Raw genomic sequence first — 55,277 nt, 5'->3', positions numbered from 1 at the left:
GCTGCTGCCGTCGCTGAGGTTTTTTTCCTGCAACGACAGCTCCCCACCTGCTGCATCAAGCCCCACCAGCACCACCGGATCGTCATTGTTGTGAATTTGCAGCACCAGGTTCGCGGTGCTGGTATCACCATCGGAATCAGTCAGCGTATAAGCGAACGTTTCGGTGCCACTTCCTCCACCCTGCAACGCGACAAACTGCGGGTCATTGGTGTTGAGGGTGTAGGTGTACGTGCCGTTGGGGTTGAGCACCAGGGTGCCGTAGGTGCCGGTGAATGTCCCGCCAATGATCGGCCCGCTGTCGGGGCCGGTGGGGATGCGGTCGGCGCCCTGGTGGTCGTTGGGCAACACATTGCCCGTGAGAGTGACGAGGGTCTCCGAGGCAGTGTTGGCGTTGCTGTCGTCAATGGCCTGCGGCACATCGTCGGTGATGTTCACGTCGAGGGTGCCAGTGGCGGTGTCGCCGTCGGTGTCGACCGCCACCACCGCAAACTGCTCGGTAATGCTGTTGGCACCGCCGCCGGCGGGATGGGTTTCGTTGTCGGTGAGGGTGTAGGTATAACCGACCACCCCGGTAGCGGGGTCATAGCCTGTGATGGTCAGGGTGTTGCCCAGCGGCGAGGTGATGGTCTGGGGAAAACCTGCGGGCACGCCGTTGGCGATCACACTGATACCGCCGATGCTCAGGCTGCTCAGCCCGTCGGGAGCGGAAACCGTGAAGGTACCGCTTTGCACCAACGCGCCAGGATTGGCAGCAGTGCCATCGGCCAGGTTGGCCTCGTTGGTGGTCAGTTCGCCGCCTTGCGTATCGACCCCGTCAAGAGTCACGGGGTTGTCTGGAGGTGTTACCGGCGGCACGGTCCCGTCGTTATTGCCGTCATTGTCCGGCTCAGCCGCCAGGCGCAGTTGAGGAAATTCGGGGATCCCGTTGAACCCGGCGGTAGGGAAACCGATCTGCGGTTCGACTCGCCCACCCACTTCTTCCAGCAGCACGAAACTGTGGCCACCACCCAAGCCGCCCGCCGCGTTACCGGCACCCGGACCTGCCGCGGTGGCTTCGCCGGCCTGGGTCGGGTCAGCGCCGGCGGCGATGGCTTGTTGCAGCTCCTGCACGTCGGTCAGTTGCGCGTCACTCGGTGTCGCCGCCTCCGGGGTATCGACATGGGGTGTCTGGTTGGCGAGCAACTGCGGGGTCAGGGTGAGGTCGCTTCCACGTCCCAGGGTCAACTCATGGCCGTTCTGCAACTGCACCGCCACGGCCCCTTCGGCACCGGTGACCAGATGTTCACCGGCGTAGAGCCGATCGCCCTCGACCAGAGGCCGCCGCTGGCCGCCTGCCGTTTCTGCGAAAACCAGCCCTACCACTTTGCTGACGGTACCGATGAGCGCTGCCATGTGCCTTCCTCCGTTGCCAACCGCAGTCGGCACCTGTGTGGGTGAAGAGTCCGTCCTCGGATGGGCGAGCGGTAAAGCTGGAAAATCTGCCAGCTTTCGCGAGTTCTCGGCATGCTAGCCATCTGCCAAAACGACAAAAAACTGTCACCTTAACCCGCTTCGAATCTCGCCCTTTCGGCCTTTCTTCACATCGTTCAAAAATTTCCAAGGAACTTTTATTGACGCCTTAAAGCCGTCAGAACCCGCAGATTCAAAGGCTTTCGCTTTGAACAATGTCCCGGATCGGGACAACCGCATAAGTTTTTTTTGGCATAACGCTTATGAGAAATTCTTCTTAGGTTTGTCGCAGGATGTTCTTAGCTGTGTTGTTACAAGGTTGAAACGGTTTTGATCTTTAATACGTCAACATTTTGGCGACAACGAAGCACTACAGACCTCAGGAGATGCACCCCATGCGCGTTCTAACCCCCCTCTGCAGCGCGGTTTTGCTGGCCATGGCCTGCTCTTCTCAGACGCAGGCCATGACCCTGACCGAAGCGATCCAGAGCACCATTGCCACTCACCCGGAGTTGGCACAACGGGTGGACAGTCGTCTGTCGGCCAATGAAGACGTCAAGGTCGCCAAGGGGGGCTTCTACCCATCGGTGGATTTGAACGCCGGTTACGGCCGGGGCTACAGCGACAACACCAACACCCGGGCGTTGGGCAACCACCACACCAACATCCTGACCTACACCCAATCGGAGCTGCGCCTGCGGCAGATGATCTTTGACGGCTTCAACGCCGCCAATGAAGTGGAACGCACCAAGGGTGTGGTCAACTCCCGGGCCTACTACGCCCAGGGAACCGCCCAGGACCTGGCGCTGCGCACCATCGAGGTCTATCTGGAAGTGCTCAAGCGCCGCGAACTGGTGACCCTGGCCAGAAACAACATGCAGGCGCATCTGCGGGTCAACGACCAGATCGGCCTGCGCACCCAGCGCGGGGTCGGCAGCACGGCCGACTCCGATCAGTCCAACGCCCGCCGGGCACTGGCGGAAAACAACCTCGACACCGCCGAAGTGGACCTGGCCGATGCCGAGGCGAATTTCTACAGTGTGGTCGGGCGCATGCCCGATGAGCTGGAAATGCCACCCTCGACCAAAGGCGAAGTACCTGCCGACCTGCGCGAAGCCCAGCAAAGCATGATGGACAACAACCCGTACCTGAAGTCCGCCCAGGCCGACATCCAGTCTGCTGAGAGCCAATACGAAGTGGCGAAGTCGCCCTTCTACCCGCGCTTCGACGCTGAAGCAGCGGTCGGCGCCAATAACAACCTTGGCGGCGAAGAAGGCCATGACAACAACTGGCGGGTCGGCGTGGTGATGAACTACAACCTGTTCCGTGGTGGCAGCGACAAGGCTCGGCTGGCGTCCAATGCCCACCAGATCAACCAGGCCATGGACATCCGCAACAATGCCCTGCGCCAACTCAACGAGGATACGCGCCTGGCCTGGAACGCCATGACCAATGCGCGCAAACAGACGCCCACCGCCCGGGAATACGCCGACACCACCGCCCGTGTGCGCGCGGCGTACCAGGATCAGTTCGGCCTCGGCCAGCGGACCCTGCTCGATCTGCTCGACAGTGAAAACGAGCTGTACAACGCCAACCGTCGCTACACCGAAGTGCGCTACACCGAGGAATATTCGATGTACCGGGTGTTGGCGAACATGGGCGTGCTGTTGAGCAAACAGCGGGTGGTGTTGCCGGCGGACGCGATCGCCCAGACCGAGGTCAAGAGCGAAGCACGGCTGCCTGAACTGAAGTAGCCCCCTCACCCAAACGATGGGAGCGATCAATGTGACCAGCATGGAACCTGCAATCCCTGGCGCCGACCCGCGCCTGAACTTCGATGATCCCTTGCTGGACGGCCTGTTGATCCTCTGCAGACTCCATGGCGCGACGGCCAGTCGCGCCAGCCTCAGCGCCGGGCTTCCTATGGCGCACCAACGCCTGGGCCTGGACCTGCTGCCGCGCGCAGCGGCCCGGGCCAGCTTGCAGGCACGGGTACTGCGGCGCGAGCTGGCCGATATCTCGCCACTGAATCTGCCGGTGCTGCTGATTCTGGTCGGGGGCCGGTGCGCGGTGTTACGGCGTTGGGGCGAGGACGGCAGGGCGCTGATCCTGCCCAGCGAAGCCGATGGCGGCGAGCAATGGGTCAGCCGCGAGGAACTGACCGTGGATTACAGCGGCCAGGCGTTGTTCGCCCGGCCGCGGCATGAATTGGAAGACTTGCGTTCGCCCCTGGTGCCGCGGGTCGAAGCGTGGTTTCGCGACACCTTGAAACTGTCGCGCTGGTTGTACAGCGACGCGATCCTGGCAAGCTTCCTGATCAATCTGCTCGGGCTGATGGTGCCGCTGTTCGTGATGCAGACCTACGACCGCGTGGTGCCGAACCAGGCCACGTCGACCCTGTGGGTGCTGGCGGTGGGATTGCTGATCGGCACCGGTTTCGAACTGGTGCTGCGGGTGGTACGCGCCCATCTGCTGGACACCGCCGGCAAGAAAACCGATGTGATCCTCTCCGCCACTTTGTTCGAGCGCATCACCGGCATGGCCATGAAAGCCAAGCCGGTGACCATCGGCGGGTTCGCCCAGAGCATCCACGACTTCCAAGGCCTGCGCGAGTTTCTCACCGCCGTGACCCTCACCAGCCTGATCGACCTGCCCTTCGTCGTGCTGATGCTGGTGGTGATCGGCTTGCTGGGCGGCTGGCTGGTGGTGATTCCGGTCATCGCGTTCCCGATCACCATTATCTTCGCCATGATCATCCAGGTGCGCCTGCGCGACACCGTGCAAAAAAGCCTGGCCCTGGGTGCCCAGCGCCAGGCGCTGCTGATCGAAACCCTCGGCGGCCTGGAAACCCTCAAGGCGTGCAGCGCCGAAAGCGAGCGCCAGCATCAATGGGAAAGCACCCACGGAGCCCTCACCCGCCTGGACAGCCATGCACGCAACCTCTCGGCCCTGGCGACCAACGGCACCTTGTTCCTGCAACAACTGGCCGGCATGGCGACGATCGTTGCCGGCGTCTATAGCATCATTGCCGGCAACCTCAGCGTCGGCGCGCTGGTGGCGACCTACATGCTCGGCAGCCGGGTGCTGGCGCCCCTGGGGCAGATCGCCGGGTTGATCACGCGCTACCAGCAGGCCCAGCTCACCATGCGCAGCACCGACGCGCTGATGGCCCTGCCTCAAGAGCGCGATGCCAAACAGCGCCCACTGGACCGCACCCAATTGCAGGGCGCACTGGATGTCAGCGGCGTAACCTTCCATTACAACGGCCAGAGCACACCGGCGCTGAGCCGTATCAGCTTCAGCCTCAAGCCGGGCGAACGGGTCGGGATCATCGGTCGCAGCGGCTCGGGCAAAAGCACCCTGGCGCGGCTGGTGATGGGTTTCTATACGCCGGACGAAGGCCAGCTGTTGCTTGATGGCCTGGAGCTGCGGCAACTGGACGTCGCTGACCTGCGCCAACAGATCGGCTACGTGGCCCACGACTTGCCGTTGCTGGCCGGCAGCCTGCGCGACAACCTCACCCTCGGCGCCCGCTATATCAGCGACGCACGGATGCTGGAAGTTGCGCAACTGACCGGGGTCAGCGAACTGGCCCGCCAGCATCCCCAAGGCTTCGATCGCCCGGTGGGCGAGCGCGGGCAGTTGCTGTCCGGCGGCCAGCGCCAGGCCGTGCTCATGGCCCGCGCCCTGCTGCTTGACCCGCCGATCCTGCTGCTGGACGAACCCACCAGCGCGATGGACAACAGCAGCGAAGACACCTTGCGCCAGAACCTGGAGAGCCGCATCCAGGGCAAGACCGTGCTGCTGGTCACCCACCGCACCTCGATGTTGAGCCTGGTGGACCGGCTGGTGGTGCTGGACAACGGCCGGATCGTCGCCGATGGCCCCAAGGAAACAGTGATTGATGCGTTGCGCAAAGGGCGGGTGGGGTCTGCGGCTGTCTAGCAAGCGCCGCCGCCCTCTGTGGCGAGAAAGCTTGCTCCCGCTTGGCCGGTCCGACGCCTCGGGCGAAGCCGTCGTAAAACCTGTCGGCGCGGTCTGCCTGGTACAGCGTGGTGGATGGGTTTGGGGTTGCTTCGCAACCCAGCGGGAGCAAGCTCCCTCGCCACAAGATCCATCAGTGCTCCAGGATTTTTTGTACGGCCTTATTTAACTGAGGGGGTATCGCCCCATGTCTTCCCAAACACCCGATTCCATCAACCGAAGCTACTTCGGCAGTTTCAGCAAAAGCGCCGAAAGCGAGTTCATGGCGGAAACCGCCGGCGCGGTCCTGCAGGATTCGCCGCGCCGAGCGCGCGTCACGGTGTGGCTGGCCGCCGGGTTGATCGTCACCGGGCTGGTCTGGGCCAAGCTGGCGGTGCTGCAGGAGGTCACCACCGGCGAAGGCAAGGCGATTCCATCGAGCAAGGTCCAGGTGATCCAGAACCTGGAAGGCGGCATCGTCACTGAGATTTTCGTGCGTGAAGGCCAGATGGTGAACAAGGGCGATACCCTGCTGCGTCTGGACGACACCCGTTACCTGTCGAACAAGGGCGAAAGCGAGGCCGACCGCTATGCACTGATGGCCCAGGTCGAACGCCTGTCGGCCGAGGCCGAAGGCCGACCGTTCGCGCCCTCGGCCGAGGTGAGCGCCAAGGCCCCGCAAGTGGCCGAGGACGAACGCGCTCTATATGAACAGCGACAACGGCGCCTGGCCAGCGAACAACGGACGCTGAGCGAACAGCTGCGGCAAAAAACCCAGGAGCTGGCGGAGTTTCGCTCCAAGCAAGGCCAGTTCAGTTCCAGCCTGGCGCTGCTCCAGCAAGAAATGAACATGTCCGAACCCCTGGTGCGCACGGGGGCGGTGTCGCCGGTGGAAATCCTGCGGCTCAAGCGCAGCGCGGTGGAAATCCGTGGTTCGCTCAACGCCACCACCCTGGCGATTCCCCGGGCTGAATCGGCAATCAACGAGATCAAGAGCAAGATCGACGAATCGGAGCAGACCTTCCGCTCCGAGGCCGCCAAGGACCTCAACGAAAAACGCACCGACCTCTCGAAAATCACCGCATCGAGCATCGCCATCGACGACCGGGTATCGCGCACCACCGTGGTCTCGCCGGTGCATGGGGTGATCAAGCAATTGAAGATCAATACCATTGGCGGCGTGGTGCAGCCGGGCAGCGACATGGTGGAAATCGTCCCGCTGGAGGACAACCTGCTGATCGAAGCCAAGGTCCGCCCCCAGGACGTGGCCTTCCTGCATCCGGGCCAGAAAGCCATGGTCAAGTTCAGCGCCTATGACTACACGATCTACGGCGGCCTGAGCGCCAAGCTCGAACTGATCGGTGCCGACACCATCACCGACGACAAGGGCAACAGCTTCTACCTGATCCAGGTGCGCACCGACAAAAACCACCTGGGCGGGGAGGTGAAACCATTGCTGATCATCCCGGGAATGGTGGCGACGGTAGACATCATTACCGGGGAGAAAAGTGTGCTGGATTACTTGCTCAAGCCGGTGTTGAAGGCCAGGACTGAGGCGATGCGGGAGCGGTAGGCTAGGAGCGGGTTCTTCATGGAAGCGACTATCGCTATCGCGAGCAAGCTCGCTCCCACAGGGGATCTCCGGTGATAACCACATCTATGATCGCCACCAAACCACTGTGGGAGCGAGCTTGCTCGCGATAGGGCCCGCACAGACAACGATCATTTGTGGACATGATTACGCCGAAACACCTCCTCCCCCATCGCCACGATCTGCCCCTCGATCAGCGCCTCGAACGGCCTGAGCAACGGCTCGAAACGGCTCGGCGCCTCCAGCACTTGCAACGCCTGGACAATCGCCTCCACCGTCGACAACGCCCCCGGACCCGGCGCCTTGCGCAATCGATAACGGGACACACCGCCATCGGCCAGGGTCACCCTCGGCAACGCCGCCAGCAGCGGATTGAGATGCAGCAGCTTGCGCGCCTTGCGCCAGGTTCCGTCGGGAACCACCAGCAGCAGCGGCTCATCCGACCGGCCATAAGCCTGTAGCGGCTGCGCCTCATCGCCGGGAAACAGCAGCCGCGCCCGGTAACCCGGAGGGTTGAGCAGACGCGGCAGATCCTCGAACACCTCGCCCACCACCAGTTCGGCATTGTTCAGTCCCAGGGCTGCCAGCCGGGCGGTGTTCAAGGCGTGGTTGACCTCGCTGGGATGCTGCAACAGCAATACCCGCGTGCGGCTGTCGAGGCTGGGAATCAACGGGCACAGGCAATGGCTTTGCGGCCGGTGGCAACGCGGACACTGGATTCGGGACATCGGCACCTCAGGCCTGGTTGAGCTGCGCCTTGAGCAGGTCGCGGAAGGTCTGGATCAGCGGCTCGCGGCTGCGGCCACGGCGCATGATCATCGAAAACGGCGCCTGGTAGCCAAAGGTCGCCGGCAGCAGCACGCGCAAATCGCCCTTGTCGGCCCAGGCCTGGGCGTAATGCTCGGGCAGGTAGCCGATGTAGGCGCCGGACAGCACCAGGATCAACTGGGCCTCCATGCTTTCCACCGTCGCCGCGCTGTGCTTGAAGCCGTGACGGGCCAACTCGGCCTGGCTCCAGTAACCGCGCCCGACCATGCGTTGCTGGGTGATGACTTGCTCGGGGATGCGCCGCTCGGTGAACAACGGGTGGCGATTGCTGCAATACAACCAGTGCTGCTCCCGGTACAGCGGCATGTACACCAGCCCGCTCATGCGCGTGGAAAACGCACCGATGGCCAGGTCCAGGCGATTATCCTGCACGCCCAGTTGCAGCTCATACGGGCTCATCACCGACAGGTGCAGATGCACCGCCGGATGCTCCTGGCTGTAGGCACCGATGGCCTCGGCGAACGGCAAGGCCTTGTCGCTGACGGTGGAATCGATCACCCCCAGGTTCAACGTGCCGCGCAATTCACCTTTGAGCGCCGCGGCATATTGCTCGAACCCTTCGAGCTCGCCCAGCAGGCGCAAGGTTTCCTGATGGAACAACTCGCCCTTGCTGGTCAGGCTGAACCCGCCCCGACCACGATGACACAGCACCAGGCCCAGGGAAGATTCAAGCTGGCTCATGTAGGTGCTGATGGCCGACGTGGAGAGGTTGAGTTCCTGCTGGGCATTGGCGAACCCCTGGTGCCGGACCACGCTGGCGAAAATGCGCAGCAGTTTCAGGTCGGGTAGAGCGTTGGCCATTGGTCACTCCAAATTGCATACATGAAACCACCGCGCTCCTGTGGCGAGGGAGCTTGCTCCCGCTGGACTGCAAAGCAGTCCCAAGACAAACAACTCGACTTGTCTGGCACACTGGGGTGTCTGGTTCAGGGCCGCTTCGCAGCCCAGCGGGAGCAAGCTCCCTCGCCACAGGCTATCCATACGGACTCACAGTGGTATTACTCTGGGCAGCGATTCTATCGCCCTACCCCACATTAGTTTAGAAAAATCTGAACTAAGTATTTGCCCGCAGCGATTCTTCGCCGCCAGGGCTTTTCGCAGAATCGGCCCCTGATAACTAAAACAAACGATGAGGCCCTACCTGTGGACAAGATTCTTCACCAACCACTGGGCGGCAACGAAATGCCGCGCTTCGGCGGCATCGCCACCATGATGCGCCTGCCCCACGTTCCCACCGCTGCCGGCCTGGACGCTGCCTTCGTCGGCGTGCCGCTGGACATCGGCACCTCCCTGCGCGCCGGCACCCGCTTCGGCCCCCGGGAAATCCGCGCCGAATCGGTAATGATCCGCCCCTACAACATGGCCACCGGCGCCGCGCCGTTCGACTCGCTGTCGGTCGCCGACATCGGTGACGTGGCAATCAACACCTTCAACCTGCTGGAGGCGGTGCGGATCATCGAAGAGTCGTACCACAAGATCCTCGAGCACAACGTCATCCCCCTCACCCTGGGCGGCGACCACACCATCACCCTGCCGATCCTGCGGGCCATCCACAAGAAGCATGGCAAGGTCGGCCTGGTACACATCGACGCCCACGCTGACGTGAACGACCACATGTTCGGCGAGAAAATCGCCCACGGCACCACCTTCCGCCGCGCCGTGGAAGAAGGCCTGCTGGACTGCGACCGGGTCGTGCAAATCGGGCTGCGGGCCCAGGGTTACACCGCCGATGACTTCAACTGGAGCCGCAACCAGGGTTTCCGAGTGGTCCAGGCCGAAGAGTGCTGGCACAAATCCCTGGCGCCGCTGATGGCCGAAGTCCGGGAAAAGGTCGGCGGCGGCCCGGTGTACCTGAGCTTCGACATCGACGGCATCGACCCTGCCTGGGCACCCGGCACCGGCACTCCGGAAATCGGCGGACTGACCACCATCCAAGCGATCGAAATCGTACGCGGTTGCCAGGGTCTCGACCTGGTCGGTTGCGACCTGGTAGAAGTCTCGCCGCCGTACGACACCACCGGCAACACCTCGCTGCTGGGTGCCAACCTGTTGTACGAGATGCTCTGCGTCCTGCCGGGCGTGGTGCATCGCTGAGGCGCCGTCATGAACGATCAGGATCAAGTGCTCACGGCCGCCGCCGAACTGGTGGCGGCCTTTGCCCGCAACGACCGCGACGCCTACTTCGGCGCGTTCACGGCCGATGCGAGCTTTGTGTTCTACACCCTCGAACAGCCCCTGCTGTCACGCGATGCCTACCAGGCGTTGTGGGATCGCTGGCGGTCCGAGGATGGCTTCGAGGTGCTCTCGTGCACCTCGAGCAACGCTTTCGTCAGCCTGCAAGGGGACGTGGCGATTTTCATCCATGACGTGGCCACCGAGCTGCGCATGCAAGGGGAGCTTCACCGTAGCCAGGAGCGCGAAACCATTGTGTTTCGCCAAGAACAACAAGGCCAATGGCTGGCCTGTCACGAACATTTGTCCGCAATACCGGAAGGGCTGCCATCCCCTTAGCCAATAGACGACGTTCACATTCGATGAACGCGTCTTAGATGATCGGAGCAGATCATGCATAACAATAACGACAACAGCCTTACGCAAATCGAAACCAACGGCGTCGAACAGATCCCGGACCACGAACGCACTGCCGGGCCGGGCGACCTGTTCCGGCTGATCTTCGGCGGCGCCAACACCTTCGCCACGGCGGTACTCGGCAGTTTCCCTGTGTTGTTCGGCCTGTCCTTCCAGGCCGGGGTCTGGGCGATTGTGCTGGGGGTGCTGGTGGGTTCGGTGATCCTCGCGCCGATGGGCCTGTTCGGCCCGCTCAACGGCACTAACAACGCGGTGTCTTCCGGGGCGCATTTCGGCGTGCACGGGCGGATAGTCGGCTCGTTCCTGTCACTGCTGACCGCCATCGCGTTCTTCTCGCTCTCGGTCTGGAGTTCGGGGGACGCGCTGATCGGCGGCGCCAAGCGGCTGGTCGGCGTCCCGGAGACCGACCTGAGCCTGGGCCTGGCCTACGGCTTGTTCGCCCTGCTCGTGCTGACGGTGTGCATCTACGGTTTCCGCTTCATGCTGTGGGTCAATCGCATCGCCGTGTGGGCCGCCAGTCTGCTGTTCCTGCTGGGCATTGTCGCCTTCGCGCCAACCTTCGACAGCCAGTTCGCCGGCACCGTCGCCCTCGGTCAGCCGGGCTTCTGGGCGGCGTTCATCGGTGCCTCGCTGGTGGCCATGAGCAACCCGATCTCCTTCGGCGCGTTCCTTGGCGACTGGTCGCGCTACATCCCGCGCAGCACGCCCAAGTCGCGGATCATGCTGGCGGTGATCGCTGCGCAACTGGCGACGTTGATACCGTTCCTGTTCGGCCTCGCCACCGCCACCATCGTAGCGATCAAGGCCCCGGACTACATCGCGGCGAACAATTATGTAGGCGGGCTGCTGGCGGTGTCGCCGAGCTGGTTTTTCTTGCCTGTTTGCCTGATCGCGGTGATTGGCGGGATGTCCACCGGCACCACCTCGCTGTATGGCACCGGGTTGGACATGTCCAGCGTGTTTCCGCGACTGCTGTCGCGGGTCAAGGCGACGCTGCTGATCGGCGTGCTGTCGATTGCCTTCATCTTCATCGGCCGCTTCGCCGCCAACCTGGTGCAGAGCGTGTCCACATTCGCCGTACTGATCATCACCTGCACCACACCGTGGATGGTGATCATGATCATCGGCCTGCTGGTACGCCGCGGCTTCTATTGCCCGGACGACCTGCAAGTGTTCACCCGGGGCGAAACCGGCGGCCGCTACTGGTTCAGCCACGGCTGGAACTGGCGCGGCCTGGGCGCGTGGATCCCCAGCGCACTGGTGGGGCTGTGCTTCGTCAACCTGCCGGGGCAGTTTGTCGGCCCGCTGGGCGAACTGGCCGGTGGCAACGACGTCAGCCTGCCGGTGACGCTGGGGCTGGCTTCGGTGGTGTACCTGGTGTTGTTGGGGGTGTTCCCGGAGCCGGCGGCGGTATATGGGCCGGGGGATTTGCGTGGCAACGATTCGGCGCCCAACGATAAGCCGCAGCTGGGGCAGGCCGCCTGACCCGAGGTGAATACATCACTGGCTGACTCAAGGTGCATACAGCACCTGAAGCTGGGGGCTTTTGTGGCGAGGGAGCTTGCTCCCGTTCGGTTGCGCAGCAACCGCTATGGGGAGTGCTTCGCACTCCAGCGGGAGCAAGCTCCCTCGCCACAAAAGCAGATTCGCACTGAGGCAGCAATGCCAGGGACTGCACCGCCTCGTTCCTCCATAAAAAATACAATCGGAGACACGCCATCATGGCTTTGGATTTAATCGTCGTTCTCATCTACGCCACCGGCATGATCGCTCTCGGCTGGTACGGCATGCGCCGCGCCAAAACCCGTGACGACTACCTGGTTGCCGGGCGCAACCTCGGCCCGGGCTTTTACCTGGGCACCATGGCCGCCACGGTCCTGGGCGGCGCGTCCACCATCGGCACCGTGCGCCTGGGTTATGTCCATGGTATTTCCGGATTCTGGCTGTGCGGCGCCATCGGCCTGGGCATCGTCGGCCTGAGCCTGTTCCTTGCCAAGCCGTTGCTCAAGCTCAAGATCTACACCGTGACCCAGGTGCTGGAGCGCCGCTACAACCCGGCTGCGCGCCACGCCAGTGCGCTGATCATGCTGGTCTATGCGCTGATGATCGGCGCCACCTCGACCATCGCCATCGGCACCGTGATGCAAGTGCTGTTCGGCCTGCCCTTCTGGGTCTCGATCCTGGTGGGCGGCGGCGTGGTGGTGCTGTATTCCACCATCGGCGGCATGTGGTCGCTGACCCTCACCGACATCGTGCAATTCCTGATCATGACCGTGGGCCTGGTGTTCCTGCTGATGCCGATGTCCATCATGGACGCCGGCGGCTGGGATGCGATGGTCGCGAAACTGCCGGCCAGCTACTTCGATTTCACCGCCATCGGCTGGGACACGATCATCACCTACTTCCTGATCTACTTCTTCGGCATCTTCATCGGCCAGGACATCTGGCAGCGGGTGTTCACCGCCCGCAGCGAAGGCGTGGCGAAAGTGGCCGGCACTGCCGCCGGGCTGTACTGCGTGCTCTACGGCCTGGCCGGGGCGCTGATCGGCATGGCGGCCAAGGTGTTGCTGCCGGACCTGGCAAACGTCAATAACGCGTTTGCCAGCGTGGTCCAGGTCAGCCTGCCCAACGGCATTCGCGGCCTGGTGGTCGCGGCGGCCCTGGCGGCCTTGATGTCCACCGCGGCGGCCGGCCTGCTGGCAGCCTCCACCACCGTTGTCCAGGACTTGTTGCCACGCCTGCGCAAAGGCCGTGAAAGCAGCAGCGGCGATGTTCATGAAAACCGCCTCGCGACCCTGCTGATGGGCGCCGTGGTGCTGGTGATCGCGCTGGTGGTCAGCGACGTGATCAGCGCCCTGACCCTGGCTTATAACCTGCTGGTGGGTGGGATGCTGATCCCGCTGATCGGCGCCATCTACTGGAAACGCGCCACCACCGCCGGGGCGATCAGCAGCATGTCCCTGGGCTTTCTGACCGCGCTGTTTTTCATGGTCAAGGACGGCCTGGACGCCAACACGCCGATCTATTACAGCCTGGGCGTGGCGTTGGTGAGTTTTGTGCTGGTAAGTGTGTTGTCGCCACGTTCGAATGTGGTGGCAAAGGCGGTTTGATCAACGACTGATAAGCGGTGTTCTTCGAGGGGTGTGGCGTCGGTGGCCACACCCTTTTTTTCTTCAGAACGAGCACACACCCCGTGGCGAGGGAGCTTGCTCCCGCTGGGCTGCGCAGCAGACCCATCACCTTATTGGGTCTGGCACACCGGGGAGCCTGGCTTTAGGCGCTTCGCACGCCAGCGGGAGCAAGCTCCCTCGCCACAGGGACGGCTTATGCCGGAAATAAAAAAAGATCGCAGTCTCGAGCTGCTTCATCTGAAACAGCTCGAGACTGCGATCTTTTCAATATTCTCAGGTGCGTTACCGGCGGCGCGGTTGGCGGCGGCGTTGCTCGTCATCGGTGCGGATCGGAATCGGTTGCATCGGCGGCTCGATCAAACCAAGCGCGACACCCAGGTCATGAAGCCAGTTCTGGATTTTCTCTTTCATCGTGGTGCCCCCTCAGGGTCGTGCGAGCGGCAGATATCTGTGGCCCCTTCGCGTTGATAATAGTCCGATGTGCTACGCAATGCTCGCTTCAATTCGCAATGATCTGTTACTGAATTGATCCAAATCCGTTTCCTGTAGTTCAAGCCGATTGCGCCGTCACTTGGGGCGCTCGCGGCCAGGCCTGTTGCTGCAATTCGATCCAGGCGTTCAGGTTGGCCCCAACCATGCCTTTGCGCCACATCAGCCAAGTCGTGGCACTGGCAAACGGCTCGGCCAGCGGATGTACCGTCACCCGGTCACGACCCGGCATGCTCGCCAGCATCGACTCGGACATCAGCGCCACCCCGGACCCGGCGATGACACACGCCAGCATCCCCTGATACGACTCAATCTCCATCGCCCGGCCCATGGTCGCGTGATCATGGGCAAACCAGGCCTCCAGGCGCATGCGGTACGAACAGCCGCGCCGAAAGGTAAACACTGAGCGACCCTGGACATCCAGCGCACTGCGCACCGGTGCATGATCGGCCTCGGTGATCAGCACCAGCCGCTCGTCGCACAACGGCACCCCGTCCAACCCCGCCAGCTCCAACGGCCCATCCACCAGCGCTGCGTCGAGCCGTCCGGTGAGCAAACCTTCCAACAACTCACCACTGGGCCCTGACTGCACTTGCAGGTTCACCGCCGGATAGCGGCGGTGGTAACCGGCCAGCAGGTCCGGCAAGTGAGTCGCCGCCGTGCTGTACATCGTACCCAGCACAAATTCCCCGGCCGGCTGCCCACCCTGCACGGCAGCGTGGGCTTCGTCGTGCAGGGCAAAAAGCTTTGTCGCATAGTCCAGCAAGACTTTTCCTGCCGGTGACAACTGCAGTCGCTGACGCTCGCGCAGGAAAAGCTCCACGCCCAACTGCTCTTCAAGCTGCTTGAGCCGGGTCGAGAGGTTTGACGGCACCCGATGCAGACGCTCGGCCGCCCGGGTGATGGACCCCTCTTCGGCCACGGCCTGGAAAATCCGTAACTGGCTGAACTCCACGACCTTCTCCAAAAAAGAACAAGTTACTCACTATTATTCATTTTTAATGAAAGTCAATCAGTCCTAGCCTGACGGTCATTCGCCTCAACGCTGGAGAACGACCATGTCACCTTTAATTCGCCTGCTCGGCAGTTTCATCGCGCTGATGATGGCCATGGGTATCGGCCGCTTCGCCCTCACGCCGCAGTTACCTCATTTGATCGGCGAAGGTCAGATCGACTTGACGGCCGCCGGTCTGATTGCCGCCGCCAACTACCTGGGTTACTTCCTCGGGGCATTGGACGCGATGTTCGCCCGCCGTCCGGAACAAGTGCGCCGGCGCCTGCATGGCGGCCTGTGGCTGTGCGTGCTACTGGCCCTGGCGTCGTTCTGGGCGTGGGGCTTCTGGCCGCACCTGGTGTTGCGCTTCGGCACTGGGGTGGCAAGTGCCTGGGTGCTGGTGATGATCACCGCGCTGAGTCAGCCTTTGGCGACGGCGGCCGGGCGACCAAGGCTTGGCGCGGTGGTGTTTGCCGGACCGGGGCTGGGAATTTTCCTGACCGGCTTGCTCGCCCTGGGCTCGAACCTGCTGGGCCAGAGCTCTGCGACCCTGTGGCTGGTGTATGCCGGCGTGGCCTTGGCAATGTTGCTGTTGATCCTGCCGATCTTGCCGCAAACCGCCGCGACCGCGACCGTTGCTGCCCCGGCCGGTCCCTCCTCCAGTCGTGGCATCGCCCGTCTCGGCGTGGTCTACGCTTTGTACGGCGTGGGTTACATCATTCCGGCGACATTCCTGTCGCAGATGGCGTCGGCGCAGTTCCACGGGCAATGGCAAGCCGACCTGTTCTGGCCGTGCTTCGGCCTGGCCGCCGCGCTCGGGGTGCTGTTGGTCAGCCTGCGGCGGCCGGACCCAGGCACCACCGGTCGCTGGCTGATCGGTACGCTGTGGTTGCAGGCAATCGGGGTGTTCGCCTGCCTGTCGGGAAGCGGCACGGGCTTGGCGCTCGGCGTCATCCTGTGTGGCACGCCCTTCCTGGCCTGCATGCAACTGGTGATGCAGCGCTCCCGAGAACTGGCGCCCCACGCCACTCAGCGCAACGCCGGCCTGTTGACCGCCTGCTTTGCCATCGGCCAACTCAGCGGCCCGCTACTGGCGGCACTGAGCAGCCATTTCAGCGGTGGGCTGCAACCGGCGTTGATCGTTGCCGGCGGTGGGCTGGTGTTGGCCGGCGGGCTGTTGCTGCGGCCCGCCAGTCGGGATGCGGAGAGCCCTTGCGCCCAGACCGCTCTTCATTGATCAGGCCGGGCTGAACGACGGGTGCGGCGTTAGCTCACGCCGGGCCAAGGCGAAATACAACACCCCGCCGAGGAAGCAACCGGTGAACCAGGCGAAATTGACCATGGATTGCAGCAACGGCGTGAAGGTGATCGCCACGCCCATCAGCGTCGCGGGAATCAGCGCCTTGACCGCCGTCCAGTTGATGCCGCCACTGTAGTAGTAACGCCCGCTCGGCCCGTCGTCGAACAGCGCATTCACATCGATCTGCTGTTTTTGATCAAGTAGTAATCCACCAGCAAAATGCCGAACAGCGGGCCGATAAACGCCGCCAGCACGTCCAGCGTGTAGTGGATCACTTCGGGGTTGTTGAACAGATTCCACGGCGTGATGAAGATCGACGCCACCGCCGCGATCATGCCACCGGCGCGCCAACTGATCTTGCTGGGTGCGACGTTGGCGAAGTCAAACGCCGGCGACACAAAGTTCGCGACGATGTTGATGCCGACCGTCGCGGTCACGAAGGCGAAGGCTCCGAGAAGTACCGCCACACTGTTGTCGATGCGCGCCACCGTGGCGATCGGATCATGGAGCATTTCGCCAAACACCGGGAGGGTCCCGGACACGATCACCACCGTGACCAGCGAGAACGCCAGGAAATTCACCGGCAGCCCCCAGAAATTGCCCCGACGTACATCAGACATGCTCCGGCAGTAACGGCTGAAATCGCCGAAATTCAATGTCGGGCCGGAAAAGTACGACACCACCAGGGCCGTTGCGACGACCACCTGGCCGAACGCCTGCCAGCCGGACAGGGACTTTTCCGTCAGGGTGAAGCTGATGTTGCTCCAACCGGCTTTCCACACGATCCAACCGGCCAACAGGAACATCACGGCATACACCACCGGCCCGGCCCAATCGATGAAACGCCGGATCGACTCCATGCCCGCCCAGAACACCAATGCCTGGACGAACCACAAGCTGAGGAAACCGAACCAGCCCAAGTAGGACAAACCGGCAAAATGCGGTGCGGCGTAAACTTCCATCGCAGGAAAAAACCGCAGCACCACGATGATCAGCGCACTGGACGCCAAGTAGGTCTGAATCCCGTACCAGGCCACCGCGATCAAACCGCGGATGACCGCCGGAATATTCGCCCCTAACACCCCGAACGCCAATCGACAAATCACCGGATAAGGCACCGCCGCCTGCTGGCTCGGCTTGGCGACCAGATTGGCGATCAGTTGCACGATGCAAATGCCACCCAACAAGGCAATCAGCACCTGCCAACTCGCCAGACCCAACGCGAATAGACTCGCGGCGAACACATAACCGCCAACGCTGTGCACATCGCTCATCCAGAACGCGAAGATATTGTACCAACTCCATTTCTGCGGCAGCGGACCCAAGTCTTCGTTATAGAGGCGGGGGCTGTAGCCGTTGGGCAATTGCTCGGACATTGCGGGCTCCTTATGAGTACCGCCGTGCCCCCGGACCAACCTGCTCACCATACTGCGCACGGGAGCCGGCATGGTTTGTATACGAAGCGCTACGCAGAATGCGTGCCATAGGTGCTGGATGTGAGACAGGCCGCGGCGTGCGGCGAGGCTTTATACCGAGCAAGCAGGTACGCACGCCCACGAATAGGGCGCGGGCGCATGCTAAAGGTGCAAAATTTTTGTATACAGCCAAGGACCCGTGGCGAGGGAGCTTGCTCCCGCTGGGTTGCGAAGCAACCCCTTCCGGCCATTCTCCGGTGGGTCAGGCTGATTGGAGTAAATCCCTTTTTGGGGGCCGCTTCGCAGCCCAGCGGGAGCAAGCTCCCTCGCCACGGGAATTTCCACGACTTGCGGGAGTTGCAGCAGGTCAGCTCAATTCAATCCGATCCGCATGAATCACAATCTGACCATTCTTGTACAACGCCCCAATGGCCTTCTTGAAATTGCCCTTGCTCACGCCAAACAGGCTGCTGATTAATGCCGGATCGCTCTTGTCGCTGACCGCCAGCGTACCGTTGCTCTCACGCAACTTGTCGAGAATCTTGGCGTTCAGGCTGGTGGCGGCTTCCTGGCCCACCGGCTGCAGGCTCAGGCTGATCTTGCCGTCCGGACGGACTTCCTTGATGAACCCCTTCTCGCGCATGCCGACGCGCATGAACTTGAAGATTTCGTTCTTGTGGATAAGTCCCCAGTGCTTGTTATTGATGATCGCCTTGAAGCCCATGTCAGTGGCTTCGGCGACCAGCAAATCAACTTCCTGTCCCGCCGTGTAGTTGGCCGGCGTCTTGTCCAGATAACGGTCCAGGCGCGCCGTGGCGGTGATGCGGCGGGTGTGTTTGTCGAGATAGACATGCACCACGCAGTATTCACCTGCGTGCATCTGGCGTTTCTCTTCGGAGTACGGCAGCAACAGGTCCTTGGGCAGGCCCCAATCGAGGAACACGCCGATGCTGTTGACTTCAACCACTTTCAGGCTGGCAAATTCGCCGACTTGGACCTTGGGTTTTTCCGTGGTTGCGATCAGTTTGTCGTCGCTGTCCAGATAAATAAAAACATTGAGCCAGTCTTCATCTTCGCTGGGAATATCTTTGGGGATATAACGATTAGGCAGCAATATTTCGCCGTCCGCTCCGCCGTCCAGATATAAACCGAAGTTAGTGTGTTTAACCACTTGCAAACTGTTGTAGCGCCCGACTAAAGCCATTTCCAATACCCTCATTGCGTGGGCGGCATTCTACCCGTTTTTGTGGCGAGATTCGTGATTGCCTCGGCACGCCCTGGCCGAGCGTTGATTTTCCTGGGTTTTCCTTCAAGATCCGGCCATTCGTCAGGCGGACCGCGGCTCGTTTCGTTCTACATCGGGCGAGACATTTCTCAAGGGGTTATTATTTAAAACAGTGGCTTAGGGCAATAAATGCCAAATAAACCGGGGACGGTTCCGGTTCACTCAGGATAATTTCGAGGGATATTTACCAAGCTATTGTCAAGTAATTCCTGTACGATGCCTGGCCCCATTAATTATCCATAGGGTATTGGCCGTCATGCGCGTAAAAGCATCCAACAGCAAAGCAAAGCCAGCTCCAGCCGTTGAAACCAGCGAGTCGATCAACGATCAGATCGCTGCGTTCCTCAAGTCCGGCGGTGAGATCCAGCAGATTGCCAAAGGCGTCAGCGGCCAGACATTCGGCCCATCCAAGCAGATCAGCCTGGGCAAAAAATAACCTGTCGCCTCACCGGTTCCCAAAGCGCTTTGAGCCTCGAAGCGCTTGGACTGCAAACCCCTCTCGCTCCATCCTTCCCTTATAAATCGACGAACGGCCCTCACCGCCGTGCATTCGCCGGTATCCTTGCACCTCTCTAGCTCAAGCGTTTCAGCTTGGTTACCGTTACTGCTCCTCGCTAATTCCGGAGTGAAGCATGCACCTCCCTGTTGCTGTGCTGACGACCAGCCTGCTGGCCTGTTCCCTTGCCCAAGGGCAGGTATTCCAGCGCGAACTCGGCGACTTCGACCTCAAGCTCGGCACCACGCCTACCCGCAGCATGGCCCAGGGTCTGGTCACCCAATCGAGCACCGGGTCGTTCCATGGAGGCCTGGACCTGAGCCATGACAGTGGTTGGTACGCCGGCCAATGGTCCCCCAGCGCCGGCCTGACCTCAGACCTCGAAGTCGATTCCTACATGGGCTTTAAACAACCCTTCGACCAAACCCTGGGCTACGAAGTCGGCCTGATCCACTACAGTTACCCCACCACCGATACCCTCGACAGCCAGGAATTCTTCGGCGGCCTGACCATCCTCGGCAGCCGCTTCGGCGCGGCCCTGAGCAACGATCCGGATAAACAGAACAGTACGCTGTTCGCCGACCTGGGCGGCAACGTGCCGTTCGGCATCGGGATAAGCGCCAAATACACCACCCACCAGCTCAACTCCCCGGTCTCGGTGGAGAACGGCTACGTAGGCAGTTTCAGCGACTGGTCACTGAAGATTTCCCGTCCCTGGAAAGGCCTCGACCTGGACCTGATCTACAGCGACTCCAGCCTCAGCGGCAGCAGTTGCTCGGCATACTCCGGCCACAACAGCGAGTGCGACAGTCTGCTGACCCTAAAAATGGCCCACCCTTTTTACTAAGAGTTACGCATTAAAGTCGGCTGAACTGCCACGCGTCTGCGATGCTCAAACAAGCACCTCCGCTTCGCAAGGACTCACCCATGTCGCGCTGGTTGACCCGCACCGCCGTTTTCGTCGCCCTGTTGCTCACGCTCACCGCGTGCAGCCGCATCGGCCTGGCCTACCGCAACCTCGACCTGATCATCCCCTGGACCCTCAACGATTACCTGGAGATCAACGGCGAGCAGAAAGACTGGTTTGACGAACGCCTCAAACAACACCTGAGCTGGCACTGCACCACCCAATTGCCCGGTTACCTTGACTGGCTGGACCGCCTCAAGACCATGGTGCAAACCGACCAGGTGACCGACCAGGCCCTGCAACAGCGCACCCGGGAAGCCAAGGCCGCCATCGCCGAAACCGCCCGGGCCATCACCCCGTCGGCCATCGAGCTGCTGCAAGGTTTAAGCGATGAGCAAGTGGCGGAGATGAACGCCGCCTTTGTGAAGGACCAGCGCAAACGCCAGCAGCAATACCTCAAGCCAACGTTGCAGGAACAGATCCAGGAACGTAGCGAACGCATGGAAAAACGCCTGAACGACTGGCTCGGTCCGCTCAACAGCGCCCAGCATCAACGCGTGATGGCTTGGTCAACCGCCCTGGGCGACCAGAACCAACAATGGATCGCCAACCGCGCCCACTGGCAGAACCAGTTCAGCCAAGCCGTGGCCCAACGCCACAACCCCGACTTCCCCAAACGCATCGAGCAACTGCTGGTCGATCGCGAAAGCCTCTGGACCCCTGCCTACCGCGAGGCCTATGACAAAACCGAAGCCCAGGCCCGCAGCCTGCTGATCGATCTGATGGCCGACAGCACCCCGCCCCAGCGCGAACGGCTGCTGAAGAAAATCGACGGGGTGAAGAAGGATTTTACTGATTTGAAGTGCTTGAAAGCGGCAAGGAACTGAACGGGCATGTCCACGAACATACATCAATCCCCTGTGGGAGCGAGCCTGCTCGCGATGGCGGTATGTCAGTCAACATATATGCAACCTGACACGCCTCCATCGCGAGCAGGCTCGCTCCCACAGGGATAGGCAGTGCATCGCCCGTCAGGCTATCTGCGCCTTCGAAGCCAAATCATCAAACGTAAACTCATCCAGCGCATCTTCCTGCTCATCCAGCACTTGGCGCGGATGATCATTACCCGGAATGCTGCTGTCGATCAGGCTCAACAACCGCGAGCCACGGGGCGTCAGCACAAAATTCTCGCCATTGCCGCCCTCTTCCTCCGGACGAGGCTCGATATAGCCACGCTCAAGCAGTAACTTTTCGTACTCCCCAGCGACCGCTTTCAGATGATCGAGGTTCTCGATGTCCTCACCCGCCGCCGCCTTCTGCGCTGCGTACTCCTCCGCATAAGGCCGAGGCGTAAAACTGTGGCCGGCGCCGTTCTGCACTTCGTGCAACAACTTCTCGATCAAGTCCCAGTTATAAGTCGTCATCCTGATCCATCCTCCAAAGAGTGAGATGCCTACCTAATCTGTGACCCAAGCGCTGCGCCGCCGTTCAGCCGAGCTTCCCGGTGGGCCATGCCACCAGCCGACCAACGGCCTGTCGAATTCCCCCCAGGCCAGACGACCAATTCCTGAAGCACCTCTGCCAACAGGAGAAACCACCATGAACGTAGAGAACCATCGCGTCGTCTCGCGAGAAGAATGGCTCGCCGCCCGCCGCGAACACCTGGCCCACGAAAAGGCCTTCACCCGCGAACGCGACAGACTCAGCGCCGAACGCCGCGCCCTGCCCTGGGTCAGAATCGACAAACCCTACCGCTTCCAGGGACCCCAGGGCGACCTGAGCCTGGCCGACCTGTTTGGCGGCCGCAGCCAACTGATCATCTACCACTTCATGTTCGGCCCCGGCTGGGAAGAAGGCTGCCAAGGCTGCTCCTTCCTGTCCGACCACATCGACGGCGCCAACCAACACCTGGCCCACCACGACGTCGCCGTGGTCGCGGTCTCCCGTGCGCCCTTCGCCGAATTCCAACCCTTCAAACGCCGCATGGGCTGGACCTTCGACTGGGTCTCGTCACACGGCTGCGACTTCAACCACGACTTCGGCGTCAGCTTCAACGCCGAAGACCTCACTAGCGGCAAAGCCACCTACAACTACGAAAAAACCGACACCACCGCCACCGAACTCCCCGGCCTGAGCGTCTTCTATCGCAACCAAGCCGGCGACATCTTCCACACCTACTCCACCTACGCCCGCGGCCTGGATATGCTGGTCGGCACCTACCACTACCTCGACCTGACCCCCAAAGGCCGCAACGAAGACGAAATCATGGATTGGGTACGCCATCACGACAAATACGAAGACGCCAAGCCCCACAACTGCTGCCATAGCTGACGCCCAGGTCACCAGTCGAGCACCGCCTGTGGCGAGGGAGCTTGCTCCCGCTCGACTGCGCAGCAGGCGCCCGCTTTGCCTGCCCCAACGCAGTCAAAAACCCGACCGCATGCAGGTCAGAGTTCCTACATAAAGCTCGGAAAGCGGTGGCTTGCGGCGTTTGGAACAGGAAGCTTAAAGTCCCTCGTCGCCCCAATGGCGGCTCAGGTTTGGCGACCTGCTAACGAGTAGCTCTCACTAAATCAAACGAGGCTACAACTTATGACCCGATACATGCCTATCACCGGTATCGACATCACCCCAGCAACCCTGCTGATCGACACCGAAGCCCCACTCGACGTCCTCTTCGAAACCGCCGACTACCGCATCCGCACTGTGACACAGTTGCTTGAGAACATCGCCTTCCGCTCGGATATCAGCTCCGACACGTTGGTGCTTACCGATTTCTGCAAAATGCTGACGATATCGCTGCGCGATGGGTGTGATGTGATGGACGTGATTGGGAGACGCTTGCGGGCGCAAGCGGCGGAGTAAAGGAAACGGGCGATTTGACGTCGCCCGTTTCACATTTCAATAAACAAGTTGCAATCAAAGGATACGATTGAACCCGCGATTCGCTGGTGTGTGAGTTCGCAACTATCACCATAGGCCAAGACCAGCCCTCTTCAATTCTGTCCCTTTTTTGTTGTTTTTTTGTCTTGGAGCTTGATGGCACAACCGCACAAAGCGATAGAAATGGAATAGCTCAGAGGGCGTGAAAGTTACCCACAAAACAGGACGGACTTATGACCGCGCTGTATTACGTGGTGTGGATAACAGCCCCTCCCCTCTATAACGGCCAGAAATGTCTCTTCCAGCGACTGGAAGGGTCTTAGAACGCTGCGGGAAACGGACGACAACCAAGCCTCGGTAATGAACTTTCCTCCCTGCATCGACCTCAACCTTTTACCTGCCCAACAAGGAATACGAGGCCCCCCCATGAAAACCCTCATGCAGCTCACCCTCGCCACCGCCCTCGCCAGCGCCCTGCCCGTCTGGGCCTGCACCCCCGAGGAAGCCACCGCCAAGCGTGAACAACTGGCCCAGGAAGTGACCCGGCTCACCCAGCAGAACCCGGCCAAGGCCAAGGAAATGAATGAAGAACTCCAGGCCATGGACCTGGAAACGGCCAGCAAGGAGCTGCCGGACAAGTGCCAGCTGATCGACAAGCGTTTGGAAGAGCTTAAAGACGCCGAGAAAAAGGCAGGTTGATTAACCAAAGCCAGACTCCACCCTGCTTTTGTGGCGAGGGAGCTTGCTCCCGCTGGGGTGCGAAGCGCCCCTTCTGCTCAGGTAAACAACCAATGGAGCTGATGAGCAGGCCGCTATCGTTGGGCCTGCTGCGCAGTCCAGCGGGAGCAAGCTCCCTCGCCACGGGGGCCGCGCGAAGCTTGAGCGTTGGTTTTCATACATAAAAAAACCGGACACAGGTCCGGTTTTTCACAAAGCAGCGCCGGCTCACTCAGCCGCCGGAGCCTCTGGCTTACGGCGTTTGAGCGGGGCCATGCCGTCTTTGCTGACCAGCGATGGCGCGTCGCTTTTCGGACGGTTGGCGGTCTTGCGTTTGGTCGGGGCCTTGGCGGCGGTTTTCTTCTTGTCGCCCTTGGCGTCGACTTTTTTCTTCTTCGCGCCCACGGCCTTGCCCGAGGCCTTGACCTTTTTCGGTCCGCCGTAGGTGCCTTTGACTTCCTTGATGGTACGGCGCTCGAAGCTCTGCTTGAGGTAGCGCTCGATGCTCGACATCAGGTTCCAGTCGCCGTGGCAGATCAGCGAGATCGCCAGGCCATCGTTGCCGGCGCGGCCGGTACGACCGATGCGGTGCACGTATTCGTCGCCGCTGCGGGGCATGTCGAAGTTGATGACCAGGTCCAGGCCTTCCACGTCCAGGCCGCGGGCGGCGACGTCGGTGGCAACCAGGATCTTCACCCCGCCCTGCTTCAGACGATCGATCGCCAGCTTGCGGTCCTTCTGGTCTTTCTCGCCGTGCAGCACGAACGCCTTGTATTCCTGGGCTACCAGGCGCCCGTAGATGCGGTCGGCCATGGCCCGGGTGTTGGTGAAGACGATGGCCTTTTCGTAGGTCTCGTTCGCCAGCAACCAGTTCACGATCTGCTCTTTGTGCTGGTTGTGGTCCGCCGTGATGATCTGCTGGCGGGTGGTGGAGTTCAGTTGGCTGACCGCGTTGAGTTGCAAGTGCTCCGGGTTGTTCAGCACCTTGGCGACCATCTCGCGCAGGCCGGAGCCGCCAGTGGTGGCGGAGAACAGCATGGTCTGCTGGCGGTTGGCGCATTCGTCCACCAGGCGTTGCACGTCTTCGGCAAAGCCCATGTCCAGCATGCGGTCGGCTTCGTCCAGCACCAGCACTTCGACTTCCTTGAGGTCAAGGTTGCCGGCGTTCAGTTGCTCGATCATCCGCCCCGGCGTACCGATCAGGATATCCGGGACCTTGCGCAGCATGGCGGCCTGGACCTTGAAATCTTCGCCACCGGTGATCAGGCCGGACTTGATGAAGGTGAACTGCGAAAAGCGCTCCACTTCCTTCAAGGTCTGCTGGGCCAGTTCACGGGTTGGCAGCAGGATCAGGGTCTTGATGCTGACGCGAATCTTGGCCGGGCCGATCAGGCGGTTGAGGATCGGCAGCACGAACGCGGCGGTCTTGCCGCTGCCGGTCTGCGCCGTCACCCGCAGGTCACGCCCCTGGAGCGCGAGCGGAATAGCCGCTGCCTGCACCGGCGTTGGCTCGACAAATTTAAGCTCGGCCACGGCTTTGAGCAGGCGTTCGTGCAGGGCGAATTCGGAAAACACGGGTGCTACCTCGAAGAAATGCAAAAAAACAGCTGCATAGGGTAACGGTTTCGAGCGCGAAGGCCGAGTTTCTTTCTGCAAACGCCGACAATCAGTGGCATTTTTTCAAGCAGTACGCCGCTAACAGTCACCTGGACCGGCTTAAATGCTCTAATCGCGCCGTCGCGTCCTTTATAGAAGAATCGTTTCGTCCATGGATATCAAACAGCTCTGGGTCAACCTCCAAGACCTCTGGGGTGCCTTAGACCAGCACCCGCTCCTGCATTCCAGCCTCGGCCTGTTGCTGCTGCTGACCATCGCCCTGGTGTTCGGGCGCGTGGCGCGCTACCTGATCCTGCACGGCGCCAAGTTGCTGGGCCGCCAGCCCGCCTTGTACTGGATCAACGACCTGCGCCAGAACAAGGTTTTCCATCGCCTGGCGCAGACCACCCCCTCGCTGATCATCCAGTCCGGCCTGCACCTGGTGCCGGAACTGGGCAAGACCAGCCTGGTATTGCTCGGCAATGTTGCCACGGCCTTCACTATTCTGTTCATGGTGCTGGCCATCAGTGCCCTGCTCAGCGCCCTGCTGGATGTCTACGCCCGCACCGAACATGCGCGTACCCGCTCGATCAAGGGCTATGTGCAACTGACGAAAATGGTCCTGTATGTGTTCGGCGCGATCATCATCGTCGCCACACTGATCGACCGTTCGCCACTGTTACTGCTGTCGGGTTTGGGTGCGATGTCGGCGGTGATCCTGTTGGTGTACAAGGACACGCTGTTGTCGTTCGTCGCCAGCGTGCAATTGACCAGCAACGACATGCTGCGGGTCGGCGACTGGATCGAGATGCCCCAGGTAGGAGCCGACGGTGACGTGGTGGACATCACCCTGCACACGGTCAAGGTGCAGAATTTCGACAAGACCATCGTCTCGATTCCCACCTGGCGGCTGATGTCCGAATCGTTCAAGAACTGGCGCGGCATGCAGCAATCCGGCGGGCGACGGATCAAGCGCAGCCTGTTCATCGACGCCAGCGGCGTGCGATTTCTGCACGATGAGGAAGAACAGCGCCTGACTCAGGTGCGCCTGCTGACTGACTACATCAGCCGCAAACAGGCCGAGCTCAAGGCCTGGAACGAGGCCCAGGGCAACGTGGCGGCCATGTCGGCCAACCGTCGGCGGATGACCAACCTGGGCACCTTCCGCGCCTATGCCTTGGCGTACCTGAAGAGCCATCCCGAGATCCAACCGAACATGACCTGCATGGTCCGCCAGTTGCAAACCACGGCCCAGGGCATCCCGCTGGAAATCTACTGCTTCACCGGCACCACGGTGTGGGCCGACTATGAACGGATCCAGGGGGATATCTTCGATTACCTGCTGGCGGTGATGCCGGAGTTCGGGTTGAACCTGTATCAGCAGCCCAGTGGCACGGACCTGCGCTCGGGTTTGCTGCCAGCGGTGCTGGGGGCAAGCCACCTGCCGGAGCCACAGAAGCAGGTGGTCTAAAGCCAACCACCCCCCCTGTGGGAGCGAACTTGTTCGCGATAGCGGTGTGTCAGAAACATAGATGCTGACTGATGATCGGCTATCGCGAGCAAGCTCGCTCCCACAGTGTTCAGGGTGAAGGCTGAGGCTGGCGCACCCCCAACCGACTGATCCACACCGCCGCCAGAATCACCGTCCCGCCCAGCAGCAATCGCCCCAGTTCCTCATGCTGGTTCCAGATCAGCAGGTTCAACAACAGCCCCACCGGTACGTGCAGGTTGTTCATCACCGCCAGCGTCCCGCCGTTGACCAGGCACGCGCCCTTGTTCCACCAATAGAGCCCGAGCGCGGTGGAGACCAGGCCAAGGAATACCAGCACGCCCCATTGCAGTGGTGCTTCAGGCCAGAAGTCGGATTTGCCGAACAACAGGAAGGCCGGCAACGCCACCGCCAGCGCGCCAAGGTAGAAATAGCCGAATCGCCGGTAATGCGGCAGATCGCTCGGATGGCGTGCTACCAGATGCTTGTACAGCACCTGCCCGGCCGCGTAGGTGAAGTTGGCCAGTTGCAGCAGCAGGAAGCCCATGAAGAAATCCGGATTGATCCGGTCGTAGCGAATCACCGCCGCACCGGCCACGGCCACCAGTGCCGCGATCAGTGCCCAGGGATTGAAGCGACGGTTCAGGGCATCTTCGATCAGGGTCACGTGCAACGGTGTGAGGATGGTGAAAAGCAGCACCTCGGGCACGGTCAGCACCCGGAAGCTCAGGTATAGGCACACGTAGGTGACGCCGAACTGCAACGCGCCTATCAACAACATGCCGCGCATGAACGCCGGCTCGACCTGGCGCCAGCGCGTCAATGGAATGAACACCAGCCCCGCCAGCACCACCCGCACCAGCACCGCAAAGTAACTGTCGACATGCCCGGCCAGGTATTCGCCGATCAGGCTGAAGGAAAATGCCTGGATCAGCGTCACAAAAAGTAGATAGCCCATACGCCCCTCGTTTCGAATGGCGGCGAAGATAGCGGTTTTGAGCTGTGGGGGCGAGTTTGCTTGCGATGACGGTGGGTCAGCCAGCAGATCTGTCACTGACAGATAGCATCGCGAGCAGGCTCGCTCCCACAGGATTGGCGGCGAACGCAAGATCTGCGGGCACCACACTCCCCAATGTGGGAGCGAGCTTGCTCGCGATGGCGGTGCATCAGAGACATAGCGGCTGACTGACACACCGCTATCGCGAGCAAGCTCGCCCACAGGATCATTTCAGCGGCCAGTAAATCGCGGGCAAAAAAAAGCCCGATCTCGCTAAAGCGTTCAATCGGGCTACTGCACTCAGGAGCAACAAGTGCAAAGGGAGGTTCGATGCGCAAAACAGTTTGAAGGGAAGCGCCAGGTCACTAGACCACCTGGCGATTACCGGAGGATTAACGGATCAGGCGACCTGGGACAGTTTGGCGTTGGCCTGATTGATGCCCTTCTCCTGGAAGTCGCCGCCCAGGTTCATGCCTTCGGCGTGGATGAAGGTCACGTCGTGGATACCGATGAAGGCCATGACCTGACGCAGGTAAGGTTCCTGGTGATCGGTGCTGCCGCCGGCATGGATGCCGCCGCGAGCGGTCAGTACGAAGGCGCGCTTGCCGCTCAGCAGGCCTTGGGGGCCGGTCGGGGTGTATTTGAAGGTCACGCCGGCACGCAGCACATGGTCGAGCCAGGCCTTCAAGGTGCTGGGGATGGCGAAGTTGTACATCGGCGCGGCCATGACCAGTACGTCGGCAGCCAGCAGCTCATCGGTCAGTTCGTTGGAGCGTTCCAGCGAAGCGTTTTCGGTGTCGCTGCGTTGTTCGGCGGGCTTCATCCAGCCGCCCAGCAAGTGCGCATCCAGGTGTGGCACCGGATTGATCGCCAGGTCACGGACGCTGATTTCGTCGGTCGGGTGTGCGGCTTTCCACTGGCTGATGAAGGTCTGGGTCAGTTGACGGGAAACCGAGTCTTGCTGGCGGGCACTGCTTTCGATGATCAGAACGCGGGACATGGGATGTAGGCTCCATCTGAGAATGTTGTCAGTCGATGGAGCGAAGGTTAAACGCCGTCGTATCGATGAAAAAGCGCAAATAATTGCTGCAAAGCATCGATAAATTCGTTTATAAGCGGAGCACGCCGTACGCGCTGCTCCGCTGCCGGTTATTTCGGCTGGCAGGTCAACACGATGCGCAGCTTAATGATGTCGCGGTTGAATTTGGCCGTGGCGTTCTTGAACTTGCCGGCAGCGACTTCGATCTTGCGGGTGCGCGGCGCTTCGGGGCCGTTGCGGAACACCACGGTGCAGGCCGCGTCGGTGCTGCCGTAGTTGTTGACCTGGATTGAACCGATGTCGGCATCGGTGTCATAGGCGTTGTAGTCGATGCTCAGGCCATTGAGGTGTTTTTCCACGTCGATCGGGTAGGCAAAGGCAGTCAGCGGCAGCAAGGCCAGTACCGCGCAGCAGATTTTCTTCATTCGGCAGTCTCCACCAGGGGACCCCCAGCTTAGGACAAGAGGAGCTCAATATGAAAGCGCCCCGCGTGACCCTTGATCAATGGCGAACGTTGCAGGCCGTGGTGGACCACGGCGGCTTCGCCCAGGCCGCTGAAGTCTTGCACCGCTCCCAGTCGTCGGTGAGTTACACCGTGGCCCGCATGCAGGATCAGCTCGGCGTGCCGTTGCTGCGTATCGACGGGCGCAAGGCGGTGCTGACCGAAGCCGGCGGCGTACTGCTGCGTCGGTCCCGGCAACTGGTGAAACAGGCCAGCCAACTCGAAGACCTGGCCCATCACATGGAACAGGGCTGGGAGGCGGAAGTACGCCTGGTGGTCGACGCCGCCTATCCCAACGCCCGCCTCGTGCGTGCCTTGACCGCGTTCATGCCGCAAAGCCGCGGTTGCCGGGTACGCCTGCGCGAAGAGGTGTTGTCGGGGGTCGAGGAGGTGCTGCTCGAAGGCGTGGCCGACCTGGCGATCAGCGGCTTCAGCATCCCTGGCTACCTGGGCGCGGAGTTGAGCGACGTGGAATTCGTCGCCGTGGCCCATCCTGAGCATGCCCTGCACCGGCTCAACCGCGAGCTGAACTTCCAGGATCTGGAAAGCCAGTTGCAAGTGGTCATCCGCGACTCCGGTCGCCAGCAACCGCGCGATGTCGGCTGGCTGGGCGCCGAACAGCGCTGGACCGTGGGCAGCCTGGCGACCGCCGCGACCTTCGTCGGCAGCGGCCTGGGTTTCGCCTGGCTGCCCCGGCACATGATCGAGCGAGAACTCAAGGAAGGTCTGCTCAAGCGTCTACCCTTGGAACAGGGAGGCAGCCGAAACTCGACCTTCTATCTGTTTTCGAACAAGGAAAAACCGCTGGGGCCGGCCACGCAGATTCTCGTCGAACTGTTGCGCACCTTCGACACCGCGCCGCTGGATGCGCCGTTCGCCGCTCCTGAACAAGCCTGACAAGGATTTCGCCGATGGCCTATTTCGTCCACGAAGATTGCAGCCTGCACTACGAAGAATATGGCCACGGCGCGCCTCTGGTGCTGGTTCACGGGTTGGGCTCCAGCACCCTGGATTGGGAAAAACAGATCCCTGTGCTGTCCGCCCACTACCGCCTGATCGTGGTGGACGTGCGCGGCCACGGGCGTTCCGACAAGCCCCGCGAGCGCTACAGCATCGAGGGCTTCAGCGAAGACCTGCTGGCGCTGATCGAGCACCTCGACCTGGGCCCGGTGCATCTGGTGGGCTGGTCCATGGGCGGCATGATCTGTTTTCAACTGGCGGTGGATGAACCCCGGCGAGTCAAAAGCCTGTGCATCGTCAACAGCGCCCCTGAAGTCAAAGTCCGCACCCTTGATGATCGCTGGCAATGGTTCAAGCGCTGGAGCCTGATGCGCCTGCTCAGCCTGGAACGCATCGGCAAGGCCCTGGGCGCCAAGTTGTTCCCCAAGCCTGAGCAAAGCGAGTTACGCCTGGAAATGGCCCGGCGCTGGGCAAAGAACGACAAACATGCTTATCTCGCCAGTTTCGACGCCATCGTAGGCTGGGGCGTGCAGGAACGACTGTCGCAGGTCGCCTGTCCAACCCTCGTCATCTGCGCCGATCACGACTACACCCCGGTGGCGCTTAAAGAAGCCTATGTAAAACGGCTACCCAACGCACGGCTGGTGGTCATCACCGATTCACGGCACGCTACGCCGCTGGATCAACCGGAACGCTTCAACCAGACCCTGCTCGACTTTTTGACCGCAACCGACTCCACCACTCAGGACCACTGACCCATGCTGAAAAAGATTGCCCTCGCCGCCGGCACCGTACTGTTTGCCGCCAATCTGATGGCCGCTCAACCTGCCAAGGCACCCCATGTACTGCTGGACACCACCAACGGCCAGATCGAAATCGAACTGGACCCGGTCAAGGCCCCCATCAGTACCAAGAACTTCCTGGACTACGTGGACAGCGGCTTCTACAACGGCACCATCTTCCACCGGGTGATCCCGGGCTTCATGGCCCAGGGCGGTGGTTTCACCCAACAGATGGTGCAGAAAGACACCAAGGCGCCGATCAAGAACGAAGCCAGCAACGGCCTGCATAACGTTCGTGGCACCCTGTCGATGGCGCGCACGTCCAACCCGGACTCGGCCACCAGCCAGTTCTTCATCAACGTAGCCGACAACGCCTTCCTCGATCCGGGCCGTGACGCCGGCTACGCGGTCTTCGCCAAAGTGGTCAAGGGCATGGACGTGGTGGACATCATCGTCAACTCCCAGACCACCACCAAACAAGGCATGCAAAACGTGCCGGTCGACCCTGTGATCATCAAGTCGGCCAAGCGCCTCGACTGACCCCACAGGGCAAGCCTGAGCGGCGACGGCAATCGCGCGCCGCTCACAGCAAAAAAGGAGAGCCCGGCCCGGGCTATTGACCCATGGTTTACCGCCGTTTCGAAACACTGATCGACATCTTCCGCGACGCGCCGACTTCGGCCCCGCCCAACCGCGTCCTGCCCTTCTACACCTATTACCTGAAACAAGTCTGGCCCAGCTTCGCCGTGCTGCTGGTGGTCGGCCTGATCGGTGCAATGATCGAGGTGGCGTTGTTCAGCTACCTGAGCCGCATCATCGACCTGACCCAAGGCACGCCCAACGCCGACTTCTTCAAGATCCACGGCCTCGAACTGGCCTGGATGGCCGTGGTGGCGCTGGTGTTCCGGCCGATCTTCGTGGCCCTGCATGACCTGCTGGTGCACCAGACACTGAGCCCCGGCATGACCAGCCTGATCCGCTGGCAGAACCACAGCTACGTGCTCAAGCAGAGCCTGAACTTCTTCCAGAACGACTTCGCCGGGCGCATCGCCCAGCGGATTATGCAGACCGGCAACTCCCTGCGCGACTCGGCGGTCCAGGCCGTGGACGCGTTGTGGCATGTGCTGATCTACGCCATCAGTTCACTGGTGCTGTTCGCCGAAGCCGACTGGCGCCTGATGATCCCGCTGCTGCTGTGGATTGCCGCATACATCGGCGCACTCTATTACTTCGTGCCCAGGGTCAAGGAACGTTCGGTGGTGTCGTCCGATGCCCGCTCCAAACTCATGGGCCGGATCGTCGATGGCTATACCAACATCACCACTCTGAAACTGTTCGCCCATACCCACTTCGAGCAGCAGTACGCCCGCGAAGCAATCCAGGAACAGACCGAAAAAGCCCAGTTGGCCGGCCGTGTCGTAACCAGCATGGACGTGGTCATCACCAGCATGAACGGCCTGCTGATCGTCGGCACCACCGGTCTTGCGCTGTGGCTGTGGACGCAGTCGCTGATCAGCGTCGGCGCGATTGCCCTGGCCACCGGCCTGGTGATCCGCATCGTCAACATGTCCGGCTGGATCATGTGGGTGGTCAACGGCATCTTCGAAAACATCGGCATGGTCCAGGACGGCCTGGAGACCATCGCCCAGCCGGTCAGCGTCACCGACCGCGACCAGGCCAGGCCCCTGGCGGTAGCCCGTGGCGAGGTGCGCTTCGAGCATGTGGATTTCCACTACGGCAAGAAAAGCGGGGTGATCAGCGACCTTGACCTGACCATCAGGCCCGGCGAGAAAATCGGCCTGATCGGCCCGTCCGGCGCCGGCAAATCGACCCTGGTCAACCTGCTGCTGCGCCTGTACGACGTGCAGGGCGGGCGGATTCTCATCGACGGCCAGAACATTGCCGAAGTCAGCCAGGAAAGCCTGCGCGAACGTATCGGCATGATCACCCAGGACACCTCGCTGCTGCACCGCTCGATTCGCGACAACCTGCTGTACGGCAAGCCCGACGCCACCGATGCGCAACTCTGGGAAGCGGTGCACAAGGCTCGCGCCGATGAGTTCATCCCATTGCTGTCGGACGCTGAAGGCCGCACCGGCTTCGATGCTCACGTGGGGGAACGCGGGGTGAAACTGTCCGGCGGCCAGCGCCAGCGCATCGCGATTGCGCGGGTGCTGCTCAAGGATGCGCCGATCCTGATCATGGACGAAGCGACCTCGGCACTGGACTCGGAAGTCGAAGCCGCGATCCAGGAAAGCCTGGAAACCCTGATGCAAGGCAAGACCGTGATCGCCATCGCCCACCGCCTCTCGACCATCGCCCGGATGGATCGCCTGGTAGTCCTGGAAAACGGTCGCATCGCCGAAACCGGCAGCCACGCCGAGTTGCTGGCCCATGGCGGGTTGTATGCGCGGTTGTGGCAGCATCAGACGGGTGGATTTGTGGGGATTGACTGAGCACACCAACCCCGTGGCGAGGGAGCTTGCTCCCGCTGGGGTGCGAAGCGCCCCCCTGAGATTTAAGCCTCAATGCATGAGTTGAAGGTCAGTTGATTAGGGCTGCTACGCAGCCCAGCGGGAGCAAGCTCCCTCGCCACAAGGTTGCACGCGAGTCAGCAGCTATCAGCACTGCCGATAAGGCAGTGCCGTCCTGGCCTCTTCGGCGTAGGCCAACACCCCTTGCTGCTCGCGAACGAGAAAATCCTCGACCGCCGCCTTCAACCCCGGATGGCGCAAGTAATGCCACGAGCGGGTAATCACCGGCTCGAACCCCCGGATCAATTTGTGCTCGCCCTGGGCGCCGGCATCGAAACGCTGCAAGCCATGGGCAATCGCGTAGTCCATCCCTTGGTAGAAACAGGTCTCGAAGTGCAGGCGGTCAAACTCCGCCAGGCAACCCCAATACCGCCCATAGAAACTGTCGTCCCCCACCAGACTGAACGCCATCGCCACCGACCGTGAACCTTGCTTGGCAAGCACCACGCGAATCGCCTCGGGCATGCGTTCGGCCAGCAGGCTGAAGAACGCCCGCGTCAGATACGGCGCCTGTCGACGCACCGCGTAGGTGTTGGCGTAACAGGCGTAGACAAAATCCCACTGCGCCTCGTCCAGTTGATGACCTTCAAGCCATTCGAACTCGATGCCCTGCCCCGCCACCTGCTCGCGCTCCTTGCGCATCTGCTTGCGCTTGCGCGAACTGAGGGCGTCGAGAAAGTCCTGGAAATCCCGATAACCTCGATTGCGCCAGTGATACTGGCAGCCGATCCGCTGCAGCCAGCCCTCCTGCCCGGCCAGCGCCGTGTCGGTGAACGCATCGGTAAAGTTGATGTGGGCGCTGGAAAGCCCTTCGATTTCCAGATAACCCGGCACGCTGCCCAGCAACGCCAGGCCATCCTCGACCCGCGCCGCCAACAGACGCGGGCCACTGACCGGACTGAACGGCACCGCCGTCAGCAACTTGGGGTAATAGTCGATGCCGGCCCGGGCACAGGCATCGGCCCAGCCGTGGTCGAACACGTACTCGCCGTAGGAATGCCATTTGCGATAACTGGGCAAGGCTGCGAGCAGACGACCGTCTTCGATGTGTAGCAGGTGTTCGCTTTGCCAGCCGGACTGTGGGCCGAGGCTGGCGCTGTCTTCCAAGGAGCTGAGGAAGGCGTGGCGCAGGAATGGCTGATTGGCGGGTACCAGCGCGTCCCACTGCCGAGGCGCGATGGAGGATAGGTTGTTCAGAACGTGAAGCGGCATGAGGATTCCCGAAGTCCAGGCGGCGAATGGGAGAGTATCGCTGATTTGGAGAAGAGGAACGATAAGCGGAAAGATTTTACAGTCTGCTCTTCACTGTCCGGATGGAGCTCTATCAACATTCGCCCCACGAATGTTTTTCATCTCATCCTCTGAAAGTTTAAACTTTTTAAAATATGCCTCTTGTTCCACTCCACTTTTTAATGCCACTCCCCTTCTATAAGCCTCTGCTATTATTTTGAAATCCAAGGCGCTATGCCTGGTAATACCATCCTTACCGTGATTCAATATAGCGAAATCGTATTCCTTACTAGCCAGTAAAGACGCTTGAATAGCGCGCTCATGCTCAACCCGAGCAAATGATCGCTCCAAACGCCTCTTAAACAAATTAGTCACATGATCTGCTTTCCGCGCAACAGCGGTGGTTTCGTAAAATAGCTTTCTTTGTCGGAGAGCCTCAATATCATCACGCGATATAGTTTTAATAGATGCATCCGTCACTTTACTCGCCTTAGTTCTGAGAAAACTGCTGGGTGAGCTTGTAGCACCAGGAAGATAACTAGGCGAATTAGTGGTAACCCGGAAAAACCTTAAAACATCACCTGCAACTGTATGCCCTGTAGGGTCCACACTGTTAACCGGATCCCCCACGCAATACATATACGCATTCACCCCCCCCTTTCCAAACGGGCTCAAATTGTCGGGGCTGTGAAACCTCATCAGCCGGGGGTTGAACACTCGATAACCATTGCCGAGCAAATACCATCCGGTTTGCCTTTCACGCCGCTCGCCGTTGTACCCCAAGTGGCTGCTCGCTAATGCTTCATCGGTACGATGGCCGTAAGGTGAATAAGCGATGCCCTTGAGGCCCCGTTGAGTCAGTTCACCCAGCACACTGTTCTTATCATCGCCCACCAGCAACATAGGCCCGAGATCACCGCCGGTCTGATGCTCGGCGAGCACGACGCCCTCTGCGCGGACAAAGGTCGTGCTGACGGTCCCGCTGACTTCGTTCGCCAACTCATCGTTTCGGTAGAACCGTTGTTCCTTTCCGGCGGATGTAGTGCGTCCGATCAAGCCATCCAGCGCGTCATAGTGGAATCGAGCAGCCGTTTCGGTCGGCCAGTCGCCCTTATTTGAGGCGGGTCCATTGGACCCGGGTTGGCCTTCTTTATCTGATCCCGCCATGGCGACTCTCCACATGAGCCCATTGTGACTGGGGAAAGTAAGCACGCTTTACTGATACGCCGAAACTGTCAGGGTTGACAGGTGACTGCCCATACAGTGCTTCCCCCAAATGCAGCTCAAAAAAACCCCGCCAGAGGCGGGGTTGAAAAAGGAGCGTTAACGGATGAAGTTAAAGCGGTGTATCAGGTACGTGCCTTAGAACACGTACTGGGCGCGCATGACAAAACCATCGCCATCGTCATCGCCGTTGACGTTGGTGACTTTGTCGGTCTTGGCCTTGATGTACGCCGCGGAGATTTTCACCGCTTCGTTGGCGTACCAGTTCACGCCCAGGTTGTGAACCTTGGCTTCGGCATCGCCGACGTCACGGGTGGCGCTGGCGGTGGTGATGTTGTCGTCTTCGACGGTCAGGCTGTCGTAGCGATAGAACACTTCCCAGGCGCCGATGGACTTGTTCTGAGGCTTGATGGCATCGAACTTGCCGACTTTATAGCCACGGGATTCACCGGTGAGGGTGTAAGCGCCCTGGACATAGAAGCCGTGGCCCTTGATGTCTTCGAAACCGTCGGCGTCAGCCTTAGTCTTGCGGGTGATGTATTCGCCCTGGATAGAGGCTGGGCCCATGGCGAAAGCGGCTTCCAGGCCGAACGCGGTGTCGCGGTCGTAGGAGCCGGCCGGCGAGTTGTTGGCGCCGCCCAGTACCGGACGGTTGCCGTTAGGGCCGGCATCGTTGCCGCCGAGGGTTTCCACGCCACGCATGCCCAGGCGGGAGCGATAACGAGCATCGAACACGGTGTCGGAGACGTCACGCGAAGCCACGTTCACACCGAAGTGCAACACGTTGCCGGCGTCGTGCATCGGGGCGAAGACGAAGCGGCCGTTGACCTGCTTGACGCTGTCGCCGTCGGTGTCGTCGGTGTCTTTGCTGAACACACCGGCCGAGGCGTAGAACGAATCGGCGAAAGTGCTGGAGGCTTGCAGGCCCAGGCCGTTCTGGTGGCTGTTGGTCCAGTCGATCAGATCATAAGCGGCGTTACGCTCAGGCGCAGTGACCCACTTGGAGCTGGTGGCTTTTTCCAGGCCGAAGTCGGGGTCGAAACGACCGACCTTGATGGAGACCGGCTTGAAGCCGTTGTAGGCCAGGGACGCTTCGTCGAAGTAGCCGTTATCGGAGTCGCCACTGTTGTGGGACATGTCGTAGTTGATGGTGTAGGCCCAATCCGTGTACAGCACGCCGGACAGTTCCAGGAAGGCGCGGCGGATGTAGGCGGCGTCGGCCGATTTGCCGTTGTCGGTGTAGATCCCGTCGAACTGGCTGTAGTCAGCCTGCAAACGACCGCCAAGCTTGAAGCTGAACTCTTTGTCAGTGGTAGCGACCTCAAGGCCGCCCTTGGTTTTGACCACGATATCGGCGCCGTCGGTGGTGACGGTGCCGGCGAAAGCCTGGGCGGTTACTGCCATTGCCAGTGCGCTGGCGGCAACACCTGCGAAGTGCTTACGGATCATCGAAGAATTCCCCTGTTGGTAGTCTATGCGTTGGAAAACACGCGGAAACGGGCCCGCTGGTGTTGGGAGGGGATCTTGGCGGCAGGTTGTGTCAGGCAAGTTGCCATCAGATAAAGATTTTATGACAGGGGAACTTTTTACTTCGAAAGTGAATAACGGCAAACGCCGAAACCCTGTGGGAGCGAGCCTGTTCGCGATAGAGGTGAGTCAGTTAACAGATTTGCCACTGACATACCGCTATCGCGAGCAGGCTCGCTCCCACAGGGGTTTTGTACAGGCTGATAGATGGGGAGAGGCCTGATGCTGCTTTTGTGGCGAGGGAGCTTGCTCCCGCTCGGTTGCGCAGCGACCGCACGATCTGGGGGGCTGCTTCGCCCGAGGCGTCGGACCGACCCAGCGGGAGCAAGCTCCCTCGCCACAGAAACTCCACTTGCCACAGAGGGTGGCAGGGCTGGATCAGCGCTTGCGCAAAATCACGCTGCCAATCGAATACCCGGCGCCGAACGAACTGAGGACCGCGACCGAGCCGCTGGGCAGGTCGTCCTGGTATTTGTGGAAGGCGATCACCGAGCCGGCCGAGCTGGTGTTGGCGTAGCGGTCGAGGATCACCGGCGCTTCTTCTTCGGTGGCTTCGCGGCCCAGCAGCTTGCGCACGATCAGCTGGTTCATGCTCAGGTTGGCCTGGTGCAGCCAGAAGCGCTTCACATCGGCGACGTTCAGCTGGTTTTCCTCCAGGTGGGCACCGATCAGCTCGGCGACCATCGGGCAGACGTCGCGGAACACCTTGCGGCCTTCCTGGACGAACAGCTTGTCACGGCTGCCGACGCCCTCTTCTGCGGCGCGGTTGAGGAAGCCGAAGTTGTTGCGGATGTTGTTGGAGAACTTGGTAAGCAACTTGGTGCTGACCACGTCGAACTGGTACGACGAGGTCGCCTGGTCGGCCCGTTCGATGATCACGGCCGTGGCCGCATCGCCGAAGATGAAGTGGCTGTCGCGGTCGCGGAAGTTCAGGTGACCGGTACAGACCTCCGGGTTGACCATCAGGATCGCCCGCGCCTGGCCCAGTTGCACGCTGTTGGCTGCCGCCTGGATGCCGAAGGTCGCTGAAGAACAGGCCACGTTCATGTCGAAACCGAAACCTTCGATGCCCAAAGCTTCCTGGACTTCGATGGCAATGGCCGGGTACGGACGCTGCAAGTTGGAACAGGCGACGATCACCCCATCGATGTCGGCCGCCGTGCGACCGGCGCGCTCAAGAGCCTGTCTGGCGGCAGCCACGGCCATTTCGCAGAGGACCGACCATTCTTCGTTGGAGCGCTCGGGCAGGCGCGGGGTCATGCGTTGCGGGTCGAGGATACCGTCCTTGTCCATGACAAAGCGGCTCTTGATGCCGGAGGCTTTTTCGATGAACGCCGCGTTGGATTCGGTCAGCGCCTGGACTTCGCCGCGCTCGATGGCCTCGGCGTTGTCGGCGTTGAACTGCGCGACGTAGGTGTTGAAAGAGTGCACCAGCTCTTCGTTGGAGATGCTGTTGGCCGGGGTGTACAGGCCGGTGCCGCTGATGACGACGTTATGCATGGTCGTGTCTCTGATCTGTTCAGGCAGAAAGCATTGGCACCGACGTACCAATACGCAAAGGGTCTTTTCCCATCCAGGGAAGGCAGACCTGGCATCGCTTTATTCCGATCCGCCCGTGGCATTGAAGCTCAAAACCACAGGGCCGGCATTTATAGGCGCGAAGTTTGCCATAAACGCTGGGGTTTGGCCCATGGTCCGTCAATCCAGACACAAATCCCCTGTGGGAGCGAGCTTGCTCGCGATAATGGAGTGTCAGTCACCACATCTGTCACTGACACACCGCTATCGCGAGCAGGCTCGCTCCCACAGGGGCCAGGGGGTCATCTGGATCTGATCAAGGCTCCACCTGCCCCCACTGCTTGCTCAAACGCTTATCCGAAATCGGCACCTTGGTTCCCAACTGCTGGGCAAACAGCGAGACCCGGTATTCTTCCAGCCACCAACGGTACAGTTCCAGTTGCGGATCGCGCTTGCCTTCCTGGGCGTGTTTGCTGGCGCGGGCCTGGTATTGCGTCCAGAGGTTCGACAGCTCACCACTCCAGACCCGGTCCTTCTGCACCTGACTGCCGAGTTTTTCGAAGCGCTGCTCGATGGCCTTGAGGTAGCGCGGCAGTTCCTTGAGCCATTGATGTGGGGTTTCGCGCACGAAGCCCGGGTACACCAAGTGGTTGAGCTGCTGCTTGATGTCGTTGAGCGCCACGGCCTGGGCCAGGTCGATCTTGCCCTTGAAGCGTTTTTGCAGGCCGTGCCAGAGCTTGAGGATGTCCAGGGTCAGCTTCGCCAGACGCTCGGCGTGCTCGGTCCAGCCGCCGCGCTTGCGCTCGGCCAGGGACGCCAGCGCAGCGCCGTCGCGGGGCAGGCTCGCCTCGCCGTCCAGCACGCAGCTGTCGAGGCTCGCCAGCAGGATGTCTTCCACCAGGCTGTCGATGCGGCCCAGCTCGCGGTACAGCAGGCCCAGCTCGGTCAACCCTGGCAGCTTGCCGCGCAGGAACTTGGCGGACTCGGCCAGTTGCTGCATCAACAGGCGTTGCAAGGCGCGGCGATGCTGGAATTCGGCCTCGGCCGGGGTCGGGAAACGGCCTTCCTTGACCACGCCGCCCTCTTCCACCAGCGCCGGATACACCGTCATCGACAGACCGGCGATCTTCTGTTGGGTTTTTTCCGCCACTGGCGCAAAGATCTTCGCCTCTACCGGCGCCTGGCTCTTGGCTGTCTGCGGCACGGCCAGCGCAGCCTGGCTGGCCTCGGCAAAGCGCGCCGTCAGCTCGGCCAGGTCACGGCCTTCGCCGAGGAATTTGCCCTGGCCGTCGACGATTTCCAGGTTCATGCGCAAATGGCTTTCGACCTGCTGCGCGGCTTCGGCCCAGGCTTCGTCACTGACCCGCGCCCCGGTCATGCGCAACAGCTCACGCCCCAGGGACTGTGGCAAAGAGCCTTCGGCAAAAGTAATGCGTTGCAACGCGGCCTTGACGAAATCCGGCACCGGCACGAAGTTCTTGCGCAGGGCCTTGGGCAAGTTGCGCACCAAGGCAATGCACTTGGCCTCGATCATCCCCGGCACCAGCCATTCCAGGCGCTCCGGCGGCAGCATCGGCAACAGCGGCGCCGGCACTCGCAGGGTCACGCCGTCGCGGGGATGGTTGGGTTCGAAGTGGTAGCTCAGGGGTAAGGTCAAATCGCCGACGCGCAAGGTGTCCGGGTAATGCGCGGCGGTGACCTCATTGGCCTCGCGGGCCAGCACGTCTTCTTCGCGCATGATCAGCAGTTGCGGGTCTTTCTGGCTGTTGATGCGGTACCAGCTGTCGAAGGTTGCGGTCTGGTGGATCTCCGCCGGCAGGCGCGCATCGTAGAACGCAAACAGGGTTTCTTCGTCCGCCAGGATGTCGCGACGACGGGCCTTGGCTTCCAGTTCGTCGAGCTGCTCCAGCAGCCGGGTATTGGCCCCCAGGCATTTGGCTCGGGACTGGATCTCGCCGCGCACCAGCGCCTCGCGGATGAACAGCTCCCGCGACACCGCTGGGTCTACCGGACCGTAATGCACCGGCCGACGACCGACCACGATCAGCCCGAACAGGGTGATCTGTTCATAGGCCACCACCTGTCCACGCTTCTTTTCCCAATGGGGTTCGAAGTGATTCTTCTTGATCAGGTGCCCGGCCAGCGGCTCGATCCAGTCCGGCTCGATCTTGGCGACCATGCGCGCATACAGCTTGGTGGTTTCCACCAGCTCGGCGGTCATCAGCCATTGCGGCCGCTTCTTGCCCAGGCCCGATGACGGGTGGACCCAGAACCGGCGCTGCCGGGCACCGAGGTAATCGCCCTCTTCGGTTTTCTGGCCGATCTGGCTGAGCAGGCCCGAGAGCACCGCCTTGTGCAGTTTCGGGTAATCCGCCGGTTCCTTGTTGAGACTCAGCTGCATGTCGCGACAGATCAGGCTCAACTGGCGATGGGAATCACGCCACTCGCGCAGGCGCAAGTAGTTGAGGAAATTCTTGCGACACCAATTGCGCAAGGGGTTGGCGGTCAACGCTTGGCGCTGCTCCTCGAAACCACGCCACAGATTGACCAGCCCGGCGAAATCCGAATCGGCGTCTTTCCATTGGGCGTGGGCTTGGTCGGCGGCTTGCTGGCGCTCGGGTGGGCGCTCGCGCGGATCCTGGATCGACATGGCGCTGGCGACGATCAGCACTTCCTGGAGGCTGCCCAGTTTCGCCGCTTCCAAGAGCATGCGGCCCATGCGCGGGTCCACCGGCAGGCGCGCCAACTGCCGACCGAGCGGGGTCAACTGGCCGTTGCGATCCACCGCCGAGAGCTCTTGCAGCAGGTTGAAACCGTCACTGATGGCCTTGCCATCCGGCGGCTCGATGAACGGGAAGTCGGTAATCTCGCCCAGGCGCAGGTGCAGCATCTGCAGGATCACCGCCGCCAGGTTGGTGCGCAGGATCTCGGGGTCGGTGAACTCCGGCCGGCCGAGGAAATCCTCCTCGCTGTACAACCGCACACAGATCCCCGGCTCGACCCGCCCACAGCGCCCTTTGCGCTGGTTGGCGCTGGCCTGGGAAATGGCTTCGATGGGCAGGCGCTGGACCTTGGCCCGGTAGCTGTAGCGGCTGATGCGTGCGGTGCCGCTGTCGATCACGTAGCGAATGCCCGGCACGGTCAGCGAGGTTTCGGCGACGTTGGTCGCCAGCACCACGCGACGGCCCGGATGGGACTGGAAAATCCGCTGTTGTTCGGCCGGCGACAAACGCGCATACAACGGCATGATCTCGGTGTGCTTGAGCTGGGCCTTGCGCAGCATTTCCGCCGCGTCGCGAATCTCCCGCTCGCCTGGCAGGAACACCAGCACATCGCCCGGACTGCGCCGCTCGCTGCGCTCATGGGCGGCGATCTCATCGAGGGCGGCGAGGATCGCCTGGTCGACGGTCAGGTCATCTTCGACCCGGTTGCCTTCTTCGTCCTGCTCCAGGGTCAGCGGCCGATACCAGGTTTCCACCGGGAAGGTGCGGCCGGAGACTTCGACAATCGGCGCGTCATCGAAGTGTCTGGAGAAGCGCTCCAGGTCAATGGTCGCCGATGTGATGATGACTTTCAGGTCCGGGCGGCGCGGCAGCAGCGTCTTGAGATAACCCAGCAGGAAATCGATGTTGAGGCTGCGTTCGTGGGCTTCGTCGACGATGATCGTGTCGTAGCGTTCCAGGTAACGGTCGTTCTGGGTCTCGGCCAGCAGGATGCCGTCGGTCATCAGCTTGATCAGGGTATTGGCATCGCTCTGGTCCTCGAACCGCACCTGATATCCCACCAGCGCGCCCAAGGGCGTCGCCAGTTCCTCGGCGACGCGACTGGCCACGCTGCGGGCGGCGATCCGACGGGGTTGGGTGTGGCCGATCAAGCCATGCTGGCCGCGCCCGATTTCCAGGCAGATCTTCGGCAACTGGGTGGTTTTACCCGAACCGGTTTCACCGGCGATGATCAACACCTGATGCTTGAGCAGCGCTTGCTTGATTTCATCGCGCTTGGCGGCAATCGGCAGATTGTCGTCATAGCGAATCAGCGGCAGGCTCGCTTTACGCGCCAGCACCTGATCGCACGACGCCTGCATGCGCGCCACCCACTGGGCGAGCTTGGCCTCGTCGGGTTTCTTGCGCAGCTCGAGCAACTGGCGCCGCAACCGATGACGGTCGGCGAGCATGGCGTGGTCGAGGTTTTTCAGCAGCTTGTCGAGAGCGGGGGCTTGGTCAGTCATCAGGTACGCAAGGGAGATAAGGAGCAGCGGCAAGTTTCAAGCTGCAAGCTGCAAGTTGCAAGCTGCGTTGGCCGGAAACTCGAAACTTGCCGCTTGAAGCTTGAAGCTTGAAGCTTGAAGCTGCTTCTATCCCTTGCGCCGATAAGGGAAGACATCGATCACCTTCCCTGCGCGGATCGCCTCTTGCAATCCTTTCCAGTAATCGGCGTTGTACAGCTCGCCGTGGAGTTGATCGAACAGCTTGCGTTGCCCGGCGTCGGCGAACAGGAACGGCGGGAATTCCTCGGGAAACACATCCAGCGGCCCGATGGAGTACCAGGGCTCGGAGGCCATTTCGTCTTCCGGGGTGCGAGGCTGAGGGATGTGGCGGAAGTTGGCTTCGGTCAGGAAGCAGATTTCATCGTAATCGTAGAACACCACGCGGCCATGGCGGGTCACGCCGAAGTTCTTGAGCAGCATGTCGCCGGGGAAGATATTGGCCGCCGCCAGTTGCTTGATGGCCAGGCCATAGTCCTCCAGCGCCTCGCGCACCTGGGCTTCGTTGGCGTTTTCCAGGTAGAGGTTCAGCGGGGTCATGCGCCGCTCGGTCCAGCAGTGGCGGATCAGCACCGTGTCGCCTTGCACCGAGACCGTGGACGGCGCCACTTCCAGCAGTTCCTCAAGACACGCCGGCTCGAACTTGCTCAGTGGGAAACGGAAATCGGCGAACTCCTGGGTATCGGCCATGCGTCCGACCCGGTCGACACTCTTCACCAGGCGGTACTTCTCGATCACCGTGGCCCGGTCGACATTCTTCGACGGCGAGAAACGGTCCTTGATGATCTTGAACACGGTGTTGAACCCCGGCAGGGTGAACACGCTCATGACCATGCCGCGCACGCCCGGTGCCATGATGAATCGATCGTCGGTGTTCGCCAGGTGATTGATCAGCGCCCGGTAGAATTCCGACTTGCCATGCTTGTAAAAACCGATGGACGTGTACAGCTCGGCGACGTGCTTGCCCGGCAGGATGCGCTTGAGAAAGCCAATGAATTCCGCCGGCACCGGCACGTCCACCATGAAGTACGAGCGGGTGAACGAGAAAATGATCGAGACCTGCGCCTCATCGGTGATCAGCGCGTCGATCTGGATGCCCCGACCCTCGCGGTGCAACAACGGAATCACCAACGGCCATTGGTCATCGTGGGTGTAGATCCGGCCCACCAGGTAGGCGCCTTTGTTGCGATAGAGTACCGAGGAGAACAGTTCCACGGTCAGCTCCGGGTCCTTGCAGACCCAGTCCGGCAGGTTCTCGCGCAACTGCGCTTCAAGACGCTGCAAGTCACCCGGCAGATCGGCGTAGTCTTTGCTGAAACGGTAGTCGGCAAAGATCTGCCCGAGCATCCGATCGAGCTGGCCATGGGGCTTGTAGGTGCGGGTCTGGGCGGCACGGGCCCGGCGCAGGCTGGGCCGGGTGGTGTGGATGAACATGGTGCCGTCGCTGATCAGGTCATGGCTGAACAGCCCGCAGAAAATTGAGTTGTACCAGGTCTCCGAGAGCTCATCGTCGAAACGCAGGTCGATCAGGCTGATGTACGCGCTCTTGACCAACGGCCAGCAGCCGACATCCATCAGCGCCTCGTCGTCGAATGCCTGGCGCAGGCGGGCCACGGTTTCGAAGACCTTTTCTTCGTACAGATTGATCCGCGCCGCCGACGCCGCCTGCGCTTCCTGCCACTGGGCCTGCTCGAACCGGGCGCGGGCGCCGTCGGTAATCTGCCGAAAATGCTCGCGATAATCGTCGAAACCGTCGAGGATCGAACGGGCGATAGCGGTGGCGGGCCATGGCTGCGGCATAGGAGTAACCTCGGCGGGTCGTGCTTGTTATTGGCGACTGAGCTTAGAGGCCAATCACGCGGCAACGCAACCATTGCCATCGGTATCGGGGGCGGCGACACTGGCCGGCCCTCCAGCAAGGAATGCCCCGTGAACCCCGTCGACTTCCTGCGTCTGCTGTCCCTGGCCGCCATCTGGGGCGCGAGCTTCCTGTTCATGCGCATCATCGCCCCGGTCATTGGCACGATTCCCACCGCGTTTTTCAGGGTGTCCATCGCCTTTGTCGGGCTGCTGGTGATCCTGGCCCTGATGCGCATCGACTTCAATTTTCGCGGCAAGCTGAAAGTGGTGATGGCGCTGGGCCTGATCAACTCCGGCATTCCGGCCACGTTCTACTCGGTGGCGGCCCAGGTGCTGCCGGCCGGCTACTCGGCGATTTTCAACGCGACGACACCGCTCATGGGCGTGCTGATCGGCGGGTTGTTCTTCAGCGAAAAACTCACCGCGGCCAAGCTCAGTGGCGTGTTTCTCGGACTGCTCGGTGTCGGCATCCTGACCGGCGCCGGCCCGGTGGCCTTCGACCTGCAACTGCTGATGGGCGCCCTCGCCTGCTTGGTCGCCACCGCCTGCTACGGCTTCGCCGGTTTCCTCACCCGTCGCTGGCTCGATCATCAAGGAGGGTTGGACAGCCGTCTCTCGACCCTGGGTAGCATGTTCGGCGCCACGGTGTTCTTGCTGCCGCTGTTCGGCTACAGCGTCATCAGCCAGCCACCGGCCAGCTGGGGCGGCTGGAGTGTCTGGTGGTCGCTGCTGGGGTTGGGGCTGGTGTGCACGGCGTTGGCCTACATTCTTTACTTCCGCCTGCTCAGTTCCATCGGCCCGGTGAAGTCGATGACCGTGACCTTTCTGATTCCGCCATTCGGCGTGTTGTGGGGGGCTTTGCTGCTGGATGAGCCGCTGGGGATGGCGCATTTGTATGGCGGGGTGTTGATAGCGGCGGCGTTGTGGTTGGTGCTGAAGCCTGGGGCGGTGAAGCCGGCTGAGGGGACTGGTCGGTAGGTCATCGCTGCGGCTGAAAATGCCATCGCGAGCAGGCTCGCTCCCACAGGGGTCAGGTGATCCTTGTGGGAGCGAGCTTGCTCGCGATAGCGGTCCTACGGCACCGACGATCTATCGATCAGCCGCTTTTACGAAACACAAATACCAGCCCGACGATGATCAGCAGCATACCCAGCCAGCTCAACAGTGCCAGCCGGTTGCCGAACACCAGGTAATCCATGACCGCCGTCACTGCCGGCACCAGATAGAACAGGCTGGTGACGTTCACCAGGTTGCCCCGTGCAATCAACCGGTACAGCAGCAACGTCGCCAGCACCGATACCACCAGCCCCATCCACAATACCGGCACGATGAAGCCGGCGTTGCTCTCGAAATGCAATGGCTGGAAAGGCGCGAACACGGCGCACAGTAAAAGCCCGGCCAGATACTGCACCGGCAGCGTGCCGAGGGGATTATCGGTAATGCGTTTCTGCATGATCGAACCTGCGGTCATGGACACCAGTGCCAGCAACCCGCACAGCATTCCCGTCAAGGACATCCCAGCCAACCCGATGCCCTGGTAGACCACCATGACCAACCCGACCAGCCCGAGCGCCAGGCCGAACAGACGCTGCCAGGAACGCTGACGTTCCATGAGCACCACGGTGAGGATCGGTTGCACGCCCATCAGGGTCGCCATCACGCCGGGGGTGACGTTCATCTGCAGGGCCAACAGATAGAAAATCTGATAGGCCCCCAACAGCACTAACCCCGTGATCGTGGCATAGATCATCGGCTTGCCGGCCTTGGGCAGCTTGAACCTGAACACCGGGATCAAGAGCACCAAGGCACACAGTGCGATGGCAAACCGCATCAGCAGAAAAGCAAAAGGCGAAGCGTGGGCCAGGCCCAGTTTGGAAAAGATTGCCCCGCTGCTCCACAGCAGGACGAACAGGCTCGTGGAGGCCGCCGCCAATAAGGCGTTCTTGGATAGGGAAAACATGAATACCACCTGTAGTCAGGCAAAAGCCAACTCAGCCGAGGCTGAAGTCCAGTCGTTTTTTTCAGGCAGGCACAGGGGATGGCAACCGTTGCCGATCAGCCCTGAACGCCAACACCCGGCGGTGATACGACGCCGTATACCGGGCTACTGACAGGTGGAGGGTATTGACCGATCTGCACAGGCTGCTGATTCCCGCACGGCACGACGCCAGCGTTGAACGCTGGAACCACAACCGCGATGACAGGGGATACAGGCATGAGCCGATCTCTTGGGAAGGTGGGTTCGAGAACCCGACGAGCGCTGACTATAACCAGCGCCCGAAGTATTGCGCAACCCTTAACCGAACAACCAATAGCCAAGCGCCGTGAGCACCAGCACCGCCAGCACCGGCCGCATCACCCGGTACGCCTTGGGGTGCTTGCGCTTGAACTGCTTGACCCGGCCGCTAAAGGCGTCGCTGAACGACTTGCTCCAGGCATAGGCCTGGTTGATCCCACCGACGCGTTCGTCATCCAGGTTCTGCGGCGCGGTGGCGCGGCCGAGGAAAGCGCTGATGGCGCGATTGACGCGGGTCATCAGGCGGTTGCTCAGTGGCCGTTCGACGTCGCAGAACAGGATCACCCGGGTCTGCGGGGTTTCGTTCTTCACCCAGTGCACGTAGGTCTCGTCGAACATCACGTCTTCACCGTCGCGCCAGGCATAGACCTGACCGTCGACAAAGATGCGGCAGTCTTCGGAGTTGGGTGTGGACAGCCCCAGGTGATAACGCAGGGAACCGGCGAACGGATCGCGATGGGGGTTCAGGTGGCTGCCGCCGGGCAACAGCGCAAACATCGCGCCTTTCACATTGGGAATCGCGCTCACCAGCTCGACGGTTTTCGGGCAGAGCAGCTCGGCGGAGGGCAGCGGTTTGTCGTACCACTTGAGGTAGAAACGCTTCCAGCCTTTCTTGAAAAACGAACCGAAACCGGCATCGTTGTTCTTCTCCGCAGCGCGGATGTACCCCTCGTCGAACAGGTGCATGGCCTCGTCGCGGATGACCTGCCAGTTATCCTTGAGCACATCCAGTTCGGGAAACTTGCTGCGATCCAGGTAGGGTTTGGAAGGTACGCCGGAGAACAGGTACATCAAGGCGTTATAAGGAGCGAACAACGCTGAATGATTGACGAATTGGCGCAAGACCGGCAAACGCGCCTTACCGCGCAGATGCACGTACAGCGTGCTGCCGAGAAACAACAGCAGCACCGAGGCCTTGGCGACAAACGAAAAAGTCATTTGGAACTCCTTGTCAGAAAACAACTAACGCAATGCCATCGGGCCAGCGCAGCGGCCGGTCATGGTATAGATCGTCGGCAGCGTAAGGAACCGCCCGGCGTAATATTCATTGTTGAGGGATGCGCAACAATGACATTCATGACACCCCTGGCCTGACCCTTGGCTGACACCGATCCAACACCGTGGCTCAAACCTGAAGCGGCTTTTGTGGCGAGGGAGCTTGCTCCCGCTGGGGCGCGCAGCACCCCCACTGCGATAATTGCCCCAAGACTGCAGGCGCCTGCTTCGCAGTCGAGCGGGAGCAAGCTCCCTCGCCACAATGATGTTCATCCACCCTCGCGGTGAGCCCGTTGTTACTGCTGGATCTCCTGCTCGGTAAACAAATCACTGAACAACATGCTCGACAAGTACCGCTCGCCCGAATCCGGCAGGATCACTACGATGGTCTTGCCTTGCATTTCCGGCTTTTCCGCCAGACGTGCGGCCACCGCCATGGCTGCGCCACAGGAAATGCCGCAAAGGATGCCCTCCTCCTGCATCAGCCGCAGGGCCATGGCCTTGGATTCCTCATCCGTGACCCGCTCGACCTGATCGACCATCGACAGGTCCAGGTTCTTCGGCACGAACCCGGCGCCGATCCCCTGGATCTTGTGTGGGCTGGGCTTGATCTCCTGCCCTGCCAGCGCCTGGGTAATCACCGGCGAGGTCTCCGGCTCCACCGCCACCGACAGGATCGGCTTGCCGCAAGTGTTCTTGATATACCGCGATACCCCGGTAATCGTTCCGCCAGTGCCTACGCCCGCGACCAGTACGTCCACCGCGCCGTCGGTGTCGTTCCAGATTTCCGGGCCGGTGGTCTTTTCGTGGATCGCCGGGTTCGCCGGGTTTTCGAACTGCTGCGGCATGAAGTATTTGGACGGGTCGCTGGCAAGGATTTCAGCGGCTTTTTCGATGGCGCCTTTCATGCCCTGGGCCGGTTCGGTGAGCACCAGCTCCGCGCCCAGGGCCTTGAGCACCTTGCGCCGCTCGATGCTCATGGATGAAGGCATAGTCAGCATCAGCTTGTAGCCACGGGCGGCGGCGACAAACGCCAGGCCGATGCCGGTGTTGCCCGAGGTCGGTTCGACAATCGTCATGCCCGGCTTGAGCCGGCCCGAGCTTTCCGCGTCCCAGATCATGTTCGCGCCGATCCGGCACTTTACCGAATAACCCGGATTGCGCCCTTCGATCTTCGCCAGGATGGTCACGCCGCGTGGGGCAATGCGGTTGATCTGCACCAACGGCGTATTACCGATGGAATGGGCGTTGTCAGCGAATATGCGGCTCATGGCTGGGGTCCTTGATTCAGCAGGAATTTAGCGCCTAAAGGTATGCCTGTTGCCCGAGTGCGTCCAGTTGCACCGAACGTTCCGGTTGCTCCAACAGTCAATGGCATTAACAACGCTGGGAGTGCTGACATGAAACGCCGATACAGCTGGCCACTGTGGACGCTCGCCGCCATCGTCGCGGTGCTGGTGGCCCTGCATTTCACTTTGCCCTACCTGGTGCGCGACTACTTGAACGACAAACTGGCCGACATGGGCGATTACCGCGGCCAGGTCACCGACGTGGACCTGGCGCTGTGGCGCGGGGCCTATCGGATCAATGGCCTGAAAATCGTCAAGGTCGACGGCAAGGTCCCGGTGCCGTTCGTCGACGCGCCGCTGATCGACCTGTCCGTCAGTTGGCACTCGCTGTGGTACGACCATGCCGTGGTGGCCGAAGCCGAATTCGCCCGCCCCGAAGTGAACTTCGTCGATGGCGGCCCCAACCGTCAGAACTCTCAGACCGGTCAGGGCACCAATTGGCGCGAGCAACTCAGCAAGCTGCTGCCCATCACCCTCAACGAAGTGCGAATTCGCGACGGCAAGATCACCTTTCGCAACTTCAACTCACAGCCACCGGTCAACCTGCGGGCCACCGAGGTCAACGCCAGCTTCTATAACCTGACCAACGTAGTGGACACCGAAGGCAAGCGCGACGCCCGCTTCGAGGGCAAGGCGCTGGTAGCCGAACACGCGCCGCTGGAAGTACAGGCAACCTTCGATCCGCTGAGCAATTTCGAGGATTTCGACTTTCGCCTGCGGGCCAGGAATATCGAGCTCAAGCGCCTGAACGACTTTGCCGCGGCCTATGGCAAATTCGACTTCAACGCCGGCCATGGCGACCTCGTGATCGAAGCCCAGGCCGACAATGCCCGGCTCAGCGGCTACATCAAGCCACTGTTGCGCGATGTGGACGTGTTCGACTGGCAGCAGGACGTGGAAAACGAGAAAAAGAACATCTTCCGTTCGGTCTGGGAGGCGTTGGTCGGCACCGGGGAAACGGCCCTCAAGAACCAGCGCAAGAACCAGTTCGCTACCCGGGTGGAGCTCAGCGGCAACGTGCATCAACAGAACATCAGCGCCTTCGAAGCCTTCCTGCAGATCCTGCGTAATGGCTTCGTCCAGGCGTTCAATGCGCGCTACGAGCAGCCGCCGCCTTCCAAGGATTAGCGACCGTACTGCTCACTCCTGAGCACCGCCATCCCTGTGGCGAGGGAGCTTGCTCCCGCTGGGTTGCGCAGCGACCCCAAAACCTGCGAGCGCTGCGCCCTGGAACGCCAGCCCTGCCGAGCGGGAGCAAGCTCCCTCGTCACAAAAGCGGGTCATGGCCGCTACTGCATTGCGACCCATTGTTCAGTGGTCGCGGCCTAGACCTAGTCAACATCTGACGCTCCATTCAGAGACTGAATACAGCGTCTGCGTTCACAGGCGGCGCGGCGCCGCGTTATAGTCGGGCACGACATTTATTTCGCGCGCCCACCTCATCGGGCCGGCGACACGTTCGAGGAAATTGCAGATGAAGTTCGAAGGCACCAGCGCCTACGTGGCCACCGATGACCTGAAGCTGGCCGTGAACGCCGCCATTACCCTGGAGCGGCCGTTGCTGGTCAAGGGCGAGCCGGGCACCGGCAAGACCATGCTGGCCGAGCAACTGGCGCAATCTTTCGGCGCACGCCTGATTACCTGGCACATCAAGTCCACCACCAAGGCCCACCAGGGTCTGTACGAGTACGATGCGGTCAGCCGCCTGCGCGACTCGCAGTTGGGGGTGGACAAGGTCCATGACGTGCGCAACTACCTGAAGAAGGGCAAGCTCTGGGAAGCATTCGAGTCCGAAGAGCGCGTGATCCTGCTGATCGACGAAATCGACAAGGCCGACATCGAGTTCCCCAACGACTTGCTGCAAGAGCTCGACAAGATGGAGTTCTATGTCTACGAGACCGATGAAACCATCAAGGCCAAGCAGCGCCCGATCATCATCATTACTTCCAACAACGAAAAAGAGCTGCCGGACGCCTTCCTGCGTCGCTGCTTCTTCCACTACATCGCCTTCCCGGACCGAGTCACCCTGCAGAAAATCGTCGATGTGCATTACCCGGACATCAAGAAAGACCTGGTCAGCGAAGCGCTGGACGTGTTCTTCGACGTGCGCAAGGTCCCGGGCCTGAAGAAAAAGCCTTCCACCTCCGAACTGGTGGACTGGCTCAAGCTGCTGATGGCCGACAACATCGGCGAAGCGGTCCTGCGCGAGCGCGATCCGACCAAGGCCATTCCGCCGCTGGCCGGTGCCTTGGTCAAGAACGAACAGGACGTGCAACTGCTTGAGCGCCTGGCGTTCATGAGCCGTCGCGGCACGCGCTGAGCCTCTCGTCCACCCAGCGCGAGGGCAACCGCCATGCTGCTAAACCTGTTCAATGAAATGCGCGCCGCCAAGGTGCCGGTGTCGGTGCGTGAACTGCTAGACCTGATCAACGCGCTGAAACAGCGAGTGGTCTTCGCCGACATGGACGAGTTCTATTACCTGTCCCGGGCGATCCTGGTGAAGGACGAGCGGCATTTCGACAAGTTCGACCGGGCATTCGCCGCCTACTTCAATGGCCTGGAGAAACTCGACGATCACCTCCAGGCGCTGATTCCCGAGGACTGGCTGCGCAAGGAATTCGAGCGTTCGCTGACCGATGAGGAACGGGCGCAGATCCAATCCCTGGGCGGCCTGGACAAGCTGATCGAAGAGTTCAAGAAGCGCCTGGAAGAACAGAAGGAACGCCACGCCGGCGGCAACAAGTGGATCGGCACCGGCGGCACCAGCCCGTTCGGTTCTGGCGGCTTTAACCCTGAAGGCATCCGTGTCGGCGACGCCGGCAAGCGCCAGGGCAAGGCCGTGAAGGTCTGGGACCAACGCGAGTACAAGAACCTCGACGACCAGGTGGAACTGGGCACCCGCAACATCAAGATCGCCCTGCGCCGCCTGCGCAAGTTCGCCCGCCAGGGGGCGGCAGAAGAACTCGACATCGACGGCACCATCGATCACACCGCCCGCGATGCCGGCCTGTTGAACATCCAGATGCGCCCGGAACGGCGCAACACGGTGAAGTTGTTGCTGCTGTTCGACATCGGCGGCTCGATGGACGCCCATGTGAAAATCTGCGAGGAACTGTTCTCGGCCTGCAAGACCGAGTTCAAGCACCTGGAGTATTTCTACTTCCACAACTTTGTCTATGAGTCGGTGTGGAAGAACAACCTGCGCCGCACCTCCGAGCGCACCTCGACCCATGATCTGCTGCACAAGTACGGTCCCGACTACAAAGTGATCTTCATCGGCGACGCCGCCATGGCGCCCTATGAGATCACCCAGCCCGGCGGCAGTGTCGAGCATTGGAACGAAGAAGCCGGTTATGTGTGGATGCAGCGCTTCATGGAGACATACAAGAAGCTTATCTGGATCAATCCTTATCCGAAGGACACCTGGGGCTATACCGCTTCGACCAATATCGTGCGCGAGCTGGTGGAAGACCGGATGTACCCGCTGACGTTGCGGGGGTTGGAGGAAGGGATGCGATTCCTTTCCAAGTAGATTTCTGGTGCCCTTTAGGGCCTCTTCGCGAGCAAGCCCGCTCCCACACTGGATCTTCTGCTCGACATAGATCCAGTGTGGGAGCGGGCTTGCTCGCGAAGCTTTTAGCTTTTGGAAAACACTTGCAGACATTCAACCTGCTGCCAATGCGCAACCTCCTGCACCACCGGCCGCAACCTCACCTGTGCCCCCGGCAGGCATTGCGCCAAACGGGCCAGAGCCAGCGGCGTCAGCGCGCCCAGGCGCGGATAGCCGCCGATGGTCTGCCGGTCATTGAGCAGCACGATCGGTTGGCCGTCCGGTGGCACCTGCACGGCGCCCAGGGGAATGCCTTCGGAAATCATCGCCGGGCCCTGGTATTCCAACGGCGTGCCCAGCAGGCGGATCCCCATGCGGTCGGCACGACTGTCCAATGTCCAGGCGCTGTTGAATGCGTCGAACAGGCTCCGTCCGCTGAAGGTGCCATTCTGCGCGCCCAGGATCAGATCCAACGGCGTCCCTTGCTGGAAATCCGGAATTCGTGCCTGCGGCATCGGCCGGGGCGTTGCCGTGCCGCGATAGCTCAAGTGCTCCCCGCGAACCAGCGCCCTGCCCTGCCCATCCAGGCCGCCGAGTTCTTCCCGCACCACGGTCGCCCGACTGCCGAGCACCGCAGGCGCGTCAAACCCGCCGGGGGCCGCCAGATAGGCCCGTGCCCCGAGTACCGGTTGGGTTAGCGACAACACCTGGCCTTTGCGCAGGCTGAAAAACCGCCACGATGCGACCGGCTGCCCGTCGATCCGCGCCCCCAGGTCCGCCCCGGCCAGCGCCAGTACGCAATCCTCTTCGGCCTCTACCGTGAAACCGCCGAGGGTGATTTCCACCACCGCCGCGTCCAGGGCATTGCCGAGCATCCAGTTGGCCCAGGCCATCGACAGCCAATCCGCCGCGCCGCCCTGGGTCACGCCCAGATGCCGGACACCGAAACGGCCGGCGTCCTGCAACAGGCACAACGGGGTGCTGGCCTCGATCAACAAACGGCTCATGCCTGCGCCTCCATTGGCGTGTCGTCGCCGCCCAGGGCGATGAATTCGGCGCGGTCCACGGCGGCAAAGCGCACCGTGTCGCCCGGTTGCATCAGGCTGTAGCCGTCACGCTCGCGGTCAAACAAACGGGCCGGGGTGCGACCGATCAGGTTCCAGCCACCGGGCGATACCACCGGGTAGGCCGCGGTCTGGCGCTCGGCAATCCCGACACTGCCCGCCGCCACGCGCTTGCGTGGCGTGTCGAGGCGCGGGGCGGCCAGTGGCTCGTCCACCAGGCCCATGAAGGCAAAGCCCGGCGCAAAGCCCAGGGCAAATACCTGGTACTCGCGCTCGCTGTGGCAACGGATCACCTGCTCCACCGTCAGGCCGCTGCGCCGGGACAGCAACGCCAGTTCCGGGCCGACACTGGGGTCGTACCACACCGGCAGCACATGGCATTGGCCGGTAGTCCGGGCATCGGGCGACAGGTTACTCAACGCATCGCCAATCAATTCCCGAGCCTGCATGGGGCTCAGCGCCA

At 61.4% G+C, this 55,277-nt stretch carries 45 protein-coding genes and 1 pseudogene (1 of these 46 cut by a window edge); 23 read left to right on the top strand and 23 right to left on the bottom strand.

Annotated elements, in window-relative coordinates:
- A partial coding sequence (locus ACLEJQ_RS19735) for a retention module-containing protein (protein ID WP_440797662.1) occupies nt 1–1,392 on the bottom strand: 1,392 nt, incomplete at its 3' end.
- A gap of 452 nt (nt 1,393–1,844) precedes the next feature.
- Between ACLEJQ_RS19735 and ACLEJQ_RS19730 the strand changes: the two genes are divergently transcribed.
- The 3 genes from ACLEJQ_RS19730 (at nt 1,845) to ACLEJQ_RS19720 (ending at nt 6,985) form a co-directional block, all read left to right on the top strand.
- Complete coding sequence (locus tag ACLEJQ_RS19730) at nt 1,845–3,203, top strand: TolC family outer membrane protein (RefSeq protein WP_440797660.1); 1,359 nt, start codon at nt 1,845–1,847, stop codon at nt 3,201–3,203.
- 31 nt (nt 3,204–3,234) lie between these two features.
- A complete protein-coding gene (locus ACLEJQ_RS19725) occupies nt 3,235–5,394 on the top strand; it encodes a type I secretion system permease/ATPase (RefSeq protein ID WP_440797658.1) in 2,160 nt (719 codons plus the stop codon).
- Between the two features lie 226 nt (nt 5,395–5,620).
- Entirely contained in the window at nt 5,621–6,985 is a 1,365-nt protein-coding gene (locus tag ACLEJQ_RS19720) for an HlyD family type I secretion periplasmic adaptor subunit (RefSeq protein ID WP_440797656.1), read from the top strand.
- A 149-nt stretch (nt 6,986–7,134) separates the two neighbouring features.
- Here ACLEJQ_RS19720 and ACLEJQ_RS19715 read toward each other — a convergent pair whose 3' ends face one another.
- Both ACLEJQ_RS19715 and ACLEJQ_RS19710 read right to left on the bottom strand, forming a co-directional pair.
- Nucleotides 7,135–7,731 carry a tRNA-uridine aminocarboxypropyltransferase gene (locus ACLEJQ_RS19715; protein ID WP_440797654.1) on the bottom strand — a complete coding sequence of 199 codons (597 nt, stop codon included), beginning with the start codon at nt 7,729–7,731 and terminating at the stop codon, nt 7,135–7,137.
- 7 nt (nt 7,732–7,738) lie between these two features.
- A complete protein-coding gene (locus ACLEJQ_RS19710; protein ID WP_440797652.1) occupies nt 7,739–8,632 on the bottom strand; it encodes a LysR family transcriptional regulator in 894 nt (297 codons plus the stop codon).
- A 342-nt stretch (nt 8,633–8,974) separates the two neighbouring features.
- Here ACLEJQ_RS19710 and speB point away from each other — a divergent pair, with 342 nt between their 5' ends.
- The 4 genes from speB to ACLEJQ_RS19690 all read left to right on the top strand — a co-directional run bounded on the left by speB (nt 8,975) and on the right by ACLEJQ_RS19690 (nt 13,530).
- Nucleotides 8,975–9,925, top strand: a complete 951-nt coding sequence (gene speB, locus ACLEJQ_RS19705; RefSeq protein WP_440797650.1) for an agmatinase — start codon at nt 8,975–8,977, stop codon at nt 9,923–9,925.
- 9 nt (nt 9,926–9,934) lie between these two features.
- Complete coding sequence (locus tag ACLEJQ_RS19700; protein WP_440797648.1) at nt 9,935–10,342, top strand: YybH family protein; 408 nt, start codon at nt 9,935–9,937, stop codon at nt 10,340–10,342.
- A gap of 51 nt (nt 10,343–10,393) precedes the next feature.
- The gene (locus tag ACLEJQ_RS19695) at nt 10,394–11,905 is read left to right on the top strand and encodes a purine-cytosine permease family protein (protein WP_440797666.1); all 1,512 of its coding nucleotides are present in this window, start codon (nt 10,394–10,396) and stop codon (nt 11,903–11,905) included.
- A gap of 236 nt (nt 11,906–12,141) precedes the next feature.
- Nucleotides 12,142–13,530 (top strand): sodium:solute symporter, encoded by a 1,389-nt coding sequence (locus tag ACLEJQ_RS19690; protein ID WP_440797646.1) that lies wholly within the window; start codon nt 12,142–12,144, stop codon nt 13,528–13,530.
- A 303-nt stretch (nt 13,531–13,833) separates the two neighbouring features.
- On the opposite strand, the gene ACLEJQ_RS19685 is transcribed toward ACLEJQ_RS19690, so the two are convergent.
- Nucleotides 13,834–13,962 carry a PA1414 family protein gene (locus ACLEJQ_RS19685; RefSeq protein WP_256222727.1) on the bottom strand — a complete coding sequence of 43 codons (129 nt, stop codon included), beginning with the start codon at nt 13,960–13,962 and terminating at the stop codon, nt 13,834–13,836.
- A gap of 139 nt (nt 13,963–14,101) precedes the next feature.
- On the bottom strand, nt 14,102–14,995 hold the full coding sequence (ptrR, locus tag ACLEJQ_RS19680) for a putrescine utilization regulator PtrR (protein WP_440797644.1): 894 nt from the start codon (nt 14,993–14,995) through the stop codon (nt 14,102–14,104).
- Between the two features lie 103 nt (nt 14,996–15,098).
- Here ptrR and ACLEJQ_RS19675 point away from each other — a divergent pair, with 103 nt between their 5' ends.
- A complete protein-coding gene (locus ACLEJQ_RS19675) occupies nt 15,099–16,271 on the top strand; it encodes an MFS transporter (protein ID WP_440797642.1) in 1,173 nt (390 codons plus the stop codon).
- Here the strand turns inward: ACLEJQ_RS19675 and ACLEJQ_RS19670 are convergent.
- Both ACLEJQ_RS19670 and ACLEJQ_RS19665 read right to left on the bottom strand, forming a co-directional pair.
- Nucleotides 16,272–17,710: pseudogene (locus ACLEJQ_RS19670) on the bottom strand (NCS1 family nucleobase:cation symporter-1).
- Nucleotides 17,711–18,116: 406 nt separating this feature from the next.
- Nucleotides 18,117–18,953 (bottom strand): CvfB family protein, encoded by an 837-nt coding sequence (locus ACLEJQ_RS19665; protein ID WP_440797640.1) that lies wholly within the window; start codon nt 18,951–18,953, stop codon nt 18,117–18,119.
- A 337-nt stretch (nt 18,954–19,290) separates the two neighbouring features.
- Between ACLEJQ_RS19665 and ACLEJQ_RS19660 the strand changes: the two genes are divergently transcribed.
- From ACLEJQ_RS19660 to ACLEJQ_RS19650, 3 genes are all read left to right on the top strand, one after another.
- Nucleotides 19,291–19,470 (top strand): hypothetical protein, encoded by a 180-nt coding sequence (locus tag ACLEJQ_RS19660; protein WP_003184153.1) that lies wholly within the window; start codon nt 19,291–19,293, stop codon nt 19,468–19,470.
- Between the two features lie 196 nt (nt 19,471–19,666).
- Nucleotides 19,667–20,377: a TorF family putative porin gene (locus ACLEJQ_RS19655; protein WP_440797637.1), complete on the top strand. Its 711-nt coding sequence runs from the start codon at nt 19,667–19,669 to the stop codon at nt 20,375–20,377.
- An 80-nt stretch (nt 20,378–20,457) separates the two neighbouring features.
- Complete coding sequence (locus ACLEJQ_RS19650; protein WP_440797635.1) at nt 20,458–21,324, top strand: DUF6279 family lipoprotein; 867 nt, start codon at nt 20,458–20,460, stop codon at nt 21,322–21,324.
- Nucleotides 21,325–21,468: 144 nt separating this feature from the next.
- Here the strand turns inward: ACLEJQ_RS19650 and ACLEJQ_RS19645 are convergent, their stop codons facing one another.
- Nucleotides 21,469–21,861 carry a transcriptional regulator gene (locus ACLEJQ_RS19645; RefSeq protein WP_440797633.1) on the bottom strand — a complete coding sequence of 131 codons (393 nt, stop codon included), beginning with the start codon at nt 21,859–21,861 and terminating at the stop codon, nt 21,469–21,471.
- 175 nt (nt 21,862–22,036) lie between these two features.
- Between ACLEJQ_RS19645 and ACLEJQ_RS19640 the strand changes: the two genes are divergently transcribed.
- From ACLEJQ_RS19640 to ACLEJQ_RS19630, 3 genes are all read left to right on the top strand, one after another.
- On the top strand, nt 22,037–22,768 hold the full coding sequence (locus ACLEJQ_RS19640) for a DUF899 domain-containing protein (protein ID WP_440797631.1): 732 nt from the start codon (nt 22,037–22,039) through the stop codon (nt 22,766–22,768).
- A 261-nt stretch (nt 22,769–23,029) separates the two neighbouring features.
- Nucleotides 23,030–23,302, top strand: coding sequence for a hypothetical protein (locus ACLEJQ_RS19635; protein WP_440797629.1), 273 nt, complete (start codon nt 23,030–23,032; stop codon nt 23,300–23,302).
- 444 nt (nt 23,303–23,746) lie between these two features.
- Nucleotides 23,747–24,019 carry a hypothetical protein gene (locus ACLEJQ_RS19630; protein WP_440797627.1) on the top strand — a complete coding sequence of 91 codons (273 nt, stop codon included), beginning with the start codon at nt 23,747–23,749 and terminating at the stop codon, nt 24,017–24,019.
- Between the two features lie 246 nt (nt 24,020–24,265).
- Here ACLEJQ_RS19630 and ACLEJQ_RS19625 read toward each other — a convergent pair whose 3' ends face one another.
- Nucleotides 24,266–25,612 (bottom strand): DEAD/DEAH box helicase, encoded by a 1,347-nt coding sequence (locus ACLEJQ_RS19625; RefSeq protein ID WP_440797625.1) that lies wholly within the window; start codon nt 25,610–25,612, stop codon nt 24,266–24,268.
- Nucleotides 25,613–25,805: 193 nt separating this feature from the next.
- On the opposite strand from ACLEJQ_RS19625, the gene ACLEJQ_RS19620 reads away from it, so the two are divergent.
- On the top strand, nt 25,806–27,104 hold the full coding sequence (locus ACLEJQ_RS19620) for a mechanosensitive ion channel family protein (RefSeq protein WP_440797623.1): 1,299 nt from the start codon (nt 25,806–25,808) through the stop codon (nt 27,102–27,104).
- A gap of 109 nt (nt 27,105–27,213) precedes the next feature.
- On the opposite strand, the gene ACLEJQ_RS19615 is transcribed toward ACLEJQ_RS19620, so the two are convergent.
- The 3 genes from ACLEJQ_RS19615 to ACLEJQ_RS19605 all read right to left on the bottom strand — a co-directional run bounded on the left by ACLEJQ_RS19615 (nt 27,214) and on the right by ACLEJQ_RS19605 (nt 29,583).
- Nucleotides 27,214–28,080, bottom strand: coding sequence for a carboxylate/amino acid/amine transporter (locus tag ACLEJQ_RS19615; protein ID WP_440797621.1), 867 nt, complete (start codon nt 28,078–28,080; stop codon nt 27,214–27,216).
- 439 nt (nt 28,081–28,519) lie between these two features.
- Complete coding sequence (locus ACLEJQ_RS19610) at nt 28,520–29,119, bottom strand: FMN-dependent NADH-azoreductase (RefSeq protein WP_440797619.1); 600 nt, start codon at nt 29,117–29,119, stop codon at nt 28,520–28,522.
- Between the two features lie 149 nt (nt 29,120–29,268).
- A complete protein-coding gene (locus ACLEJQ_RS19605; RefSeq protein WP_440797617.1) occupies nt 29,269–29,583 on the bottom strand; it encodes a 3-phosphoglycerate kinase in 315 nt (104 codons plus the stop codon).
- 50 nt (nt 29,584–29,633) lie between these two features.
- Between ACLEJQ_RS19605 and ACLEJQ_RS19600 the strand changes: the two genes are divergently transcribed.
- From ACLEJQ_RS19600 to ACLEJQ_RS19585, 4 genes are all read left to right on the top strand, one after another.
- Entirely contained in the window at nt 29,634–30,557 is a 924-nt protein-coding gene (locus ACLEJQ_RS19600) for a LysR family transcriptional regulator (protein WP_440797615.1), read from the top strand.
- A gap of 14 nt (nt 30,558–30,571) precedes the next feature.
- On the top strand, nt 30,572–31,375 hold the full coding sequence (locus tag ACLEJQ_RS19595; RefSeq protein WP_440797613.1) for an alpha/beta fold hydrolase: 804 nt from the start codon (nt 30,572–30,574) through the stop codon (nt 31,373–31,375).
- 3 nt (nt 31,376–31,378) lie between these two features.
- Nucleotides 31,379–31,942 (top strand): peptidylprolyl isomerase, encoded by a 564-nt coding sequence (locus ACLEJQ_RS19590; RefSeq protein WP_440797611.1) that lies wholly within the window; start codon nt 31,379–31,381, stop codon nt 31,940–31,942.
- A gap of 83 nt (nt 31,943–32,025) precedes the next feature.
- Nucleotides 32,026–33,858, top strand: coding sequence for an ABC transporter ATP-binding protein (locus ACLEJQ_RS19585; RefSeq protein ID WP_440797609.1), 1,833 nt, complete (start codon nt 32,026–32,028; stop codon nt 33,856–33,858).
- 165 nt (nt 33,859–34,023) lie between these two features.
- Here the strand turns inward: ACLEJQ_RS19585 and ACLEJQ_RS19580 are convergent, their stop codons facing one another.
- The 6 genes from ACLEJQ_RS19580 to aceK all read right to left on the bottom strand — a co-directional run bounded on the left by ACLEJQ_RS19580 (nt 34,024) and on the right by aceK (nt 45,499).
- The gene (locus ACLEJQ_RS19580) at nt 34,024–35,148 is read right to left on the bottom strand and encodes a GNAT family N-acetyltransferase (RefSeq protein WP_440797607.1); all 1,125 of its coding nucleotides are present in this window, start codon (nt 35,146–35,148) and stop codon (nt 34,024–34,026) included.
- 90 nt (nt 35,149–35,238) lie between these two features.
- On the bottom strand, nt 35,239–36,333 hold the full coding sequence (locus tag ACLEJQ_RS19575; protein ID WP_440797605.1) for an RHS repeat-associated core domain-containing protein: 1,095 nt from the start codon (nt 36,331–36,333) through the stop codon (nt 35,239–35,241).
- Nucleotides 36,334–36,528: 195 nt separating this feature from the next.
- On the bottom strand, nt 36,529–37,839 hold the full coding sequence (locus ACLEJQ_RS19570; protein WP_440797603.1) for an OprO/OprP family phosphate-selective porin: 1,311 nt from the start codon (nt 37,837–37,839) through the stop codon (nt 36,529–36,531).
- Between the two features lie 456 nt (nt 37,840–38,295).
- Nucleotides 38,296–39,417, bottom strand: coding sequence for a beta-ketoacyl-ACP synthase III (locus tag ACLEJQ_RS19565; protein WP_440797601.1), 1,122 nt, complete (start codon nt 39,415–39,417; stop codon nt 38,296–38,298).
- Nucleotides 39,418–39,751: 334 nt separating this feature from the next.
- Nucleotides 39,752–43,663: an ATP-dependent RNA helicase HrpA gene (gene hrpA, locus ACLEJQ_RS19560; protein ID WP_440797600.1), complete on the bottom strand. Its 3,912-nt coding sequence runs from the start codon at nt 43,661–43,663 to the stop codon at nt 39,752–39,754.
- A 126-nt stretch (nt 43,664–43,789) separates the two neighbouring features.
- Nucleotides 43,790–45,499 (bottom strand): bifunctional isocitrate dehydrogenase kinase/phosphatase, encoded by a 1,710-nt coding sequence (gene aceK / locus ACLEJQ_RS19555; protein ID WP_440797598.1) that lies wholly within the window; start codon nt 45,497–45,499, stop codon nt 43,790–43,792.
- A gap of 129 nt (nt 45,500–45,628) precedes the next feature.
- Between aceK and ACLEJQ_RS19550 the strand changes: the two genes are divergently transcribed.
- A complete protein-coding gene (locus tag ACLEJQ_RS19550) occupies nt 45,629–46,537 on the top strand; it encodes a DMT family transporter (protein ID WP_440797596.1) in 909 nt (302 codons plus the stop codon).
- Between the two features lie 118 nt (nt 46,538–46,655).
- On the opposite strand, the gene ACLEJQ_RS19545 is transcribed toward ACLEJQ_RS19550, so the two are convergent.
- The 3 genes from ACLEJQ_RS19545 to cysK all read right to left on the bottom strand — a co-directional run bounded on the left by ACLEJQ_RS19545 (nt 46,656) and on the right by cysK (nt 50,122).
- Complete coding sequence (locus ACLEJQ_RS19545; protein WP_440797594.1) at nt 46,656–47,519, bottom strand: DMT family transporter; 864 nt, start codon at nt 47,517–47,519, stop codon at nt 46,656–46,658.
- Between the two features lie 336 nt (nt 47,520–47,855).
- The gene (locus tag ACLEJQ_RS19540) at nt 47,856–48,794 is read right to left on the bottom strand and encodes an aspartyl/asparaginyl beta-hydroxylase domain-containing protein (protein WP_440797592.1); all 939 of its coding nucleotides are present in this window, start codon (nt 48,792–48,794) and stop codon (nt 47,856–47,858) included.
- Nucleotides 48,795–49,147: 353 nt separating this feature from the next.
- On the bottom strand, nt 49,148–50,122 hold the full coding sequence (cysK, locus tag ACLEJQ_RS19535; protein ID WP_440797590.1) for a cysteine synthase A: 975 nt from the start codon (nt 50,120–50,122) through the stop codon (nt 49,148–49,150).
- Nucleotides 50,123–50,251: 129 nt separating this feature from the next.
- Between cysK and ACLEJQ_RS19530 the strand changes: the two genes are divergently transcribed.
- The 3 genes from ACLEJQ_RS19530 (at nt 50,252) to ACLEJQ_RS19520 (ending at nt 53,732) form a co-directional block, all read left to right on the top strand.
- Nucleotides 50,252–51,328 (top strand): DUF748 domain-containing protein, encoded by a 1,077-nt coding sequence (locus ACLEJQ_RS19530; protein ID WP_440797588.1) that lies wholly within the window; start codon nt 50,252–50,254, stop codon nt 51,326–51,328.
- 346 nt (nt 51,329–51,674) lie between these two features.
- Nucleotides 51,675–52,520, top strand: a complete 846-nt coding sequence (locus ACLEJQ_RS19525) for an AAA family ATPase (RefSeq protein WP_024780422.1) — start codon at nt 51,675–51,677, stop codon at nt 52,518–52,520.
- A 33-nt stretch (nt 52,521–52,553) separates the two neighbouring features.
- A complete protein-coding gene (locus tag ACLEJQ_RS19520) occupies nt 52,554–53,732 on the top strand; it encodes a vWA domain-containing protein (protein ID WP_440797585.1) in 1,179 nt (392 codons plus the stop codon).
- Nucleotides 53,733–53,836: 104 nt separating this feature from the next.
- Here ACLEJQ_RS19520 and ACLEJQ_RS19515 read toward each other — a convergent pair whose 3' ends face one another.
- The gene (locus ACLEJQ_RS19515; protein WP_440797583.1) at nt 53,837–54,757 is read right to left on the bottom strand and encodes a biotin-dependent carboxyltransferase family protein; all 921 of its coding nucleotides are present in this window, start codon (nt 54,755–54,757) and stop codon (nt 53,837–53,839) included.
- Nucleotides 54,754–55,277: the 3' portion of a 5-oxoprolinase subunit PxpB gene (gene pxpB, locus ACLEJQ_RS19510; RefSeq protein WP_440797581.1), read on the bottom strand. 181 nt of this gene lie beyond the right edge of the window; 524 of the gene's 705 nt are visible here — the last part of the coding sequence; its start codon lies beyond the right edge, outside the window — the gene reads right to left on this strand; its stop codon occupies nt 54,754–54,756. The genes ACLEJQ_RS19515 and pxpB overlap by 4 nt, the downstream gene beginning before the upstream one ends.

It is taken from the genome of Pseudomonas sp. SMV71 (assembly GCF_052042015.1).
Lineage (GTDB): Bacteria > Pseudomonadota > Gammaproteobacteria > Pseudomonadales > Pseudomonadaceae > Aquipseudomonas.
The sequence above is the reverse complement of the archived record's forward strand: the minus strand, read 5'-3'. Positions and strand labels throughout refer to the sequence as shown.

Bases quoted from the DNA above. Each gene is read 5' to 3' on its own strand.
- ACLEJQ_RS19730 (WP_440797660.1), top strand. From the start codon at position 1,845: ATGCGCGTTCTAACCCCCCTCTGCAGCGCGGTTTTGCTGGCCATGGCC.
- ACLEJQ_RS19720 (WP_440797656.1), top strand. From the start codon at position 5,621: ATGTCTTCCCAAACACCCGATTCCATCAACCGAAGCTACTTCGGCAGT.
- ACLEJQ_RS19715 (WP_440797654.1), bottom strand. From the start codon at position 7,731: ATGTCCCGAATCCAGTGTCCGCGTTGCCACCGGCCGCAAAGCCATTGC.
- ACLEJQ_RS19710 (WP_440797652.1), bottom strand. From the start codon at position 8,632: ATGGCCAACGCTCTACCCGACCTGAAACTGCTGCGCATTTTCGCCAGC.
- ACLEJQ_RS19700 (WP_440797648.1), top strand. From the start codon at position 9,935: ATGAACGATCAGGATCAAGTGCTCACGGCCGCCGCCGAACTGGTGGCG.
- ACLEJQ_RS19690 (WP_440797646.1), top strand. From the start codon at position 12,142: ATGGCTTTGGATTTAATCGTCGTTCTCATCTACGCCACCGGCATGATC.
- ACLEJQ_RS19685 (WP_256222727.1), bottom strand. From the start codon at position 13,962: ATGAAAGAGAAAATCCAGAACTGGCTTCATGACCTGGGTGTCGCGCTT.
- ACLEJQ_RS19675 (WP_440797642.1), top strand. From the start codon at position 15,099: ATGTCACCTTTAATTCGCCTGCTCGGCAGTTTCATCGCGCTGATGATG.
- ACLEJQ_RS19665 (WP_440797640.1), bottom strand. From the start codon at position 18,953: ATGGCTTTAGTCGGGCGCTACAACAGTTTGCAAGTGGTTAAACACACT.
- ACLEJQ_RS19660 (WP_003184153.1), top strand. From the start codon at position 19,291: ATGCGCGTAAAAGCATCCAACAGCAAAGCAAAGCCAGCTCCAGCCGTT.
- ACLEJQ_RS19655 (WP_440797637.1), top strand. From the start codon at position 19,667: ATGCACCTCCCTGTTGCTGTGCTGACGACCAGCCTGCTGGCCTGTTCC.
- ACLEJQ_RS19650 (WP_440797635.1), top strand. From the start codon at position 20,458: ATGTCGCGCTGGTTGACCCGCACCGCCGTTTTCGTCGCCCTGTTGCTC.
- ACLEJQ_RS19645 (WP_440797633.1), bottom strand. From the start codon at position 21,861: ATGACGACTTATAACTGGGACTTGATCGAGAAGTTGTTGCACGAAGTG.
- ACLEJQ_RS19640 (WP_440797631.1), top strand. From the start codon at position 22,037: ATGAACGTAGAGAACCATCGCGTCGTCTCGCGAGAAGAATGGCTCGCC.
- ACLEJQ_RS19635 (WP_440797629.1), top strand. From the start codon at position 23,030: ATGACCCGATACATGCCTATCACCGGTATCGACATCACCCCAGCAACC.
- ACLEJQ_RS19630 (WP_440797627.1), top strand. From the start codon at position 23,747: ATGAAAACCCTCATGCAGCTCACCCTCGCCACCGCCCTCGCCAGCGCC.
- ACLEJQ_RS19620 (WP_440797623.1), top strand. From the start codon at position 25,806: ATGGATATCAAACAGCTCTGGGTCAACCTCCAAGACCTCTGGGGTGCC.
- ACLEJQ_RS19615 (WP_440797621.1), bottom strand. From the start codon at position 28,080: ATGGGCTATCTACTTTTTGTGACGCTGATCCAGGCATTTTCCTTCAGC.
- ACLEJQ_RS19610 (WP_440797619.1), bottom strand. From the start codon at position 29,119: ATGTCCCGCGTTCTGATCATCGAAAGCAGTGCCCGCCAGCAAGACTCG.
- ACLEJQ_RS19605 (WP_440797617.1), bottom strand. From the start codon at position 29,583: ATGAAGAAAATCTGCTGCGCGGTACTGGCCTTGCTGCCGCTGACTGCC.
- ACLEJQ_RS19600 (WP_440797615.1), top strand. From the start codon at position 29,634: ATGAAAGCGCCCCGCGTGACCCTTGATCAATGGCGAACGTTGCAGGCC.
- ACLEJQ_RS19595 (WP_440797613.1), top strand. From the start codon at position 30,572: ATGGCCTATTTCGTCCACGAAGATTGCAGCCTGCACTACGAAGAATAT.
- ACLEJQ_RS19590 (WP_440797611.1), top strand. From the start codon at position 31,379: ATGCTGAAAAAGATTGCCCTCGCCGCCGGCACCGTACTGTTTGCCGCC.
- ACLEJQ_RS19585 (WP_440797609.1), top strand. From the start codon at position 32,026: ATGGTTTACCGCCGTTTCGAAACACTGATCGACATCTTCCGCGACGCG.
- ACLEJQ_RS19580 (WP_440797607.1), bottom strand. From the start codon at position 35,148: ATGCCGCTTCACGTTCTGAACAACCTATCCTCCATCGCGCCTCGGCAG.
- ACLEJQ_RS19575 (WP_440797605.1), bottom strand. From the start codon at position 36,333: ATGGCGGGATCAGATAAAGAAGGCCAACCCGGGTCCAATGGACCCGCC.
- ACLEJQ_RS19570 (WP_440797603.1), bottom strand. From the start codon at position 37,839: ATGATCCGTAAGCACTTCGCAGGTGTTGCCGCCAGCGCACTGGCAATG.
- ACLEJQ_RS19565 (WP_440797601.1), bottom strand. From the start codon at position 39,417: ATGCATAACGTCGTCATCAGCGGCACCGGCCTGTACACCCCGGCCAAC.
- hrpA (WP_440797600.1), bottom strand. From the start codon at position 43,663: ATGACTGACCAAGCCCCCGCTCTCGACAAGCTGCTGAAAAACCTCGAC.
- aceK (WP_440797598.1), bottom strand. From the start codon at position 45,499: ATGCCGCAGCCATGGCCCGCCACCGCTATCGCCCGTTCGATCCTCGAC.
- ACLEJQ_RS19545 (WP_440797594.1), bottom strand. From the start codon at position 47,519: ATGTTTTCCCTATCCAAGAACGCCTTATTGGCGGCGGCCTCCACGAGC.
- ACLEJQ_RS19540 (WP_440797592.1), bottom strand. From the start codon at position 48,794: ATGACTTTTTCGTTTGTCGCCAAGGCCTCGGTGCTGCTGTTGTTTCTC.
- cysK (WP_440797590.1), bottom strand. From the start codon at position 50,122: ATGAGCCGCATATTCGCTGACAACGCCCATTCCATCGGTAATACGCCG.
- ACLEJQ_RS19530 (WP_440797588.1), top strand. From the start codon at position 50,252: ATGAAACGCCGATACAGCTGGCCACTGTGGACGCTCGCCGCCATCGTC.
- ACLEJQ_RS19525 (WP_024780422.1), top strand. From the start codon at position 51,675: ATGAAGTTCGAAGGCACCAGCGCCTACGTGGCCACCGATGACCTGAAG.
- ACLEJQ_RS19520 (WP_440797585.1), top strand. From the start codon at position 52,554: ATGCTGCTAAACCTGTTCAATGAAATGCGCGCCGCCAAGGTGCCGGTG.
- ACLEJQ_RS19515 (WP_440797583.1), bottom strand. From the start codon at position 54,757: ATGAGCCGTTTGTTGATCGAGGCCAGCACCCCGTTGTGCCTGTTGCAG.